The sequence below is a fragment of the Streptomyces clavuligerus genome, from assembly GCF_005519465.1.
In the GTDB taxonomy this organism is placed as follows: Bacteria; Actinomycetota; Actinomycetes; order Streptomycetales; family Streptomycetaceae; genus Streptomyces; species Streptomyces clavuligerus.
In genome coordinates, this window is the sequence record NZ_CP027859.1 from 691,462 (window position 1) to 749,132 (window position 57,671).

General features: G+C 72.1%; 46 protein-coding genes (2 of these 46 only partly in view). 16 read left to right on the forward strand and 30 right to left on the reverse strand.

What is annotated here, in order from left to right; genetic code table 11:
* The 6 genes from CRV15_RS31280 to CRV15_RS31305 form a co-directional block, all read right to left on the reverse strand.
* Positions 1-153 carry the beginning of a cytochrome P450 family protein gene (locus tag CRV15_RS31280; protein WP_003958580.1) on the reverse strand. 1,113 nt of this gene lie to the left of the window's left edge, so only the first 153 of its 1,266 coding nucleotides appear in the window; it begins with the start codon at positions 151-153; its stop codon lies beyond the left edge, outside the window.
* 169 nt (positions 154-322) lie between these two features.
* Positions 323-1,225, reverse strand: coding sequence for a GNAT family N-acetyltransferase (locus CRV15_RS31285; RefSeq protein ID WP_003958579.1), 903 nt, complete (start codon positions 1,223-1,225; stop codon positions 323-325).
* A 79-nt stretch (positions 1,226-1,304) separates the two neighbouring features.
* Positions 1,305-2,093: an SDR family NAD(P)-dependent oxidoreductase gene (locus tag CRV15_RS31290; RefSeq protein ID WP_003963222.1), complete on the reverse strand. Its 789-nt coding sequence runs from the start codon at positions 2,091-2,093 to the stop codon at positions 1,305-1,307.
* Positions 2,090-3,475, reverse strand: coding sequence for a cytochrome P450 (locus tag CRV15_RS31295; protein ID WP_003958577.1), 1,386 nt, complete (start codon positions 3,473-3,475; stop codon positions 2,090-2,092). Before CRV15_RS31295 ends, CRV15_RS31290 begins: the two co-directional genes overlap by 4 nt.
* 22 nt (positions 3,476-3,497) lie before the next feature.
* A complete protein-coding gene (locus tag CRV15_RS31300) occupies positions 3,498-5,078 on the reverse strand; it encodes a hypothetical protein (protein WP_003958576.1) in 1,581 nt (526 codons plus the stop codon).
* A gap of 1,013 nt (positions 5,079-6,091) precedes the next feature.
* Positions 6,092-6,766: an SRPBCC family protein gene (locus CRV15_RS31305; protein WP_003963224.1), complete on the reverse strand. Its 675-nt coding sequence runs from the start codon at positions 6,764-6,766 to the stop codon at positions 6,092-6,094.
* Positions 6,767-6,977: 211 nt separating this feature from the next.
* On the opposite strand from CRV15_RS31305, the gene CRV15_RS31310 reads away from it, so the two are divergent.
* Both CRV15_RS31310 and CRV15_RS31315 read left to right on the forward strand, forming a co-directional pair.
* Positions 6,978-7,682 (forward strand): TetR/AcrR family transcriptional regulator, encoded by a 705-nt coding sequence (locus CRV15_RS31310; protein ID WP_009999236.1) that lies wholly within the window; start codon positions 6,978-6,980, stop codon positions 7,680-7,682.
* A gap of 190 nt (positions 7,683-7,872) precedes the next feature.
* Complete coding sequence (locus CRV15_RS31315; protein WP_003958573.1) at positions 7,873-8,367, forward strand: TerB family tellurite resistance protein; 495 nt, start codon at positions 7,873-7,875, stop codon at positions 8,365-8,367.
* Positions 8,368-8,517: 150 nt separating this feature from the next.
* Here the strand turns inward: CRV15_RS31315 and CRV15_RS31320 are convergent, their stop codons facing one another.
* Both CRV15_RS31320 and CRV15_RS31325 read right to left on the reverse strand, forming a co-directional pair.
* Positions 8,518-9,405, reverse strand: coding sequence for a DUF4765 family protein (locus CRV15_RS31320; RefSeq protein WP_003958572.1), 888 nt, complete (start codon positions 9,403-9,405; stop codon positions 8,518-8,520).
* 124 nt (positions 9,406-9,529) lie between these two features.
* Positions 9,530-10,000, reverse strand: a complete 471-nt coding sequence (locus CRV15_RS31325) for a hypothetical protein (RefSeq protein ID WP_009999237.1) — start codon at positions 9,998-10,000, stop codon at positions 9,530-9,532.
* Positions 10,001-10,261: 261 nt separating this feature from the next.
* Between CRV15_RS31325 and CRV15_RS36400 the strand changes: the two genes are divergently transcribed.
* Both CRV15_RS36400 and CRV15_RS37560 read left to right on the forward strand, forming a co-directional pair.
* Positions 10,262-11,506: a hypothetical protein gene (locus CRV15_RS36400; protein ID WP_003963228.1), complete on the forward strand. Its 1,245-nt coding sequence runs from the start codon at positions 10,262-10,264 to the stop codon at positions 11,504-11,506.
* A gap of 43 nt (positions 11,507-11,549) precedes the next feature.
* Complete coding sequence (locus CRV15_RS37560; RefSeq protein ID WP_009999239.1) at positions 11,550-16,124, forward strand: FtsK/SpoIIIE domain-containing protein; 4,575 nt, start codon at positions 11,550-11,552, stop codon at positions 16,122-16,124.
* Between the two features lie 219 nt (positions 16,125-16,343).
* Here the strand turns inward: CRV15_RS37560 and CRV15_RS31340 are convergent, their stop codons facing one another.
* The gene (locus CRV15_RS31340) at positions 16,344-16,655 is read right to left on the reverse strand and encodes a hypothetical protein (protein WP_003958532.1); all 312 of its coding nucleotides are present in this window, start codon (positions 16,653-16,655) and stop codon (positions 16,344-16,346) included.
* Positions 16,656-16,685: 30 nt separating this feature from the next.
* The gene (locus CRV15_RS31345; RefSeq protein WP_009999241.1) at positions 16,686-17,501 is read right to left on the reverse strand and encodes a hypothetical protein; all 816 of its coding nucleotides are present in this window, start codon (positions 17,499-17,501) and stop codon (positions 16,686-16,688) included.
* 134 nt (positions 17,502-17,635) lie between these two features.
* Here CRV15_RS31345 and CRV15_RS31350 point away from each other — a divergent pair, with 134 nt between their 5' ends.
* Genes CRV15_RS31350 through CRV15_RS31360 form a run of 3 tightly spaced genes read left to right on the forward strand, consistent with a single transcriptional unit; the run spans position 17,636 to position 29,741 of the window.
* Positions 17,636-26,038, forward strand: coding sequence for an RHS repeat domain-containing protein (locus CRV15_RS31350; RefSeq protein ID WP_009999242.1), 8,403 nt, complete (start codon positions 17,636-17,638; stop codon positions 26,036-26,038).
* Positions 26,035-28,737: a right-handed parallel beta-helix repeat-containing protein gene (locus CRV15_RS31355; protein ID WP_003963231.1), complete on the forward strand. Its 2,703-nt coding sequence runs from the start codon at positions 26,035-26,037 to the stop codon at positions 28,735-28,737. Before CRV15_RS31350 ends, CRV15_RS31355 begins: the two co-directional genes overlap by 4 nt.
* Before the next feature lie 11 nt (positions 28,738-28,748).
* Positions 28,749-29,741 carry a hypothetical protein gene (locus CRV15_RS31360; RefSeq protein WP_003958528.1) on the forward strand — a complete coding sequence of 331 codons (993 nt, stop codon included), beginning with the start codon at positions 28,749-28,751 and terminating at the stop codon, positions 29,739-29,741.
* Between the two features lie 169 nt (positions 29,742-29,910).
* Here CRV15_RS31360 and CRV15_RS31365 read toward each other — a convergent pair whose 3' ends face one another.
* Complete coding sequence (locus CRV15_RS31365; protein ID WP_003958527.1) at positions 29,911-30,390, reverse strand: MarR family winged helix-turn-helix transcriptional regulator; 480 nt, start codon at positions 30,388-30,390, stop codon at positions 29,911-29,913.
* Positions 30,391-30,478: 88 nt separating this feature from the next.
* On the opposite strand from CRV15_RS31365, the gene CRV15_RS31370 reads away from it, so the two are divergent.
* Entirely contained in the window at positions 30,479-31,456 is a 978-nt protein-coding gene (locus CRV15_RS31370) for an NmrA/HSCARG family protein (protein ID WP_003958526.1), read from the forward strand.
* Positions 31,453-32,289, forward strand: coding sequence for an oxidoreductase (locus CRV15_RS31375; protein WP_003963232.1), 837 nt, complete (start codon positions 31,453-31,455; stop codon positions 32,287-32,289). The genes CRV15_RS31370 and CRV15_RS31375 overlap by 4 nt, the downstream gene beginning before the upstream one ends.
* Positions 32,290-32,445: 156 nt before the next feature.
* Here CRV15_RS31375 and CRV15_RS31380 read toward each other — a convergent pair whose 3' ends face one another.
* Entirely contained in the window at positions 32,446-32,928 is a 483-nt protein-coding gene (locus tag CRV15_RS31380; RefSeq protein WP_029183250.1) for a GNAT family N-acetyltransferase, read from the reverse strand.
* Between the two features lie 157 nt (positions 32,929-33,085).
* Positions 33,086-33,856 carry a hypothetical protein gene (locus tag CRV15_RS31385; protein WP_003963234.1) on the reverse strand — a complete coding sequence of 257 codons (771 nt, stop codon included), beginning with the start codon at positions 33,854-33,856 and terminating at the stop codon, positions 33,086-33,088.
* Positions 33,857-34,189: 333 nt separating this feature from the next.
* Here CRV15_RS31385 and CRV15_RS31390 point away from each other — a divergent pair, with 333 nt between their 5' ends.
* Both CRV15_RS31390 and CRV15_RS31395 read left to right on the forward strand, forming a co-directional pair.
* Positions 34,190-34,543 carry a hypothetical protein gene (locus CRV15_RS31390; protein WP_003963235.1) on the forward strand — a complete coding sequence of 118 codons (354 nt, stop codon included), beginning with the start codon at positions 34,190-34,192 and terminating at the stop codon, positions 34,541-34,543.
* A gap of 206 nt (positions 34,544-34,749) precedes the next feature.
* Positions 34,750-35,682: an endonuclease/exonuclease/phosphatase family protein gene (locus tag CRV15_RS31395; protein WP_003963236.1), complete on the forward strand. Its 933-nt coding sequence runs from the start codon at positions 34,750-34,752 to the stop codon at positions 35,680-35,682.
* Between the two features lie 61 nt (positions 35,683-35,743).
* Here the strand turns inward: CRV15_RS31395 and CRV15_RS31400 are convergent, their stop codons facing one another.
* From CRV15_RS31400 to CRV15_RS31410, 3 genes are all read right to left on the reverse strand, one after another.
* The gene (locus tag CRV15_RS31400) at positions 35,744-36,613 is read right to left on the reverse strand and encodes a hypothetical protein (RefSeq protein WP_003963237.1); all 870 of its coding nucleotides are present in this window, start codon (positions 36,611-36,613) and stop codon (positions 35,744-35,746) included.
* Positions 36,614-36,760: 147 nt separating this feature from the next.
* Entirely contained in the window at positions 36,761-37,792 is a 1,032-nt protein-coding gene (locus tag CRV15_RS31405; protein ID WP_003963238.1) for an ATP-grasp domain-containing protein, read from the reverse strand.
* A gap of 166 nt (positions 37,793-37,958) precedes the next feature.
* Positions 37,959-39,497, reverse strand: coding sequence for a peptidoglycan-binding protein (locus tag CRV15_RS31410; RefSeq protein ID WP_009999246.1), 1,539 nt, complete (start codon positions 39,495-39,497; stop codon positions 37,959-37,961).
* Positions 39,498-40,263: 766 nt separating this feature from the next.
* On the opposite strand from CRV15_RS31410, the gene CRV15_RS31415 reads away from it, so the two are divergent.
* The gene (locus CRV15_RS31415; protein WP_078564605.1) at positions 40,264-41,691 is read left to right on the forward strand and encodes an SGNH/GDSL hydrolase family protein; all 1,428 of its coding nucleotides are present in this window, start codon (positions 40,264-40,266) and stop codon (positions 41,689-41,691) included.
* A 52-nt stretch (positions 41,692-41,743) separates the two neighbouring features.
* On the opposite strand, the gene CRV15_RS31420 is transcribed toward CRV15_RS31415, so the two are convergent.
* Together CRV15_RS31420 and CRV15_RS31425 are read right to left on the reverse strand one after the other, a co-directional pair.
* Complete coding sequence (locus tag CRV15_RS31420; RefSeq protein WP_003963241.1) at positions 41,744-42,634, reverse strand: GNAT family N-acetyltransferase; 891 nt, start codon at positions 42,632-42,634, stop codon at positions 41,744-41,746.
* An 87-nt stretch (positions 42,635-42,721) separates the two neighbouring features.
* Complete coding sequence (locus tag CRV15_RS31425) at positions 42,722-43,456, reverse strand: alpha/beta fold hydrolase (protein WP_003963243.1); 735 nt, start codon at positions 43,454-43,456, stop codon at positions 42,722-42,724.
* A 482-nt stretch (positions 43,457-43,938) separates the two neighbouring features.
* Here CRV15_RS31425 and CRV15_RS31430 point away from each other — a divergent pair, with 482 nt between their 5' ends.
* Together CRV15_RS31430 and CRV15_RS31435 are read left to right on the forward strand one after the other, a co-directional pair.
* Positions 43,939-44,571, forward strand: a complete 633-nt coding sequence (locus CRV15_RS31430) for a hypothetical protein (RefSeq protein ID WP_003963244.1) — start codon at positions 43,939-43,941, stop codon at positions 44,569-44,571.
* A 136-nt stretch (positions 44,572-44,707) separates the two neighbouring features.
* Positions 44,708-45,616 carry an LLM class F420-dependent oxidoreductase gene (locus tag CRV15_RS31435; protein ID WP_003963245.1) on the forward strand — a complete coding sequence of 303 codons (909 nt, stop codon included), beginning with the start codon at positions 44,708-44,710 and terminating at the stop codon, positions 45,614-45,616.
* Between the two features lie 65 nt (positions 45,617-45,681).
* Here the strand turns inward: CRV15_RS31435 and CRV15_RS31440 are convergent, their stop codons facing one another.
* Together CRV15_RS31440 and CRV15_RS31445 are read right to left on the reverse strand one after the other, a co-directional pair.
* Positions 45,682-46,533: an SAM-dependent methyltransferase gene (locus CRV15_RS31440; protein ID WP_003963247.1), complete on the reverse strand. Its 852-nt coding sequence runs from the start codon at positions 46,531-46,533 to the stop codon at positions 45,682-45,684.
* Positions 46,534-46,594: 61 nt separating this feature from the next.
* Positions 46,595-47,824: a cytochrome P450 gene (locus CRV15_RS31445; RefSeq protein ID WP_003953257.1), complete on the reverse strand. Its 1,230-nt coding sequence runs from the start codon at positions 47,822-47,824 to the stop codon at positions 46,595-46,597.
* 713 nt (positions 47,825-48,537) lie between these two features.
* On the opposite strand from CRV15_RS31445, the gene CRV15_RS31450 reads away from it, so the two are divergent.
* On the forward strand, positions 48,538-49,890 hold the full coding sequence (locus CRV15_RS31450) for an NsdA family TPR-like regulatory protein (RefSeq protein ID WP_003953255.1): 1,353 nt from the start codon (positions 48,538-48,540) through the stop codon (positions 49,888-49,890).
* Positions 49,891-49,952: 62 nt separating this feature from the next.
* Here the strand turns inward: CRV15_RS31450 and CRV15_RS31455 are convergent, their stop codons facing one another.
* The 7 genes from CRV15_RS31455 to CRV15_RS31490 form a co-directional block, all read right to left on the reverse strand.
* Entirely contained in the window at positions 49,953-50,243 is a 291-nt protein-coding gene (locus tag CRV15_RS31455; RefSeq protein WP_003963249.1) for a hypothetical protein, read from the reverse strand.
* A gap of 129 nt (positions 50,244-50,372) precedes the next feature.
* On the reverse strand, positions 50,373-50,678 hold the full coding sequence (locus CRV15_RS36405) for a hypothetical protein (RefSeq protein WP_003953253.1): 306 nt from the start codon (positions 50,676-50,678) through the stop codon (positions 50,373-50,375).
* A gap of 310 nt (positions 50,679-50,988) precedes the next feature.
* Positions 50,989-51,288 (reverse strand): hypothetical protein, encoded by a 300-nt coding sequence (locus tag CRV15_RS31470; protein WP_009999251.1) that lies wholly within the window; start codon positions 51,286-51,288, stop codon positions 50,989-50,991.
* 110 nt (positions 51,289-51,398) lie between these two features.
* A complete protein-coding gene (locus tag CRV15_RS31475) occupies positions 51,399-51,821 on the reverse strand; it encodes a hypothetical protein (RefSeq protein ID WP_003953250.1) in 423 nt (140 codons plus the stop codon).
* A gap of 145 nt (positions 51,822-51,966) precedes the next feature.
* Positions 51,967-53,448, reverse strand: a complete 1,482-nt coding sequence (locus CRV15_RS31480; protein WP_003953249.1) for a SulP family inorganic anion transporter — start codon at positions 53,446-53,448, stop codon at positions 51,967-51,969.
* 80 nt (positions 53,449-53,528) lie between these two features.
* Entirely contained in the window at positions 53,529-54,125 is a 597-nt protein-coding gene (locus CRV15_RS31485; RefSeq protein ID WP_003953248.1) for a carbonic anhydrase, read from the reverse strand.
* A gap of 113 nt (positions 54,126-54,238) precedes the next feature.
* Positions 54,239-54,595 (reverse strand): hypothetical protein, encoded by a 357-nt coding sequence (locus tag CRV15_RS31490; RefSeq protein WP_003953247.1) that lies wholly within the window; start codon positions 54,593-54,595, stop codon positions 54,239-54,241.
* Positions 54,596-54,998: 403 nt separating this feature from the next.
* Here CRV15_RS31490 and CRV15_RS31495 point away from each other — a divergent pair, with 403 nt between their 5' ends.
* Positions 54,999-55,874: a cation diffusion facilitator family transporter gene (locus CRV15_RS31495; protein WP_003963253.1), complete on the forward strand. Its 876-nt coding sequence runs from the start codon at positions 54,999-55,001 to the stop codon at positions 55,872-55,874.
* A 3-nt stretch (positions 55,875-55,877) separates the two neighbouring features.
* On the opposite strand, the gene CRV15_RS31500 is transcribed toward CRV15_RS31495, so the two are convergent.
* The 3 genes from CRV15_RS31500 to CRV15_RS31510 form a co-directional block, all read right to left on the reverse strand.
* Positions 55,878-56,621, reverse strand: coding sequence for a 4'-phosphopantetheinyl transferase superfamily protein (locus CRV15_RS31500; protein WP_231406032.1), 744 nt, complete (start codon positions 56,619-56,621; stop codon positions 55,878-55,880).
* A 184-nt stretch (positions 56,622-56,805) separates the two neighbouring features.
* Entirely contained in the window at positions 56,806-57,069 is a 264-nt protein-coding gene (locus CRV15_RS31505) for a hypothetical protein (protein WP_003953243.1), read from the reverse strand.
* Positions 57,070-57,201: 132 nt separating this feature from the next.
* A protein-coding gene (locus CRV15_RS31510) for a class-II aminoacyl-tRNA synthetase family protein (RefSeq protein WP_009999255.1) crosses the window boundary here: on the reverse strand, positions 57,202-57,671 show its 3' portion. Its footprint extends 391 nt past the window's final position; only the last 470 of its 861 coding nucleotides appear in the window; its start codon lies off the right edge, out of view; its stop codon occupies positions 57,202-57,204.

The window sequence follows — 57,671 nt, forward strand, 5'->3', positions numbered from 1 at the left end:
CATCGGATCGACGCCGGGCACGCTTCCGCGCACCATGCGCTTGCGTGCGCGGATGTGCGCGTAGGCGGTGAAGGGGTCTTCGACCAGGGCCGGATCGGTCAGGTCCAGGGGTTCTTCGTCGGTGTCGGCGCGGTCCGGGTCCTGTGTGCCCATGCCAGGAGTCTCCCAACAGAAGAGGCGGGGCTGCGGGGAACGTCGTCCGTGGTTGTGTTCCGCCGGGGTGTGTTCCGATTGCCTGGTGGGCGCGAATTCACCCGCACGGGTGCGGGAACGTGCACGGGTCTCCACTGTCGGCGGCGGATGCCCGGCATATCAGGGAGTGTCAGGCGTTCCGGTAGCGGTCCCGGGTCTCGGGGCGGCGGCGGAAACCCGCGGACGCGTAGGTCGCGACGGCGGCCGTGTTGGCGCTCGGGGTGCAGACGAGCGCGCTCGACGAGCCCAGGTCCCGGAGTGCCGCCGCCGCGGCGAGGGTGATGGCCCGGCCGTGGCCCCGGTGGCGGTGTTCCCGGTGGACGCCCATCGGTTCGAGCAGCCCGGGGCGGCCCGGCCCGGCCGACCAGACGGTCACCGCCGCCACCGGTCCGGCCCGGTCGTCGTGGGCGAGCAGGCAGCGGGCGTCGGCGAACGGCGGTGCGGCGGCCATCGTGTGCCAGTGCTCGGCCGTGAAAGCCGATCCGTCGAACGCCGCCCGGTGGACGGCGGTGAACGCGTGCGCCCGCTCCGGGCCGACCACCTCGATCCGCAGGCCCGGCCCGTCCACCGGCCCGCCCACCGGCTCGTTCACCGAGTCGCTCACCGGCTCGCCGAGGTCGCGGTGGAGCGGTGTCCACGGCTCGTCGGTGCCCCAGCCGTGCGCGGACAGCGGCTCGTGGACGAGCGCGCCCGCCGGGGCCTCGACGCTCGCCCTGCCCTCGGGCAGCACGCCGCGCTCCGGCCGGGTGATGTCGTCGGCGAGCCGCCGCGCCAGCTCCTCGTCCCGGTGGGCGCCGGGCGCGATCGCCAGCCGCAGCAGCCCGGGGCCGTCCAGCAGCCCGATGGCGAGGACCCGTCCGGCACGGGTCCAGGTCCGGACCGCCGCGGCGGTCGCCGCCGCGCCTGACCGCCAGAACCAGCCCAGGTCCCCGGGGTGCAGTTGCGTCGGCGCCCCCTCGTGCTGCCACTCCCGCAGTACGCCCACCGTCTTGGGCAGCCCGTCGGCTCCCGGCCCGCCCAGCGTGATCGTCATCCCCCGATCGCACACCACCGCGCCGTCGCTCCGCACCCGGTTTCCCGGCCGGACGGGAGGCGGCCACCGGGCCCCGGCCTCAGCGTGTACCGATCCGTCTGGCGGCCGCGGTGAGAAGCCCCGTCAGCCCCGGAGCGTAGCGGTGGGCGCGCCAGATGGCGGCCGTTCCCCGGCCGGGGAAGGCCAGGGTGCGGCCCCGGGCCAGGGCGGCGTCCGCCGCCGCGAGGACGGCGGCGGGCGGGATGCCGCGCTGGTTGTCGAAGACATGGGGGTGGGTGCGGCGGCTCTCGTCGAGGAGGGGGGTCTCGACGGCCGGCGGGCAGACGCAGACCACCCGGACACCGCTGCCCCGGCATTCGAGGGCGAGGACCTGGCAGAACTGCTGGACGGCGGCCTTGGACGCGCCGTACGCGCCTATTTCCGCGACCGGCAGCCAGCTCGCGACGGAGGCGATGACGACCAGGTCGCCGTAGCCGCGGGCGGCCATGCGGGAGACGGTCTCCCGAGCGATGTGCGCGGTGCCCAGGTAGTTGACGCGGACGAGCCGGTCGAGGTCCTCGGCGGGCTGCTCCAGCAGGGGGCCGAAGCGGACTGTGCCGGCGCAGTGGATGACCTTGTCGACGGGTCCGAGGGCGTCCTCCGTCTCCTGGACGGCGGCGGCGACCGCCCGGCTGTCGCTTACGTCGCACACCAGCGGGAGGACGGTGGGGAGCCCGTCGAGCCGGTCGCGCAGGCCGGTTTCGTCGATGTCGAGGGCGGCGACGGCGACGCCCCGGCGGGCCAGGGCGCGGGCCGCGCAGGCGCCGATGCCGCTGGCGGCGCCGGTCACCAGGGCGACCGTGGGGAGGTCGGGCGGTGCGGTCCTCATGACCGTGCTCCTTCGGCGCGGGCCGGCGCGGGCTCCCGGGGCTCGGCGATCATGGGGAGGTGGTCGGGGCGGGTGATGGCGGCGGGGAGCTGCCGTACCCGGTGGGAACGGTCGGGGCGGAGCCGCCAGCGCCGGTAGATGGTCGCGAGGGTGATGTGGAGCTGTGTCCAGGCCATGGAGTCGCCGATGCACTTGTGGGCTCCCCCGCCGAAGGGGAGGAAGAACGACCGGGGGCGGCCGGACCCGATGTGCTGCCAGCGTTCGGGCCAGAAGGCGTCGGGGTGGGGGAAGTGGCGCGGGTCGCGGTGGAGCGCGTAGGGGCTGAAGGCCACTTCGGTACCGGCCGGGAGCCGGATGTCGCCGAGGACGGTGGGTTTGACGGTGCGCCGGGTCAGCAGGGGCGCGGCGTGCAGCCGTACCGTCTCGTTCAGGATCTCCTCGGCGCAGGTGAGCCGGGGGATGTCGGCGGGGGTGACGGGGCGGTCGCCGACGACGGCGTCCAGTTCCGCCACCAGCCGTCGTTCCGCCACCGGGTGGCGGGCGATCTCGTGCACCGCCCAGGCGGCGATGCTGCTGGTGGTCTCGGTGCCCGCGCCGAGCATGGTGATGAGTTCGTCCCTCAGCTGGGTGCCGTCCATGGGGCGTCCGGTCTCGGGGTCGCGGGCCTGGACGAGGACGGTCAGCAGGTCGTCGTGGTGCTGCGGGGAGCGGTAGTGGCCGTCGAGGATGCCCTCCACGATCACGCGCAGCCGGGCGGCGGCGGTGTCGCAGCGGCGGTTGAGCGGGATCGGCAGGGGGTCGAGGAAGGCGGGCATGACGGCGCGGACCAGGACGTCGTGGGCGATGACCGGGATGGAACGGTGCACCTCCGCGCGGTCGGCGTCGGACAGCCGGGACGAGAAGAGGATCTCGGTGGTGTTGGAGAGCGCCAGGTCCAGGAGTTCGGTGTCGGCCACCAGCCGTCGGCCGGGGCTCCAGCGCGCGACCATGGCCTCGGCGTTGGCGGTCATGGTCGTGCTGTAGCGGCCCATCTGGGAGCGGTGGAAGGCCGGTTGCATGATGCGCCGCTGCTTGCGGTGGGTGGGGATGTCCGCGACCGGGAGTCCGTTGCCGAAGACCGCGCCGAGGCGTTCGAAGATCCGCCCGGTGGCGAAGACGGACCCCTGGGCCACCAGGGCCTGGTGCACCAGCTCGGTATCGGACACGAACAGGACCGGTGTCCGGCCGAGGTGGAGCAGGACGCTGTCGCCGTGCTCCCGCAGGCCCATGAGGAACCGGAACGGGTCGCGGGCCAGGGTGGCCACATGCCCGACGAGCGGGAGGCGGCCGGGTGCCTCGGGCACCTGGTGGAGCGTTCTGAGCGGGGTCTGGGGACTGGCCATGGGGGCCTTCCTCGGTGGCAGGTCAGATCCGGCCTTCGTAGACGAGGTACATCGCCAGGAGCGTGTCGTGTCCGGCGATCAGCCGTTCGGTGTCCACGAAGGTGTCGATGGCGGGGTGGGCGCGGACGAGGTCGAGGGCCGCGGCACGTCGCTTGGTCCACCGCTGGTGGCAGCGGCGTTCGGCACCGGACGCCTCGACGCGGTGGATGATGTCGGCGGTGAGCCGGGCGATGTGCTCCCGGTCGCGGCCGGGCACACGGTCCCGGCCGGGGGTGGTGGGGTGGGCCGCGCGGGCGGCGCACAGCCGTCGGAGGTCGGCGGCGAGCCCGATGCCCGAGGGGTCGAAGGAGCCGGAGAGGTCAGAGGGATCAGAGGGGCCGGAGCCGGTGTCGTGCCCCAGGGCCGTCAGGACCACCTCGTTCGCGAGACAGCCCTCTTCGAGTTCGGCCCGCCAGGTGGCCAGGGCGTTGGCGCACTGCCCGTTGCCCTGGAGCAGCAGACAGAGTCGGCGGAAGGCCCGGTATGTGTCGCTGTCCGGCGCGGGGAGGGTGTCGCACCGGCTGTCGGCGACCATCCTGTCCATCGTCTCGAAGGCGAGGAAGTTCATGTTGTGGCCTTCGAGCATGAGCCGGGTGTGCTCGGCAGCCGGGGGGATGCGCGCCGGGTCGGCGTTGAGTTCGAGGTTGTCCGACAGACAGCCCACGATGGCGCGGTAGTCGCGGCAGAGCTGGGCCTCGTGACGGCGGAACGCCCGTTCCCCGGAGAGCTCCAGGAGCTGTTGGACGAGCGACTCCCAGATGTGCGCCATGGTGTCGTAGTAGGGGCGCCACCCCTTCGGCAGGCGCCGGGCGGCTGCCGCGAGGCCGGCGTCGGCGGTGCGGCGGATGCGTCCGCCCGTGCCGGGGATGGCGGCCATGGCGGCCAGCAGCTCCCGGTCGTGGACCTCGTCGGCGATGTCGTCGGCGAGCGCGTTGAAGTCCACCGCCATCTGTTTGATGTCGCCGAGCATGTCGCGGGTCCCGGGGTCGAACAGCGTCCCCGCGCCGCCCGGGCGGGAGCCGTCCGGGCCGGTGGCGCGGTAGGGGTGGGTGGTGGTCTCCTGGGCCATCACCCGGGTCCAGGCGAGTACCGTCCTGCCCCGGGCCTTGGTGAGGAGCCCCCGGTCGGCCATGGCCGCGGAGGCCGCCAGGGTGGCCTCGTCCGCGTCGGTCCGGGCCCGGGTGGTGGGCCGGTGGTGCTGCCGCCCCAGCCGGGTGCAGGCGATCCGCCGGGCCACCGGCAGAATCCGCTCCAGCGCGAGCGTGTCCTTCTCGGCCGCGGTCAGCGCCGGGTGGTCCTGCCAGCACCGCGCCCTGACGGCGATCTCGGCGAGGTGGTCGAGGACGGTCTCGCTCTCCGCGGGGTCGAGTTTCAGGCCCGACCCCGCCAGCGCGGTGCGCTCGGCGCGCAGCAGGTGCGTCAGCCCGGCGCGGTCCGTCTCGTCGAGGTGTCCGGTGAGCCCCACCGCGGTGGGGCCGTCCCCGGCGGTCTCGGTCCGGCCGTCCCGCCGGGACCACGACGGCGCCGGGAGCGGGTGGGGGTGGGCGAGGGCGTCGTTCGTCACCGGTGGTCCCCCCTGGGGCGGGCGGGCCGCGCGGACACCGGGCGCGGGACGGTGGCGGGGCGGAGTGCGGTCCGGGGCCGCGCGGTGAGCGGGCGAGGCCCCCGTTCCCGCACCGGACGCGGGTGGTGGGAACGGGGCAGGCCCGGCGGGAAGGCGGGGCGGCCGGGGCGGACATCGTGTCCGACCGCCGTGATGACGTCGTCGAGGCTCCCGGTCAGGGCCGTGGCGGTGGGAAGCCCGGCGGTCCCGCCGCCGATGACCACCGCCGAGGGACCTGCCGGTGAGGGACCTGCCGGTGAGGACTCTGCCGAGCAGGAAGGGACCGACGAGGAAGGGACCGACGAGGAACGTGCTGCCGCCGTCATCGCGGTCCCATGGCGTCCGGGACCCCCGGGGCCCTGTGTCCGCAGGATGAGCGCGCTGGGCCGCCGCACCCTGGCGACGGCGTCACGGACGCTGGCATAGGACTCCCTTGGAAGCGACCTGGGTTGCGACTGGCTGCGCCCTGCTGCGCCTGGCAGCGACATTTCCGGGGGCCATGACATTGTGGCGATCTGTGCAGCGCCCGTCGCATACCGCAATCGGCCATCCTCGGGGGCGCGGCCCCGATGGGTACGGCGGTGGCCGCGGGCGGGGCACGGGCCACCGGGGCAGGCCCCGGCGGACGCGTCGCGGGAACGGCTTCTTCCGTGGCCGGGAGGGAGAAGGGCGGCGGGGCCCGCGCGGGAGACGGGCCGGCCTGGCTCCCGCGCGGGCCCCGCCGCCACGGCGTACAGCGGGCGCCGATTTTCGGACGGCGGAGAGACGAAGGCGCTTTCGGACGGGCCTTTTCCGACGGGTTCACCCGTTCTTCCCGGTGCGGGACCTCGACACCGACCGGGGCCGAGGTCCCGCGCGCCGCCCGGGCCACGGGCCCGCGCTGTCCCGGAGCCGAGAGGTCCCGCGCCCCGCCGGGCGGCTCCTCGGTACGCAGGTGGCTCCTCGGTACCGGGTGGCTCGCGGTACCGCGTGGTTCAGTGCGCCCGGCCGTGGTGGCTGTGGGCACGGGCTTCGGCGGCGGCCTTCAGATCGCGCAGCCACGCTTCGAGGCCCTGACGCAGGATCTCGGTCGCGACGGGGATGTGCGCCTCGACCTGAGGACCCGTGTGGGTCTCTTCGGTGCTCACCCGGACACCGCCCCCGACCTTGGTGAACGTCCATACGTGGACCCCGTCGATCCGCAGCCCCCCGGCGGTCGCGGGCCCGGTCCAGCGGATGCAGGACCCGCGCTTGAGCTGCTCGACGGTCGAGGTGATCTCCAGACGGGTGGCGGGGGTGACGGGGTTGGGCGGCACGGGCATGGTCCAGTGGAACGCGGAACCCTTGCGGAAGGGGCCGTGGTCGAGGCGGTCCACCGTCGAGACGGCGCCCTTCCAGGACGGCCAGCGCTCCACATCGGTCTGGAGCCGCCACACAGTACGCAGTGGCGCGTTGATGAAGGTCTCGGTCCGGTGGCGGACGCGTGCGCCGGGGTCGACGCCCTCTCCCCGGCAGGAGAGGGAGGGAGCGCCGGGGTGGGACGCGTACGCCGGGGCGGCTGCGGCCGTCCCGACGGCCCCGGCCGGTGCGGCGGCCGTGCCGAGGAGACCGGCGATGAGCGGAAGCGTGAGCAGGGCGGCGCGGAGGCCGGTGCGGCGGATGCCGGGCATGGTGTTCCCCTTGACGGTCGACGGGCGGACACAGCGGGCACGGCGTACGCGGCGTACGCGGCGCGGACGCGGCCCACCAAGAGCGATAGACTCCCTTGTGTTCGTTAGAAGTTATAACTTTGAGCGGGGCGGGGGTCAACACCCCTTCGTGATAACCTCTAACGGAACTTTTGACCTATCAACCCAGAGCGGGATAAGGGGGGTTCGGGCCATGGCGGGCACGCCGGAGACCCTGACACCACGGGAGCGCTACCGCGCCCAGGTATGCTCGGAGATCAAGGAACACGCCTGGGAGCAGATCGCTGCGGCGGGCGCGTCCGCGCTCTCCCTCAACGCGATCGCCAAACGGATGGGCATGAGCGGCCCCGCGCTCTACCGCTACTTCGCCGGCCGCGACGATCTGATCACCGAGCTGATCCGGGATGCGTACCGGAGCCTGGCCGACGCCGTGCGTACCGCCTCCGCCGCCGGTGCCGGCCTGGCGGAACTCGCCCAGGTCCTGCGCCACTGGGCACTGGCGGACCCCCAGCGGTACTTCCTCGTCTACGGAACGCCCGTTCCCGGCTATCACGCACCCGAGGAGATCACCGGCATATCTTCCGAGATCATGTCGCACCTCCTCGACGCGTGCACCACGTCGCCCGCCCCGGACGGGCCGGGCGCGCCGGACAGCCCGGACCGGCCGGGCGCTCCGGGTGGCCCCGCCGCCCCGTTCACCGCCCATCTGGCCACCCACCGGGAGTGGGCCGCCTCCCATCCCGCGCCACCCGCCGCCCTCCACCGGGCGCTCACCTTCTGGACCCGGCTCCACGGCCTTCTCTCGCTGGAACTCGCGGGCCACTTCAGGGGAATGGGCTTCGACCCCGCCCTGTTCTTCGCCGCCGAGCTGGACGATCTGCTGCCGCCGGGGCCCTGATCCCCGCCTCCGGTGCGGACCCGCCCCGCCCGTTCCCGGCGCGCGTGTGCCGCGCTCGCGCCGAACATGCGGCGACGCGCGGAGGCACACCCCCACGCCCCTGGCTCACGCCCCGCTGCGCCCCCGCCGGACAGCGTGTCCGCCGCCCGGCGGGAAAGGGGAAGGGGACCGAAGAAGGTGACCAGGAGGCATGGCCCTGTCGGCCGCGGAGCTCAGCCTGCTCGCCCGCAGGTGGGTGTTCAAACAGGAGTGGGACTTCGACGACACCCCGACCGAAGGCGACATCGGGATCTACGCGAAGGCCCTGCTGGTCTGCGCGAAGGGCGACGGTGTGATCTCGCGGGAGGAACGCGACTGGGTCCTCGGATACTTCGCCGCCTTCTGCGGGGACGCCGCGCAGTTGGCGGAACTCGCCGACTATCCGGCCGATGACGATGTCGTCGACCTGGTCACACGCTCAACGGTCATCGACAACAGCCGCGGTGCCCTGATCTTCGACGCGCTGCGGGCGTGCGCCGCGGACGGCGACCTCGCGCCGGGTGAGGTCGCCCGTGTCAAGCAGGCCGCAGCCGCGCTCGGGATCGCGGAGGACACCGTCGAGCGCCTGAAGGAGCTGTACTTCCAGGAGAGAGGAGCGCGGGCCGCCCGCAACGCCCTGCTGTACCCGGGCGGATCGCCGGTCTAGCGCCACACCGCCGCACCGGTCCGCCGCCACACCGCTCTGTCGCCACACCGCCGCACCGCTCCACCGCCGCACCGCTCCACCGGTCCGCCGCCGCACCGGCTCGCCCGGCGGGCCGCCGTCACCGCGCGGCCCCTGGACGGCGCCCGCCGCTCAGCCGCCCTCGAACACGTCCTTCCGGTACTTCATGATTTTCATGGCCTCTTCCTTCTTCTCCGCTCCCTCGAATTGACTCATATGGGCCGCCAATGTGACCGGATCTTGTAGCTGGAGCAGGAACTCGGCCATTTCCTCCCTATTGACGGCGGCGCGGAACTCGTCCTCGGTCAGCGGGACCGTCTCTTTGTCCAGCGTGTCCGTCCGATCGATCGCGACGATGTCGTAGGGCGCGCCCTGCCGCGCGATCCAGCCGTGCTCGGAACCCGTAGCCCCCTTCGTCAGATACTTTCTCTTGATCCGGATGGTGAGCACATACCCGAACCGGGACTCCGAGGCGAACCGGGCGGCTATACCGGCGTCCGTCGAGAATTCAATCAGCTTTGCCGTCTCCTCGTCGCGGCGCTGGCTCACATACCCCTCGGCATGCTCTCGCTCGGGCCTCGTCGCGTCCTCATCAGGTCTCTGGAGTATCTTCGGGAGGCTGACGAACGAACCTCGGATGATCTCCTTGTAGAGGTGTTTCCGCTGGGTGGGCGTCACACCGCGCTTCAGGAAGACTTCCTGCTCGCTGTCCTCGGGCAGCGCCGCGACATGGTCCTCGGCGCTCAGCTCCGGCGGCTGGTCCTGTAGTTCGATCCGTCTCCCGGGCCGGTCCTTCTCCGCCGACTTCTCTCTCTCGTCCACCTTCCGCTGGATGGGCCGCTCCCACCGCTCCGGACACCCGGTCCGCCGCAGTACCTCGGTGACCGCCCGGTTCCCGGCATGACTCTGGAGGGCCAGTATCCTCTGCACGGCCGTACCGGCGGATACGGGCGTCACCCGCGACTTCCGAGAGGTCTGTCCTCCCCTCTTCGTGGTGTCCTTGTCGCGGGCGAATTCCATGCCTCTTCCTCCGGAAGTCAAAGACGGGTCAACCCGCCCATGCTCGCAGGGTGAAGGCCGTGTTCCCAGAGGGCCTGGAGACAGAATGTCCACCCGCCGGAATCAGATTCACCGTCGCCGATGCTCATGCCTCGACGGTGACCCGGACGGGATTCAGCCCCGCGTCGTGGTGAACCACCGGCCAGTAGCCGTCGAGCATGTACTCCTCGCCGATGTTCTCGTAGTGGACCTCCGTCCCGGCGCCGTCGGCGACCGTGAGGGCGGAGGGCAGCACATCCCTGAGGAACGCGGCCTTCTCCTCCTCCGTCTCCTCCCCCTCCGCGCCCCAGTCCCACAGATACTCCGTGGCGCGTTCACGAACGGCGGCGAAATCGGCGAGCAGGGTACGGGCACGGGGCAGCAGCCGGACGACGGTCTCCCGGTCCGCGGGCACGGTGGACCCGAAGGGGGCGAAGGTGACCGACAGCTCCTGCCCGGCGGCGCGTACGGTGACATACCGTTCCGCGACAATCCGGTCCGGGTCCAGGGTGTCGGAGGCGAGGGCGGGGGCGGTCCCGCCGGGGACGGTCGGCGGGGTCGGGGTGGTGTCGGGCACGGGGCGCCTCCCTGGGTGTGGCCGGATCGATGGGGGCATTGTGCCCGTACGCACTGACAGCGCCCATGGCCACAGCAAGCGCGCCATTCCGTCCCGGTGTCGAACCGGAACCCGTTCCGGTCCGTGCCGAAGGCCGAGACCTTGCACGTGGCACAGCATGGCGCACCCGGAGGCATTCCCCCCATGGCACATGGTCGATCGAAGCGGACGGTCACGCCGAAGAGGCGTTGGCGACGGGCCTGGCGGCGGACGAAGCGCGAGGTGGGACTCGTCCGCCGGGCCTTCGTCGAACCGGTTCGGGCCGGCCGTCACCATCGGCGGGTCGTACGGCTGCTGACCGACCGGATCGCCGACCCGGAGACGGCCCGGGTCGCCGAGCGGGCGCTGAACGCGGCGGACGCGGTGCTCGCGGAGGCACCGGGCGCCTTCGCGTACGCGGTGCTGGCGGACCCGGCCGGGCTGACCGTGCGGGTGGCGGGGCGCAGGCTGCCGCAGCCGCCGTCGCCCTGGCGGGCCGATGGCCCCGGGGTCTGGCAGGCCCCGCCGGACAGCGGACAGCAGGAGGACGACGGGGACGACCGGCCCAGGCTGCCCGTCGTCATCGGCGCCGACGCGGGCGGGGCGGTGGTGCTGGACCTGTTCAGCGGGCCGGGCGTCATCACGGTCGAGGGTGAACCGGGGCCCGCCCGGGCCCTGACGCAGGCGCTCGCGGCCCAGATCGACCTGCGGGTCGGCCCGACCGGCCTGGTGGCCGCGCGGGGGGTCCACCCCCGCTACGAAGGGCCCGAACTCTCCCTGGTGCTGGACACCCTGGAAGGGTTCGTGCGCGGCGCGGACGGCCCGGAACGCATGACCGTGGTCTGCGTCGACCCCGACGAGGAGCAGGCCGGGCGCATCCAGCGGCTGGCCGGGACGGGGCGGTTCGTCTTCCTCGTCCGCGGCCGGACGCGCGGCCACCGGTGGAGCCTGCGGGTGGACGCCGAGGGCCGGATCACGGCGCCCGGACTCGGGCTGGGCGGGGAGTGCGGGCCGCTCCCCGAAGCGGTGGCACGCACCGCCCGGCGCGGTGCGCGGGTCGCCGTCCGTGCACCGCGCCCACCGCGCCGGGCCGGGTCCGCGGACTCCGCCCGCGCCGGAGCCGTCACGGCCACGGCGCGCTCCGCCGCCGTTCTGCCCCCACCGGAGCCGGAGCCGGTGAAGGGACTGGCGAAGGGACCGGAGGCGGGGACGGGGCCGGGGCTTCGCACGGAGCCGGACGCGGCGCGGGTGACGGCGAGCCCCTGGCGTCCGGCCGGGACGGCGCAGGTGTCGGCGGGGCCCCGGGCCTCGTCCCCCACCGGCGTCTCCGCCGCCTCCGAGGACCGGCCCGACGGGCACGACCGGCACAACGGGCACAACCGGCACAACGGGCACGACCGGCACAACGGGCACGACGGGCACGACCGGCCCGATCCGCGCGACCGACGCGATCCGCGCGACCGGCCGGACGGGGGGCCCGCGGAGTGACCCCCCTGGCGAACAGCTCCGAGCGAACGAAGAGGCAGTCACCGTGAAACTCCTCATCACCACCGTCAGCGGCGACGGGTCCGCACCGCAGGACGTGGTCCTCGGGGCGTCCGGCGCCACCACCGTCCGCGAGATCGCCGAGCATCTGGCCGGGGACGGGGCGCCCGTCCCGGACTGCTATCTGGGCCAGGAGCTGCTGAAGCCGGGGACACCGCTGTCCGCCAGCGGCATCCGCGACGGCTCCGTACTCGGCCTCGGCCACCCCGTGCCGCACGACGACGGCGCCTACGGCCCCGGACGCGGCCGGATGCCGCAGCCCGTGGACCCGTCCGACGGGAACGGGACCGGCCCGGCGGTCGAACTCCAGCTCATCGGGGGGCCGGACGCCGGGCGGGTCCACCTCCTCGGCATGGGCACGTACGACATCGGCCCGGCGCCCGGCAGCGCCGTGCCGCTGCACGGCCAGGACGTGCCCGCCGCGGGCGTGCGGCTGACCGTGCGGCCGGACGGCACGGCCGTCGTCGCCCTGCCCGCCGACGGCGGGGCCGCGCTCTCCCTCCCCGAGCCGCCGCCCGACCGCGCCCCGGTGGACGCGCCCGACCTGCCGCTGTCGGACGCCGAGGAGGAGCGGCGGCAGGCGCCCGCTCCCCCGCCGGACCTCCCGCCCGGCTGGACCGAGTGGCCCATCGGCGGTGAACTGGTCTGCGGGGAGTATCTGCTCCGGCTGGCCGAGCCCACGGAGGCCGACGCCGCCGTCACCCCCTCCGAGGAGGGCACCGGACTCGACTACAACCGGCCGCCCCGTATCGTCCCGCCGCTGGCCCCCGAGCAGTTCCGCCTCCCCGGGCCGCCCAGCCCGCCGGGGCGGCGGCCCATCCCGGTGCTGGTCACCGTCGCCCCGCTGTTCATGGGTGCCGCGATGGTCTACTTCTTCGACTCCTACTACTTCATGTTCTTCGCGCTGATGAGCCCGGTCCTGATGGTGGGCAACCACCTCAGCAGCCTGCGCAGCGGTCGCAAGGAGTACGAGGAGAACGTGCACAACTACCGGGCCCGCCGCGCCGACCTGGAGGAGGACGTCCGCCGCATGGTGGCGGACGAACGGCGGCTGCGGGTGCTGTCCGCGCCCGATCCGGCCGCTCTGGGGCTGATGGCGGTCGGCCCGGGGGTGCGGCTGTGGGAGCGACGCCGGAGCGACCCCGACCATCTGATGTTGCGGATCGGCACCTCGCGGCAGCCGTCCCTGCTCCAGATCGAGGACGGCGCCCGCGAGGACAACCACCGCAGTGTGTGCTGGCAGATCCCGGACGTCCCGGTCGCCGTGGACCTGGCGGGCAGCGGTGTGGTCGGCTTCGCCGGTGAGGGGCCCCAGGCGCGTGCCCTCGCCCGCTGGGCGGTGGCCCAGGCCGCCGTTCTGCACAGCCCCCGCGATCTGCGGATCACCGTGCTCACCGACGCCGAGTCGGCCGACTCCTGGTCCTGGCTGCGCTGGCTGCCGCACGCCCGCTCGGGCCCCGTGGGCGCGGCGGAGGACAGCGGCCCCGTGACCCTGCTCGGCAACGACTCGGAGACCGTCGCCAACCGGATCGCCGAACTCGTCGCCACGATCCGCAGGCGGGCCCAGGCCGACCGGGCCACCCTGAGCCGGGTCCTGCTCAGCGAGCCCGACATCATGGTGGTCCTGGACGGGGCGCGGCGGCTGCGCGACGTCCCCGGAGCGGTCCAGGTGCTCAAGGAGGGACCGGCGGTACGGATCTTCCTGCTCTGTGTGGACCAGAAGGAACGGCTGCTGCCCGAGGAGTGCACCACCGTCGTCTCCATCGCCCGCCATGAGCTGACGGCCCGCCGGACCGGGCTGCCCGACCAGACCGGTGTCCGCCCCGACTTCGTGGAGCCCGCCTGGTGCGAGCGCGTCGCCCGCGGTCTCGCCCCCGTGCGCGATGTCACGCCCGAGGCGGACGGCGGGCTGCCCGACCGGGTGGGCCTGCTCGACCTGCTCGGGCTGGAACCGCCGCGGAGCGAGGAGATCGCCGGGCGCTGGCGGGAGCGGCCCGCGAGCACCGTCGCCGTCATCGGCAGCGGCTATGACGGACCGGCCTCCTTCGACCTGGTCAAGGACGGACCGCACGCGCTGATCGCCGGGACGACCGGCTCCGGCAAGTCCGAGCTGTTGCAGACCTTCGTGGCCTCGCTCGCCGCCGCCAACCACCCCGAGGAGATGACCTTCGTCCTCGTCGACTACAAGGGCGGCAGCGCCTTCAAGGACTGCGTACGGCTGCCGCACACCCTCGGCATGGTCACCGACCTGGACAGCCATCTCGTCCAGCGGGCCCTGGAGTCCCTGACTGCGGAGCTGATCCGGCGCGAGCACATCCTGGCCCGGGCGGGGGCCAAGGACCATCCGCAGTACCGGGCGATGCGCCGCCGCGACCCCGGACTGCCGCCGCTGCCCCGGCTGCTGCTGGTCATCGACGAGTTCGCCACCCTGGTGCGCGAGGTCGAGGGCTTCATCCCCGGGCTCGTCTCCATCGCCCAGCGCGGCCGGTCCCTCGGCATCCATCTGGTGCTCGCGACCCAGCGCCCCGCCGGTGTGATCAGCAACGACATCCGGGCCAACACCAATCTGCGGATCGCCCTGCGGGTCACCGACCCGTCGGAGAGCCAGGACGTCATCGACACCACCGACGCCGCCACCATCTCCTCCGGCACCCCCGGCCGCGCCCTCGCCCGTACCGGCCACCGTTCGGTGCAGGCGTTCCAGACCGCCTATGTGGGAACGGCGCGCCCGGTGGACGAACCCGCCGAGGCCGCCCCGGCGCCCGCCAGGCTCTGGTCCGCCGAACTGCCCTGGCAGCGGCTGGGCCGCACGGCCGAGGCGCCGAGCCGGGGCGAGGAGACCGCGGAGATCGAGCTGCCCGACGTGCCGACGGACCTCACCGCGCTGGTGGAGGCCGTCGGCGCGGCGGCACAGTCGCTCGGCCACACCCCGCAGCCCAGCCCCTGGCTGCCCGCGCTCGGCACCGGGGTGCTGCTGAACGAGCTGCCCGAGCCCCCGGCCCCGGCCGAGGGCCGGCTCGCCCCGGTCGTCTGGGGGGTCGAGGACCTGCCCGCCCTCCAGGCACAGCTTCCCGTCGTCCTCGACCTGGAGACCTTCGGCCATCTCTATGTCCTCGGGATGCCGCGCTCCGGCCGCACCCAGGTCCTGCGTACCCTCGCGGGCTCCGTCGCCCGCACCCTGAGCTGCGCGGACGTCCATCTCTACGGCATCGACGCGGGGGGCGGGGCGCTGGCCGCGCTGACCGCGCTGCCGCACTGCGGCTCGGTGGTCTCCCGTGCCGACACCGAACGGCTCGACCGCCTCGTCACCCGGCTGGTGGCCGATCTGGCGCGCCGTCAGGAGCTGCTGACCGCCCACAGCGCGGGCAATCTCACCGAGCTGCGCGCCACCCTGCCCGCCGCCGAACGGCCGCCGCACATCTTCGTGCTGATCGACGGATACGACGCGCTCAATGTGCTGATCTCCGAGTACGACAACGGCAGGCTGCTCAACGACCTCATCACGCTGCTGCGCGAGGGCGCGGCGGCGGGAGTGCACATCGTCGCCACCTCCGAACGGTCGCTCCACAGCGGGCGGCTGGCCACGCTGAACAGCGACCGGCTGCTGCTGCGCCTCAGTGACCGCACCGACTACAGCGTGGCCGGTATCGACGGCCGACGGGTACCGGCGGACATCCCGCCGGGGCGCGGCTGGCGCACCGCCAACGGAGCGGAGACGCAGGTGGCGCTGCTCGCGCCGGGCAGCACGGGGCAGGAGCAGGCCGAGGCGCTGCGGGCGATCGGCCGGACCGCCACGGCCCGTGACAGCGCGGTGCCGCCCGTCCGCCGCCCGTTCCGGATCGGGGTCCTGCCCGCCAGGGTGGACTTCAAGGAGGCGTACGAGAAGGTACCGGCCGGGCGGCGGCGCCCGCTGTGGGGGCTGATCGGTCTCGGGGGCGACGACATCGCCCCCGTCGGTGCGGACTTCACCGACAAGTCGCCGACGTTCGTCGTGGCCGGGCCGCCCGGGACCGGCCGCAGCACCGCCCTCGCCTGCCTCTCGGTCTCGCTGCTCGCGGGCGGGACCGGGATCGTCGCCATCACGCCCCGGGAGTCGCCGCTGCGCGCGCTCCACCAGCATCCGCGGGCCCGCGTGCTGGCGACGGCCGGTCCTTCGGCGGAGGAGCTGCGCGAGGCGATCGGGGCCGTCGGCGGCCCGGCCGTGGTCGTGATCGACGACGCCGATCTGCTGGAGGAGTACACATCGGCGGACCCCCTGCTGAAGGAGGTGATCGCCGCCGGCCGGGACCGCGGGCTTGGCCTGGCCTGCGCGGGCACCGCCGAGAAGATCAACCACGCCATCGGCGGCTGGCTCGCCGAGGCCAGGAACGGGCGCAAGGGCCTGCTGCTCTCGCCCCAGTCCATGGCGGAGGGCGACTTCATCGGCGGCCGTCTCGCGCACAACCTGCTCCGGGTCAACCGGCCGCCCGGCCGCGGGTACACCACCGACCCGGAGTCGGGGGCGCTGATCACCGTCCTCGTCCCGGAGACCGTTCTGCACCTCACCGGGGGCGACGCCTGACGGGAGCACGCCACCGTGCCACCACCGCGTGGCACCGCGTCGACGCGGCCCCGGGCCGGGTGCCCGGGGCCGCGTCGGCGTTGGCGTTGGCGGCCGGTGGCGGCACAGCACCGCCCGGCCTGCACCGCCCGGCCGTGCACCGCCGGGCCCGTCCGCACAGCACTGCGGCCCGTCGCGCCGGGAGCGCTACGGGCCGCAGTGCGACGGTGCCGGGTCGGGTCAGCTGCTGTTCTTGTCCATTCCGCTGGCCATCTTGTTGTCCATTTCCTCCATCTGCTGCCTGATGTCCTTGAACTGCTGGGCGAAGCTGTTGATCTGCTTGACCGCCGCGGTGAGCGAGTCGTTGAACTTCTGATACGCCGCCTCCATCTTCGGGCTGGTCTGCCGGAAGACCAGTCCATTGCTGAGCAGCCGGGAGACCTCGCCCCGCAACGCGCTGAGCTGCGGGACCATATTGTCGGCCGCACTGTTCAGCCGCGCGGACACCTGTTCGATCTCGTTGTAATCGAGATGAATATCGCCCTTGGCCATGGGATTCCCTCTTCCTGTCCGCTGGTTCTGCTAGTTCTGCTTGTCCGGGTCCCGCTGGTCCAGGGTTTTGGCCCAGCTCTTCGGGTCGTCCGTCATGGAGCCCTGATATTCGATCTTCTTGCCGTCGGCATCGATGATGGTCCGGGTCCCCGTGGTGCCGTCGGGCGAGACGGTCACCTCGACGCTGGTCGACTTTCCGTCGGCGTGGTCGATATCGGTCTTGTAGCCGCCGTTCCCGGTGAACGTGGTGTTCTCCTTGTGGTTCAGACCGTCCTTGTTGGCGATGTTCGAGCTGATGCCGGTGACCTCGCCATTGGCGCCGTAGGTGAAGTTGGTGCTGCTCGCGCCGCCGTCCGGGTCGGTGTAGTTCCACGCCTTGGGGGGCTCCCCCGGCAGCTCCGGTTTGCTGCTGGCGTCCGCGAGCGGTACCTGCCGGGCGACGAGATTTCCGTCCTCGTCCCGGTGGTGCATGGTCACATAGGTGGTGGAGAGCTTCTGCCAGGCTTCGTACGCCTGTTTCTTCCCGACGTAGTCGGCGTAGTCGAACTGGGCCGCCTGGGTTCCGGCCATCGAGGCCAGCGAGGCGTCCTGCTCGAACAGCGCCTTGCCGATCGCGGTGAACGTGCTTTCCACACTGCCCAGGACGTCCCCGGCCCGCTGGAACGCGTACCGCCAGTCGTTCCAGAAATCACCGACGACCTCCGGGAGCGTCCACCAGCCGAGCTGTTCCTCGGTGTAGTCGGAGCCCGACTCATTGGCCCGGGCGTCTTCCACGGACTTCTTCAGCTCTCCGGCCTTCTTGCCCAACTGGTAGAGCGTCTCGTAGTCGATGACGAAATCAGCCATGGGGTTCCCCCTTTCCATGGAGCCGTACCGGCACCTCCTATCACGCGAACACCAAGTCCAGGGTTCAACTGAACTTTGCAGTCCGGTTCTCCGTGTACTGGGCAGAAGAGCCGGATCGAGACAGGGAGGCCGGGATGGCTCGCGACAGCGACTGGAGCCAACTGGGGTTCGGCAAGGACCCCACCCCCGGCGACCCGCTCGTGCTCCAGGCCATCAAGACCAAGATGGACGAGCTGAAACAGCTCGCGGACGACGTCAACGCCGGTCTCACCAGCCTGTTGAACCAGAGCGAGGGCAAGTTCGTCGGCAAGACCGCGGAGGCGCTGCGGAAGAAGATCTCGGGCGAGCTGAAGACCTTCGTCGAGGCGCTGTCGGAGTCCTTCTCCACCGCCTCGTCGGCCGTGGGCGCCTATATGACCAAGCTGGAGGACATCCAGTCCCGGGCGGACACCGCGATGACCGCCGCGCAGGGCCTGGACCAGAGCGCCGAGGACTACAAGACCCAGCTCGCCGGGCCCAAGCAGGACGCCACGGACGCACGCCTGGACCTGCTCAGCGCGGTCCGCACCCTGAGCGACGAGCTGCGCAGGGCCGGAAAGATGGTCAAGCTGCCCATCAGCGGCTGGGAGATCTTCTGGGAGGTCTTCAACGTCCTGGCGATCGTGATCTCCATCGTGGCCATCTTCGTCGGCGGCCCGCTCGGTCTGCTGGCGTTCGCGATGAACGCGGCGCTGTTCGCCAAGACGGCGGTCGACTACGCCGAGGGCAAGGCGTCGGCCCTGGAGCTGGGGCTCGCCTTCGTGGGCCTGCTCGGCCCCACCACCAAGGCCCTCAGCCTGCTGAATCTCGCCAAGGGCGCGGGGACCGGTGCCAAGCTGCTCTTCAACGCCGCCAAGACCACGGCGCTCAGCACCGCCAAGGGCTTCGCTCAGATCGCCCTCAACCCGGCGATGGTGGGCAAGGTGCTCCTGAGCACCGTGAAGGCGGTTCCCGGCGCGGTCATCGCCGGGCTGAAGACCGTACCGGCGCTGCTCTCCACGGCGGGCGGATTCGCCAAGTCCACCTGGAACAGCCTCTCCCTCGCGATCAGGAAGGACTTCTTCCTGAGCACCTGGAGCGCGAGCGGGACCATGGGGAAGATCGGCGCCTATGTGCTCACCCTCGGCGGGCGGGCCTTCGACCTCGGGGTCAGCGCCCTCGTACCGCTGCACTACGGGGAGATCGCGGCCTTCGGCTACAAGGGCGCCACCAAACTCGCCCTGCTGGAGCGCGGGTTCGGACTGGGCGCGGCCCAAGCCGGAAAGACCGCCTTCACCGGCCTCCACACGGGTCTGGAGCTGAAGGGCCCCGGGGCCCTCTCCCCGCTCGACCCGCGCTTCAGCGGCTCCGGAACCGGGCTGGACGTGGATCTGCCGGGCTTCACCCTCGGTACGACCACCCATCTGACGGAGACCGGGCCGCTCAGCCTGGGCGCGCCCCTCGTCCCCGGTCTGGCGGGCGGCCCCGTCTTCCAGCCGTTGCACGGGGTGAGCAGCGGTCTCGGCGACATCAGCGGTATGACCGCGGTGAACAAGCTGACCACGCTCGACAGCCTCACCGGCTTCGGGCGTACCCAGAACGGTGTGCTGGTGCCGCTGGGTCCGCTGGAGGTGAAGGGCGGCGGCGCCTTCGGTGCGCAGGGGCTCGATCTGTCGGGCCCCTCGGTGTCCGGGCTGGTCGGGACACCCGGGATCAAGACGGCCGGACTCGATGTCTCGGGCCTGTCGTCGGCGGGGCCCGGCCACTTCGAGACCCCGGGGCTCTCGCTGTCCGGGCTGGACACGTCCGGTCTGCCGACCCTGCTGCCGAGCCATCTCGAAGCCCCCGGCATCAAGACGGTCGGCAACGCGGAGGGGCTGGGCTTCACCCACAGCGCCCTCACCCACGCGGACCTCGATTTCAAGCTGGGCGCCCATGAGCTGAACGCGATCGCGCACGGCGAGGTCGAGATCGTCGGCGCGAGCCAGGACGGCATCACGCTGCGGATCGGTGATGTTCCCTCGGCCACGCCCCTGTCCACCTCCTCGCTGTCGCCGTCGCTGTCGCCGTCGCTGTCGCCGTCCGTGGCGCCCTCGCTGTCACCCGGCGTACCGACCGGTCTCGGTACCGGCGTCACCCCGGCGAGCGGCCTCGACGTCCCCGTGGTCACCGCCGGGCAGGGGCTGGACGCGAAGGCCGGGCTCGACATCAAGAGCGGCACACTCGACGCCAAAGCCGGACTCGACATCAAGGGCAGCGGACTCGACGTCAAGGCCGGTCCCGGCGGGGTGCGGACAGGTGACGCCACCGCCCTGGCCTTCGACCCGGTCAGGTCGCAGGATCTGGCGCTGAACCTGCTCGGACGGCAGGAGCCCCCGAAGGCCGTCCTCGGCGACACGGGCCCGGCGGGCGCTCCGGGCGTCAAGGGCGCGGCGCCGCAGTTCACCGGGAACACCCCTAGTGTCAGGCACTCCGTCCCCGACGGCCTCGGCAAGGACATGGGGCTGCCCCCGCAGAGCGCGGGCCTCGGCGGCCAGGAGGGTGTTGCCCCGGGCCTGGGGGCCGACCCGGCCGGGACCGCCGGACTCGACGGACCGCAGGGCCTGTCCTCCGCCGTTGATCTGGACCTGGACCGGGCCGGGGTCGGGAACACCGGCTCCGACCTCGCCGGGGCGCAGGCCGGTACCGGCCCGGCGGCGAAGAACAGCACTACGGCGATCCCCCCGGCGGGCACGGAGGGCGCGCCCGTACCGCTCCGCCCCCTGGAGCGGCCGGGGCCGCAGCCGGAGGCGGTGCTGCCGCAGCGCTCCGACGTCCCCCCGCCCACGCACACGAACACCCTGCCCACGCGCATGGACACCCCGCCCGTCCGGACGGACAGCCCGCCCCCGGGCGGGGCCGACTCCGCCTACGGTTCGGCCCCTTCCTCGCCGAAGCTCCCGCCCACCACGGCGGGCGACCCCCTGGAGGACGCGTTCCGCCTGCTCGACGGCGGACCGGGGAAGCTGAACGACATCAAGGGCAAGGGACCGGAGCTGCCGCCCCCCGCCCCGGCCGCCTCCGAACTCCCCGCACCGCCCGCTCCGCCCCGTTCGACCGAGGTGCCGCACAGCGGGTCCCACGACGGCTCGACGGCCGCCGGGAACATCGACATCGGCCGTCAGGGCCGCTTCGAGACCATCACCGGCGGCAAGGGCGGTCCGGAGGGCGTGGCGCGGCTGCGGGCCTGGCTCGACTACGAGCAGGCCCTCAGCGGTCTCGGCAAGGCCCAGGACCTCCAGAACACCGCCGCGAAGCACATCGGCGGTCCTTCGTCGGGCGTCTCCCCGACCGAGGCCCTGGCCAGGCTGGAGACCAGCAAGGCGGAACTGATCCTGGCCTCGGCCGAGGACACCCTGCGGAAGATGGGCATCGATCCGCAGTCCATGCGGGCGGATCTCCAGAACGTGATGGTGAGCACGCCGAGCGACCGGGGGCGGCTGCCCGGCGGCATGCTGACGTCGAACACCCCGTTCACCGGGCTCAGTACGATGGAACTGAACCACACCCGGGTGGTGAACGGCACCGGGGCGGGCGCCCCCCTGATGATGCGGGGCGACGACCTCGTCCCGGGCAGCGTGGTGACCCCGTCCGGCACCACCTACATCGGCACCGTGGACACCCAGCCCGGACGGCAGTGGGTCTACAACGCGGACGGGCGGCTCCAGTACAGCGATCTCGCCCTCGGCGGCGGGGCCGCCCCGGGCGGCGCCACCCATGTCCGGACCACGCCGGTGAACACGCACAGCCTGGTCGACGGGGCGGGAACGCCGGTCACCACGCACACGGTCACCTCCGTGCCCGGCGGCGGACACACCATCACCGACACCACCACCAACACCCTCTACCACTACGGCACCGACGGCACCCTGCGGTATCAGGACACCCCGCTGACCGGCGGCCCGCTCCCGGGCACCGGCACCCATGTCAGGGAGATCCCCGGCGACACCCCGCAGCTCGTCGACGGCGCGGGAACACCCGTCACCACGCACACGGTCACCTCCCTGCCCGGCGGCGGACACACCATCACCGACACCACCACCAACACCCTCTACCACTACGGCACCGACGGCGCGCTCCGCCATCTCGACACGGCGGTCAGCGGTCCGGCGGCGCCCGGAACCACCACCCATATCCGGACCACCCCCGGTGAAGTGCCGACGCTCGTCGACAACACCGGCGCCGCGGTCCCCGGGTACACCGTCGCCCCCGCGCCAGGCGGTGGCCACCTCGTCACCGACAACGTCACCAACACCCTCTACCACTACGGCGCCGACGGCGGGCTCCAGCACCTCGACACCGCCGTGCACAGCGGCGCCGGACCGCTGCCGGGGACGGGCACCCATGTCCGCACCACCCCAGGCACACCGGGCCACATCCTCGTCGACGCCCACGGGAACGCGGTCGACGGCTTCGCGGTCACCGCCGTCGACGGAGGCGGCCACCGGGTCACGGACAACGTCACCCACGACCTCTGGCACTACGGCGCCGACGGCGGACTGACGCGGCACGATCTCGCCCTGCACCCGCACACCGGGCTGGACGGGCCGCCCGCCACCCACATCAGCACCGCCCACACGCCCGGCGGCGGCACCACCCTCTCCCTCGTCGACGAGACCGGCGCCGCGCTGCCCGCCCACACCGTCGCCCCGGGCGGGCTGGTCCCCGGGGGCCACACCGTCACCGACACGGCGGGCGGCCAGGTCTGGCACATCGCCCAGGACGGCACCGTCCACGCGCACGATCTGGCGCTGGGCGCCCCCGGCGCCGCCCAGCTCCCCGGCGGCGGCACCCATCTGCGCACGACCCAGGACACCACGGGCCTCACGCACGCCCTCCACGACGGCACCGGGCCCGTCGACGGGTACACGGTGAATCCGCAGGCGGTCGGCGGTCACACGGTCACCGACGACGTCACCGGGAAGATCTGGGACTTCGACGCGAACGGACGGCTCACCGCCGAGCACATCCCCCTCAACGGCGGTACCGGTGCCCTCCCGGGGACGTACACCCACATCGACATCGTCCACACCCCGGCCGGAGCCCCGGCGGCCACGCTGGAGGGGGGCGCGGGCGCCCACACCCTCACCCCGGTGACCGCCGCCGACGGCAGCTTCAGCGGGTTCACCGTCCGGGCGGACCCGGCGAACGGCGGGGCCGCGCACACCGCCGAGACCTGGCACTTCGGCACGGACGGACGGCTCACCGCGCACGACGTACCGCTCACGGGCACGCACACCACCCGGCCGCTGGGCACGAACACCCACATCCGCACCACCTTCGGCGCGGACGGCGCCGTGACGGGACACCATCTCTCCGACGGCCTCACCGGGCTCCCGGACCTCCGCCCGACGGTGACGCGCGACGCGATCACCGGGAACTACACCGTCACCCGGCCCCACCATCCGGTGCTCCGCCACGACAGCCAGGTGTTCTCCCCCGGCGGTCAGCTCCTCTCCGAGAAGATCGCCATCCACGCGTACGGCGAGGCCACCGGCAAGCTCTGGGAGGTCGACCTCACCGACGGCACCGCGCGCCGGGTGCTCGCGAACGGCAACCCGGACGCGGGCCGTTTCGCGACCGGCACCTGGCAGCAGAACAACGGCCGTTTCACGATCACCAGCAACGGGGTGGCACAGTTCGAGCGCGAGATACTCGGTGACGGCCGTTTCCTGCACGCGGACGCGAGCCTGAAGGGCAAGGCCACCCAGTGGACCTCGTTCAACCAGAACAACCGCTTCTTCGACCACGGTGACCGGATCTTCAACCCGGACCGCCGGACCTTCCACGACACCGGGCACGGCAAGAGCAGCCTGATCCACGGCTCCGGGGAGACCCGGCAGTACCACGCCCTCGACAACGGCGGCTTTGTCCGGGCGGAGCAGTTGCCGGGCCAGAACCGGTGGACCTGGCAGCGGTTCGACGCGAACGGCACCCTGGTCGCCCACGGCGACCGCCACTGGGCACCGCTCGGGAACGGCTACGAGGACGTCTTCCAGCACGGCGGCAACCAGGTCGTGGCGCAGAAGCGGTTCGGTGACTACGCCGGTTTCGACAAGGCCGGGAAGTTCCGCGAGTACGAGGTGACGCTCGGCCCCGGCAACACCGTGCAGTACAACGGGGACGTCTACAAGGAGTTCAGTCTCCAGAACAAGCTGACGGGGTGGAAGCAGACCCTCTCGGACGGGACCACGCAGTTGGAGGTCCGGCGGATGGTCGAGCAGCGGCTGCCGGCCATGTTCTGGCATGAGAAGGCCGGTATGCCCTGGTACCGGGGCGCCTTCGGACAGGACTCGCTCAACCAGATCTTCACCTGGACCGAGACGGCCGCCGACGGCACCAGGCTGACCGGTGTCCGCAAGTTCGCCCCGGACGGCGGCTGGGCGGACATCGACCAGCACGGCCGTGTCATCCGCGGCACCCGCGCCCTGGACAACGGCAAGGTCGTCGAGTTCGGCCACAACGGAACCGGCTGGGACGCCGCCCCGGCGCCGGTGCCCGGCGGCGGCCAGCAGCCCTACCAGCTCGCCTGGCACTACACCGACAACTCCCGCAACGGTGTCCGGCATGTGGACGCCAACGGGAACTGGGAGGACGTCTTCGACAACGCGGGGGCCAACGCCATCGCCCACCGCTCCCAGAACGGCGGCTGGCGGGAGTACACCGGCGAGTTCCCGCAGCCCGGCACCGCGGCCAACGACAAGCAGGGCATCTGGGTGGACAAGAACGACCTCAACCAGATCACCGGCCGCCGTGACCTGTTCACCGACGGGGACGGCATCCGGCAGTACGTGGAGGGCTTCGGCAACCCGCGCAAGAAGAACTGGGAGTGGCAGGCGTACCAGCAGAACACCCCGACCGTCCCCGACGCGGCCGGCAACTACCCGGACCCCGCGCTGAGCGGCAAACGGATCAACAACCGCGGCAGCGCCCGCTCCGACACCTGGGACGACTCGTTCAAGGACTACAGCAACAACGGCGCTCTGGTACGCGAGTACAACGCCCTCTCGACCGACCACCGGCTGCACACCTCCCCCGTCCACGACGCCCGGGGCAACCTCACCCACTTCCAGGTCCAGGAGTTCGACGCGGCCGGAAACCTGGTCAGCGACGCCGCCACCCGCGTCTACCGCGGCACACCCGGCGGCGGCCAGTGGAACGACACGGTGGGCGGCTTCAACGTCAGGACGAGCAACGGCGGCCGGGTGCGGGAGTTCGACCACACCCTGGTCCCCGGCCCGAACCCGGGACAGACCACGATCGTGGCGGGCGACGCCCATGTCTGGAAGGAGTTCGACCAGGGCAAGGTGGTCCACTCCACGTCGGCGGTCCCCGGGGTGCCCGGCCGCTACCGCGAGAACGACCATCTGTGGGGCCAGTGGCGCGAATACCAGGACGGCAATATGGTCGCCCAGCGGACCATCTCCGGCCGGGTCTGGGAGACCGACGCCTTCGGACGGTGGAACTCGGCCAAGATCGGCGAGTCCCAGCAGCTCCCCTCGGTCAGGCCCGCGCACGGCATCGGCAACGTCGGCGACCGGGGCTGGGTCCTGGCCGGGCGCGAGACCACCTTCCGGGGCGGGGCCAGCGAGTTCCGGGGCTTCTACCGGGAGATGCGCGACCCCTGGCACGAGCTGTGGACCGGGCTGGCCCCGGGCGGTGGCGAATCCCGGGTGATGTCGGGGTTCGAACGGGAACTCCGCAAGATCGGCATCGACTTCAGCACGGGCTTCCTCTCCGACTTCACCGTCTCCATGGTCGTCAACGGTTTCGACTCCCTGGTGCACGACAAGGAGATGTCATGGCGGGACGTGGCGAAGTCCGCCGTCAGCGGCGCGATCGGCGGCGCGGTCCGGGGCACGCACACCTTCCTGCACGACGCGACACCCATGGGCCAGCTCCGCTACGGCGCCTGGAACATGGACTTCAGCAAGAACTTCAACCGCCACAACTACGCCTCGGTGGACGACTGGAACAGCGAGTGGTCCTCCCACGAGTTCCCGGTGCGCTGGCGGACCGCGAGCTATGACATCGGGGTGGGCGCGATCACCTCCTCGCTCAGCTCCTTCGCCAGCAACGCGACCAACGCCGCGATCTTCGGCGTGCAGGGTGTGCAGCTCAGCGGCGTCGACGCGCTGAAGGCGGGCGGCTGGGGCATGCTCGGCTCGCTGGCCGGACAGGCGATCGGCGTCCCGATCCGTGTCAGCAGCGTGATGGCGGGCTCACGCCTCTACCACCGGGGCGGCGTCGGAGAGATCCTTACCAATCTGGGCCTCTCGACGATCCAGTCCGGCTTCTCCCGGTGGATGCTCAACTCGGCCGGGGTCAGCACCAGTCTGGCCGTACCGCCGCAGAGCCCGGTCATCCCTCCCGAGGATCTCTTCGGGTCTCCCGAGAGCCCCGTAATCCCCCCTCCGCCCATTCCCCTCCCCGCCCCCGTCGCCTCCGACGACCCCACCGACAGCACGGAGACCTCATGACCCCCCGGGTCCTGCATGTGGCGCCCAAGGGCCGCGGCGCGCACCGCACCATCACCGACGCGCTGCGCGCCGCCGCCGACGGCGACGGCGACGAGATCCGCGTCGCCCCCGGCGAGTACGGGGAACGGGTCCTGCTGGACCGCTCCGTCTCCCTCGTCGCGGACCGGGGCGCGGGCACGGTCCTCCTCACCGCCCCCGAGCCCGGACACCCCGTCCTGGAACTGTCCGCCCCACGGGCCGTGCTGCACGGCATCACCCTGGTCGGCTCGGACCCCGGGAAACCGGCCGCCGTCCTGTTCTCCGGTACGGCGGAGCTGACGGAGTGCCGGATCAGCGGCGGCCGGATCGAGATCGGCGGCTCCGCGTCGGCCGTGCTGCGCGACACCCGTGTCCACCGCGCCGCGCTGGTCGGCGTCCATCTGACCAGCAGTGGGCCCGTCACCCTCGACCAGTGCACGATCGAGGACATCGAGGGCACCGGGGTCGTGGTCGCCGGGCGGGCGGCGGCCGTGCTGACCGGGACCGAGGTACGCCGGGTCAGCGGCTCGGGCCTGCGGGTGCGCGGCGAGGCGCGGGCGGCCTTCCACGGCTGCGGCACCGTCGGCGCCGGGCGCAACGGGCTGCTGGTCGAGGAGCGGGCCAGCGTCCTGCTGCTGGACTGCCGGCTCAAGGACAGCACCGGCGACGGCGTCCAGGTCACCGGCAGCTCGCCCCGCGGCGACCGGGCCGGGGACCCGCCCGCCACGGCCGACGGCGGAGTCCTGCTGGTGGGCTGCGAGGTGCTGCGCACCGGCGGGGACGGCGTGGCCGTGACGAACGACGCCGATGTCCTGCTCCGGGACAGCCGTATCCGGCAGACCACCGGGTCGGGTGTCTCCGCCGCCGAGGAGTCCGCCGTCGAGATGGTCGACTGCCGGGTCAGCGGCGTCGGCGGCAGCGGTCTGCTCGCCGCCGCGCGCTCCCGGCTCTCCGTGCGCGGCACCTCGGTGCGCGGCAGCGCAGCCAACGGCGCGCTCGCGTACGACAGCTCCGAACTGACGCTGGTGGAGAGCGACCTCATGGAGTGCGCCTTCACCGCCGTCCATGTCGGTGCGCGGGCCCGCGCGGCGCTGGAGTCCGTCCGGGTCGGCCCCACCCCCGAGCACGGCATCCGCGCCACCGGCCGGGCCGAGATGGCGCTGACGGGCGGCCGGGCCGTGGACTGCGCCATGTCCGGGCTGTACCTGGACGCGGAGGCGACCGCGAACGTCGACGGCCTCACCGTGATCCGCGGGAAGAGCGGTGTCACCACCGTCTCCTCCGGCGGTCTCCTGCTCGCCGACTGCGACATCACCGCGGTGGAGCGCTCCGGGATCAGCCTCGGCGGGGGCTCGGCCGCCGTGCTGCGCGACTGCCGGGTCCGTGACACCGGCACGGCGGGGGTGGTGATCGAGGAGGGCTCCACCGCGACCGTCGAGAGCTGTGTCGTACGGGACTCCCGGGGCAGCGGACTGGTGGTCGGCAAGGGCGCCGACCCGACCGTCACCGACACCGTCGTCAGCGGCAGCGCCAAGAACGGGCTGTTCGTCGGTGCGGGCGGCCGGGGCACGTTCGAGCGCTGCACGTTCTCGGCGACGGTGTTCCCCGCCGTGCATGTGGGCGCCGGGGCCAGGCCGGTGCTGCGCGGTCTGCGGGTCAGGGACACCGGGCAGGATCTCGACCTCGACGAGGGCGCGGAGCCCACGGTCGAGGACTGCACCGCGCAGGACGTGCGGACTGCCCACTGGCCCGGACCCGGCGACCGGGCACGGGCCACGCCCGCCGTGGGCACGGGCACGGGCCGGGCGGACGGCACCGGCGACAGCGCGCGGGACGCGGAACGGGATGGGGAGCAGGCCGGGGAGCCCCCCGTGGAGAACCTGGACGACCTGCTGGCCGAGCTGGGCCGGCTAGTCGGCCTGGAACGGGTCAAGCACGATGTCTCCTCGCTGGTGAAGCTGATGCAGATGGTCCGCCGCCGGGAGGAGGCGGGGCTGCCCGCGCCGCCGCTCAGCCGCCATCTGGTCTTCGCGGGGAACCCGGGCACCGGCAAGACGACGGTGGCCCGGCTCTACGGACGCATCCTCGCCGCCGTCGGTCTGCTGGAGCGCGGCCATCTGATCGAGGCCGACCGCTCCTCGCTCGTCGGCGAGTACGTCGGACACACCGGCCCCAAGACCCAGCGGGTCTTCCAGCAGGCCATGGGGGGTGTGCTCTTCATCGACGAGGCGTACTCCCTCGTTCCGCCGGGTATCGGCAACGACTTCGGCCAGGAGGCGATCGCCACCCTGGTGAAGCTGATGGAGGACCACCGGGACGCCGTCGTGGTGATCGTCGCGGGCTACTCCGAGGAGATGGAGACCTTCATCGACTCCAACCCCGGTCTGGCCTCCCGTTTCAACCGCACCCTGCTCTTCGAGAACTACGAGACACCGGAGCTGGTCTCGATCGTCGAGCGGCACGCCGGAGACCATCAGTACCGGCTCACCGAGGCCGCGGGCGCGGCCCTGCACCAGCTCTTCGACGCCACGCCGAGGGACCGCCGCTTCGGCAACGGCCGTACCGCGCGGCAGATCTTCCAGACGATGACGGAGCGTCAGGCGTACCGCGTCGCCGAACTGGCCGCTCCCACCGACGCCGATCTCGTCACCCTCACCGCCGAGGACCTGCCCACCAGCTAGGAAGGACCGCCGTGCACGGAGACAAGACCCCCCACAAGACCCTCGGCACAGCCCCCGACGGGTCTCTCGAACCCGAGGCGCTGCCGGAAGCCGCCGCCGTTCCGCTGCGGCCCCTGGCGGGCCGTCCGGGCAGCGAGGGTTTCGCGCGGACCTTCGCCCGGCACAGCAGGCCGTCGTTGCGGCATCTGCTGCCCGGCCGCCGGGTGTGGGTCACCGGCGTGATCGTCGGCTCGCTGACGGCGGCCGGGTTCGCCGCGCCCGGTCTCCTCCAGCGCTCCGACCGGCTCGCGCCGCACGGCGCGGTGGCGGCGGAGCCGGACGGGGGCGCCACACGGGGCAGCACAGCCGACCCGGATGCCACGGCAGCCCCGAATGCCACAGCGACCGGGACCGCCGGGAAGCCCTCCGGGAGTCCCACCACGGCTCCCGCCTCCGCCCCCGCCGCGAAAGGCACCGCCACCCGGGCCGCCGAGGGGACCGCCCGGCCGCCGGGCATCTCCTACACCGCCTGGTCGGGGCCGGGCTGCCCGGTCCCGAAGGGCGGCGGCTACCGCGAGCAGAACCGGGACAGGGACAAGGGCTGGTTCTCCGTCAGGACCGGGGGGTGGACGGAGAAGGGCTGCGACGGGAGCTTCACCTCCGTGCCGATGTCCGGGGACCCCGGGGCCGACGCCCGCAACCGGGTCGTGTGGTGGTGGTCGGTGGGCGAGGCCAAACGGTGCGACCTGGCCGTCTATGTACCGGACGACCCCGAGAGCACGCATGTGGGCGGCCACCCCACGACCTATCTCGTCCTCTCCGACCCCCGGGACGAAAGCTCCCGCTACGGCCGGTTCGAGATCGACCAGACCAACACCACCTCGAAGACCATCCGGGCCGGTTCCTTCCCCGTCAAGGGCGGGCGGCTGGCGGTGATGATGCTGGACCGGGGCGAGAACCACTGGTCCGACGGCACCGTCCCGCATCACGCGGCCTCCCAGATCCGGATCACCTGCCGTCGGTGAGCCCCGGCCGCTTCCCCGCGTCCCTGTTCTCGGTCTTCGCCGCCTCATGGCCTTCCGGCCGCATGAATCTTCCGGCTTCGTGACCTTTCGGCTTCGTGAACCTTCCGGCCGCATGAGCCTTCCGGCTTCATGACCTTCTGGCTTCGTGACCTTCCGGCCGCATGGCCTTCTAGCTGGAGGAGCCGGGCGGCTCCTCCTCCGCGTCCAGCGCGTCCGTGATCGCCCGGCAGTCCTCCTCGAAGCGGGCGAGGCGCTCCGGGCCGAGGACGTCCACGACGAGGGCGCGGACGTGTGCCGCGTGGGCGGGGGCGGCCCGGCGGATCGCGGTGCGGCCCGCATCGGTGAGCTGGATGTCGGGGTAGCGGCCGGTGCGTGAGGGCTCGCGGGTGACCAGGCCGCGGCGTTCCATACGGCTGATGTGGTGGGACAGCCGGCTCTTCTCCCACTGGGTCGCCCCGAGCAGATCGCTGGGGCACATCCGTCCGCCCGCGGCCTCCGAGAGGTTGACCAGGATCTCGTAGTCGGCTCCCGAGAGGTCGAAGTCGCGCTGCAACCGGGAGGCGAGACGGACATGGAGCATGCGCTGCATATGGAGGTAGGACCGCCAGGCGCGCTGTTCGGCCTCGTTCAGCCAGGGATCGTCGGACATGGGCCCATCCTAGCTTCTGGTTGACACGTCAACCAGCCCGCCCTACTCTGGAATCGGAAGTTGATACGTCAACCCAGGGGAGAGAGCCATGTCGGAAGCGAAAAAGATCATCGCTGTGGTGGGCGCGACCGGCTCGCAGGGCGGCGGTCTCGCCCGGGCGATCCTGGCCGACCACGACGGCCCGTTCGCCCTGCGGGCCCTGACCCGCGACGTCGGCTCACCCGGCGCCCGGCGCCTGGCCGATGCCGGTGCCGAGGTGGTGGCGGCCGACCTCGACGACGAGAGGTCCGTGCGCTCCGCCTTCGAGGGCGCGTACGGCGCGTTCGTCGTCACGAACTTCTGGGCCCCCCGCCCGGAGTGGGACGTCCGGCGCCGTTCGGCGGCGCGGATGGAGCAGGAGCAGGCGGGCAACGCCGCGCGGGCCGCCCGGGCCGCCGGGCTGCGGCATGTGATCTGGTCCACCCTGGAGGACACCCGCGAGACGCTCCGCGACGCCGCCGGACAGCCGGAGGTGCCCGTGCTCGAAGGCGACTACACCGTGCCCCACTTCGACGCCAAGGCCGAGGCGGACCGGCTGTTCACCGCCGAGGGCGTGCCCACCACCTTCCTGCGCACCACCTTCTTCTACGAGGCGTTCCTGCGCGGCATGGGCCCGGTGCGGGCCGAGGACGGCACGCTGGTGCTGACCCTGCCGATGGCGGACGCCCGGCTCGCCGGAATCGCCTCCGACGACATCGGACGGACCGCGCTGGGCGTCTTCCGCCACCCGGAGCTGATCGGGAGGACCGTCTCCATCGCGGGCTCCCACCACACCGGGGCGGAGATCGCCGGGCTGTTCACGGCGGCGCTGGGCGAGCAGGTCCACTACCGCCCGGCGGGGCTGGACGAGTACCGCGCCTCCGGCGCCTTCGCGGCGGACGAGGTGGCCAACATGTTCGCGTACTACGTCAAGGCCGCCGACGTCTTCACCGGTGACCGTGACCTCGACGCCGTGCGCGCGCTCAACCCCGGCCTCCAGTCGCTCCCCGAGTGGCTGGCGCGGCACGCGAAGGAGGTCGTCCAGTGAGCGCCGGAACGGGGACGGAGAACAGCGCGACGGCCCCGGGCGTCGCCGCCCGGACCGGCGGGGCCGCGCGTCTGGCGGGCAGGCGGGCGGTGGTGACCGGCGGGACCCGGGGCATCGGAGCCGCGATCGTGGCCCGGCTGGCCGCCGAGGGCGCCTCGGTGCTCACCACCGCGCGCGGCCCCGGCGGCAGTGTCCCCGAAGGGGTGCACTTCCTGACCGCCGACGCCGCCGTGGCCGCCGACGCGGAACGGGTGGCCGACGCGGCGCAGGCGCTGCTGGGAGGCGTCGACATCCTGGTCGACAACGCCGGGGGCACGACCACCCGCCCCGACAGCGTCCTGGACGCCGACGACGAGGAGTGGCGCCGGAACCTGGAGACCAATCTGATGAGCGCCGTCCGGCTCGACCGGGCGGTCCTCCCCGGCATGCTCGCCCGTGGCGACGGGGTGATCGTCCATGTCTCGTCGACCGCGGCGCACGAACCGATGCGGGAGGCCGCGGCGTACTCGGCCGCCAAGGCGGCGCTGTCCGTCTACAGCAAGACCCTCGCCGGTCAGGTCGGCCCCCGGGGCGTCCGGGTCAACCGGATCTCCCCGGGGGTGACCCTCACCTCCGCCGCCGAGGACATGCTGGAACGCATCGCCGCCCGCGACGGCGGCGACCGCGAGGCGGCCCTGAGCGACTGGATGGCCGGGCTGGGCGGCATCCCGCTGCAACGCCCCGGCACACCCGAGGAGATCGCCGCGCTCGTCGCCTTCCTCGTCTCCGCCGACGCCGCGTGGATCACCGGCGCCGACCATGTCATCGACGGCGGCATGCTGCGCACCCCCTGACCGGCCTCCGGCCCGCGCTCGCACCCGGACGGAACACCCGGGCACCCGGTCCCCCCGCACACGGGCGCGCGCACCGACGCGGCCCGTTGCCCGAGGGGCCGTACGCGGCGCCGTCGGCGCGGCGCCGCGTACGGGGCGGGGCGGGGCGGGGACGGACTACAACCGGGCCTCCAGGGTCACCGTCGTGGCCGCGAAGCCGTTGCGCTCGTAGAAACGGACGGCTCCCGCATTGCCCGCGTACGCCGTCACCTCCACCAGCTCCGCCTCCTTGCCCCGCGCCCAGGCCGTGAACGCGTGGACCAGGCGCTCGCCGATCCGCTCCCCGCGATGAGCGGGGCGCACATACATACTCACCAGCGTCGCGACCCTGACCGGCCGTATCGCGGACCCCTCGGACACCGTACCGGTGAGATGCCCGACGACCTCCCCGTCCCGGTCGGCGACGAGCAGCAGCCGTCCCGGATCGTCGACACCGTCGGCGAACCGCCGCGGCCCGTGCTCGCGCGGCCAGTCGAGGTCGACACTCGGATCACGGGCCCCCGCGTCCTCGGCGAACAGGGCGGCGCTGCACGCCACCAGTCCGTCGACATCGGCGAGTCCGGCCCTGCGGACCACCACCCCACGTCGTGCATCGCTCATGGCACACGACCCTAACCGCCGCCACTGACAACGCGGGCCGGGCCGCCGGGCCGCGACCGGGCGCTGATGGGTGCACACCGGATCGGCCTGCGGAAACGCCCGGGGACGCCTCCGGACGCGTCCGGGGCCGAGGGCCCACAGGGGCTGTCAGCCGCGTTCAGATGCCCGAGCCGTCCGGCGGCCCGTACAGGCGCTCCGCGTACGCGGCCCGGCTGCTCCGCCCGGCGTACCGCCGTACCCCGGCGTACACACAGGGCAGCAGCGCCAGCCAGACCGCCGTCAGGACGATCCAGCCGCGGTGCTCCTCGCCCGCGCCCTGTCCGGCGAAGGCGCCCACGATACCGGCCGGGATCGCGGCGACACAGGCGCAGAGCGCGCACACGCCGTAGAACCGGAAGCCGAACGGTGATCCGCGCTCGGCCAGTTCCCGGGGCCGGGTGAGCAGGACCGTGCCCAGATAGAGGAGGTAGCAGAAGACCGTGAGACAGACCACGGCCATTCCGGCGCCCCATTCGGGCTCGCCCTCGGGGGTGTCCCGGGAGTGCTGGGTGGTGCCGTCGCGGCTGAGGGCCGTGGCGTAGTCGCGCCACAGGGTGACGGTGACCTCGTCGCCCGGCTGCAACTCCCTGAACAGCGGCCCCTCCGCCCCGAGATCGACCTCTTCGGGGACGGCGGCGGGGCCGTCGAGCCGTACCCAGTACTCCGAGCTGCGCGCTCCGGTGCGCTCGGTGCCGCGTACGACGGCCCGCTGGGTGGTGAAGCAGTCCTTCCGGGGGGTGTCCGCCGCCGTGCACCCGTCGGCCGCCGCCCGGAAGGCCCGGACGGTGTCGATCCCGCCGGACACGGACGCCGCGCCCCCGGCCGATCCCAGCAGCGCGAGCACGGCACCGAGGAGCGCGGCGGCGCCCCACACCCGCCGCCGCCGCACGCCCCGGGGGGCGCGGGCCTGTCCTCCCGTCCCGTCGTAACGGCCGCCGTGGGAGGCACCCGCGGGGGGCCGGTGTTCCGCGCTCCGCCTTCTTCGGTCTCTACGTCCTGGTATTCCGGGAATCACCCGACAAGGCTACGACGCGGACCCCGGACGGGACCGGGCACCTCCCGTACGGGAACGGAACGGGCCCGCGCCCGGCGCCCGGCGGCGCGTGGGAGGCGGTGGCGGCCCCATAACTCCGTGGCGGACACACCGGGGCCGCCGATACGGTCAGGCCCGCCGCCGACCGCGGCCCATGGCGGCGGCAGCCCGATCCGGAGAGCGATTCCCATGACCGTACAGCGAGCGACGACGACCCTGTGGCGCCCCACCGGCCCCGCGGAACTGGAGCTGGTACGGGAGCTGGACTGGCGCGCCTGGCCGCCGAGGCTGCCGGAGCAGCCGATCTTCTATCCGGTGCTCAACGAGGAGTACGCCGTCAGGATCGCCCGGGACTGGAACGTCCGGCACGACGGCGCCGGGTTCGTCACCCGTTTCGAGGTCGACACGGAGTTCCTGCGCAGATATCCCGTCCGGCAGGCGGGCGGACGCACGATCCTGGAGCTGTGGGTACCGGCCGATGAGCTGGACACGTTCAACGCCCATATCGTCGGAACGATCCAGGTGGTGCGCGAGTTCCACTGAGCCGCTGCACCGCTGAGCCGCGGCGCCGCCGAGTCGCTGCGTTGGAGCCGCCCGGGGGCCGCCTGGGGTCCGCCCGGGGTCCGCCTGGGGTCCGCTCGGGGCCGCCCGCACCGCATGTGCCGCTGACAACCCCGTCCCGTAATCTCGTCCATGAACATCTCATGCGTGGCCACGCAGCACAGGGCGACGGCACACGAAGACGGCGGATGCCCTGTGCATCCACGGAGGAGGCGACGGTGCTCGGACGGAGCACACGGCTGCTCGCGGGCGCCATGGCCCTGGCATGCGCGGCGCTCATCGGCCCCAGCGCGCCGAACGACGCCCTCTTCGCCAGGTCGCTGCCGGTCGAAGCCCCCAGGGACGCCGTACCGAACCGGGTCATGACCTGGAACATCTGCAACCCCTGCAAGGAGAGCAACGCGAGCCGGGCGGCGGAGATCGCCCGGTACGCGCCCCAGGTCATCGGCCTCCAGGAGGCGTGCGTACGGGACGTCGAGTGGATACGGCAGTATCTGAAGAGCCGTTACGGGCTGGTCTACCACGTCGAGTACGGGACGGTGCTCCAGCATCAGGGCCGCTGCGGGGGGCTGCCGTGGCGGCCGGGGGCCTTCGGTCAGGCGCTCCTGTCCGCGGCGCCGATGACGGACCACGAGAGTGTGGAGTACCCCGACGGCGGCTCCGAGGACCGCGGATACATGGCGGTCACCACCACGGTGGGCGGCCGGTCCGTCCGGGTCTTCAACACACACCTGGCCCAGCGGCGCCAGGAGGCGGTCCGGGCGGACCAGACCCGGGTCCTCGCCGCCGCCGTCGCCCGGCACGAGCGCGCGATCGTCCTCGGTGACTTCAACGCCGTTCCGAACGCCCCCGAACTCACCAGGATCTGGGAGCTGTCCGCCGACGAGAAGTCCCCGTGCGGCCCCTCGTCCGCCGCCGACTGCGAGCCGACCACCGACTGGCAACTCACGTTCGACTACATCTTTCTGCGGGGCATGGCCCCGGTCGAGCACGGTGTGCATCTGACCTCGTACTCGGACCACCACCTGGTCCACACCGACGTGGGCGCCCCGGGGCCGACCCGGCCGGTGAGCACACACGCGCCGTCGCCGCAGGCCGTGGGCCCGGGCCCGGGAGCCTGACGGAGCCAGGGGGCCCGGCGCGTGCCTCAGCGGGCTCGGCGGGCCGCTCCCGGCGCCGTGCTCAGCGCGCTCCCGGCCGGTCCGGCAGTCGCACGACAGCGGCACCGGCCTGGGACTCGCCGAAGCCCCAGCCCGCGACGAGGGAGCAGCCGACCGCTTCCAGGGCATCGGTCCACGGCCAGTGGTCGGCGCCGCAGTAGAAGCCGCCCTCGGCGCGCGCGTCGTCCTCGGTGAGGCAGAGCATACGGAGATGGTCGCGGAGCGCGGGGTGCGCGACCGTGCTCAGCCGCTCCTCCCAGGGTTCGGCGGCGGCGCGGGCACGGCTCATGTCGTGGATCGACACCAGGTGTCCGGGACCTCGTTCGGTGAATGTGGCGGCCCGCATCGCGTCGGTGAGCGTGCCGTCGGTGGCGACGCGCAGCAGTACGGTCAGCCAGTTGTTCAGCCGGGTGGATGTCCCGTCGGTCAGGTCGACGCCGTGGCGGCCCAGGAGCGGTCCCAGCTCCGCGCCGCGCACCAGCGCGTCACCGGCCTCGTCGGCCGAGGAGACCGTCCGCAGGGCGGTGACGAAGGTGTCGTCGAACGGCCGGGGGCCCTTGTGTCCGCCGTCGCCCCACGGTTCCGTTCCCGCGAGCAGGCCGGCATCGAAGCGGAACAGCGACTCACTCAGGTCGAACCGCCATGTCCAAGGGGAGAAGGGGTACTCGCCGTCCAGATCCGGAAGATGCCTCGGGGCCGGGTCCGACAGTGCGTCAGGGGTGGCCCAGGGGTTCGGGAACAGAAACTCGTCGAGGGGGTCCGAGGCGTAGTACACATCGTGTCCGGCGGCGGGGTCGAGGGCCGGGACGCCATCGAGCAGTACGTCGAAGGCACCGGCCAGCGCGGCATCCCATCCGCTGAGGTCGGCCGCCGGATCCTTCTCGGGTATCACGAGGAGCGCTCCTTCGTGTCATGTCGTGCCGTGTCATGTTGCTTCGTGCCATGGCGCATCACGTCGTATTACGTCGCATCGCGTCGTGTTCGTGTCGCGTGCGCGGATCGACGCAAGGTATCAGCCGCCACTGACACGTTCGGCGCCTCAGGTGCTTCCGGTGCTTCCGGTGCTTCCGGTGCTTCCCGGAGCGCGTAGCAGGCGGTCCACGTACGCGGTGATCGCGGGGATGGCCTGGGGCATGCGCCGGGGACTGATGCCGGGGACGGCGTTGACCTCGCCGATGACGTACCCGCCCTCAGCGTCTTCCGGGTCCGCCACGCCTTCCGCCTCGTCCGGGCATTCCGGGGCTTCCGGGTCCCCCGAGGCGAAGAGCAGGTCCACCCCGGCGATGGCCAGTCCGAGCGCCCGGGCCGCCTCGACGGCAAGCGCCTCGGCGCGCGGATAGCGGCCCGCGCAGACCTGCGCGCCGCCGCCCCGGGCCAGGTTGGCCGCGAGGGAACCGTCGGACGAGGTGCGGACCTGGGCCCCGACGGCCTGGCCGTCCACGACGACGACCCGCAGGTCACGGCCGTGCGAGGCGGCCACATACTCCTGGAGGAGCCAGGTCGTATCGGGGGTGAGGCTGCCCGCGACGGCTTTGAGCATGCCCCGGTCCGGGGCGAGGAAGACCTGCTGGCCGCCCTTGCCGCTGCCGGATTTCACCACGCACGGGGTGGGCAGGCCGGGGGTGCGGACGACACCGGTGAGCGGTGCGGTCGCGTAGGTGAGGGAGTCCGGCACGGGCAGCCCGGCGAGGGCCAGATGCTGGAGCTGTTCCAGTTTGCTGCCGCAGCGCCGGTGCGCGGAGGCCGGGTTGACCAGGGTGGCGCCCATGAGTTCCAGGTGCCGCAACAGCGCGATCTCGCGGTTGCCGTCCATGGAGCCGGGGACCTGGCGGACGAGGACGACCTTGGGTGGCGGGACGTCCAGACCGCCCAGGGTCCGCAGGATCAGCCGGCCGTCCTCGACGCCCATGAGCAGTTCGTCGGTGTGCCAGACGGCGCAGCGGGGGCCGTGGATCCGTTCCAGCTCGGCCACCAGCGCGCTGGTGCTCGCGAACAGGGGCACCGGGTGCTCCCGCACCAGCACCCACACCTGGGCCGGTGCCTCGATCGCCTGTCGTGCCCTGGGCGCCATGCGTTCCCCCGTCCTCCCCGCTCCGCGTGAGGGTGCTCGCGGGCGTGCCGTCCGTCCGTGCCGGGGCCACCGCGGCCCCGGCACAGCCTCCCACCGGCACCGGGTCCGCCCGCGCACGGGGTCGTGTTACGCGCGTCGCGGCGGCGCGGGCCCAGGGGCCCCGGGGCTAGGAGGTGCGGTCCGCGAGCTGCTGGTCGTAGAGGCTCGCGGGAAGGACCGGTTTCCCGGGTGAGACGACCTCGCCGTCGCTGTTGTCCAGCAGGGTTCCGGTGCAGCCGAAGGACCAGTTGTGCGCGGTCGGCGGACCCTGGATCCGGTATCCCTCGGTCACGCAGTTGTACGCGGTGCTGTTGGCGTCGGACCAGCCGTGGCCGGAGCCCCTGGTCCCGTTGTTGACGAGCAGGAGCGTGCCGTCGACCCGGAGCTGGTCGTAGAGCGTTCCGCTGCCCCAGCGCTGGTGGCCGCCGGAGTCATAGGTGGTCTGGACGAGTTCGGCGGTGCAGCGGGAGAAGACGTTCGGCCCGGCCTGGCGGCCGTAGGTGGTGAACGCGTGCACCTTGGTCGCGGTGACCCGGCAGTCCTGGACGAGGTTCTGCTGTCCCTGGAGCAGATAGGCGTTGGAACGGGCCGAGCTGTCGGTGGTGACCATGTCGAGCATCTGGGTGCGCAGCACCGAGACGCGGCGGCTCTGCGGGCCGAGCGCGGTCTGTCCCGCGCCGCCGAAGCGGTTGGCGACCACGTTGGAGACCCAGGAGTCCTCGACGGCGTTGAACTCCCACAGGGCCGCGTTGTAGAAGGTGCTGGAGTAGTCGGGGGCGGCGGTCATCGCCCCGCCGTCCGCGCTCAGATTCTCCAGGCCCACCTGGCTGATCCGGGGGAAGGTGTAGCGGTAGACGGTGGCCTGGGTGTACTGCTGCTCCAGCGCGTTGGTGAGGGGGATGTCCAGGGTGATCCGGTTGCCGCTGATGGCGGTGATACGCCGTTCGAAGCGCAGGCTCCAGTCGGGGGTGAAGATCCCCTTCATGCCGATGGCGTCGATCCACGCCTGGGTGGTGGGACGTTCCACGACGACCGCGTCGCCCACGGAGAGCCCGGCGGTGGAGGAGAGGGTGAGCGTGCCGCTGCCCACCGGCACATAGTCGTCGGTGACACGGGCGGGGGTGCCCACGACGCCGTAGGAGGACTTGGCGCCGAAGGTGATGAGCGTGCGGGAGCGGGCGCCGTCGGCGGCGAGGACGGTGGCGCCGCCGGAGCCGCGGATCACCACGCCGGACGCGGTGACGCGGAGGGTGCCGCCGATGCGGTAGCGGCCGGGGCCGAGCCGGACGGCGCCCCGGAAGCCCTGGGCGTCGGGCGGCAGCGCGGAGGCGGTGTCGATGGCCTGCTGGAGCGCCGCCGTGTCGTCCTGCCCGGAGGGGGCGGGCACGGTCACACGGGCGGGGACCGCGGGCAGGGGGACACCGCCGCCCCGGTAGCCCGCGTACGAGTAGTCGGGGACGCGGTTTCCTTGCGCGTCGCGCCCATAGGCCAGCTTGTCTCCGTTCATGCCGAGCCAGTTCACGCGCGGTGCCGCCGTCGTGGACGGGGCGCCCTGCGCCGGGCTCGCGACGGGGGTCAGCGCGAACAGCGCGGCGGTCACGAGGACGGCGGCGCGCCGGGGGCGGAGGAAGGGACGCGGACGCGGGGGTCGTGGGCTGAAGATCAACGGGCATCTCCTCGCAGGTTGGCGGAGCGACCCAAGGAAACGTGTGGGAAAGGCGGCGGGTTCACCGGAGGTGTCGGCTCCCACCGAGATCCGGTCATACGGGAGGGCAACCGGAGGCCGGTCCCAGGAGGAACACCGATCCCTCAGATCATTCCTCGTCGCACCGTCCTCGGTATTCGGGCCACAGACGCCGTCGGCGGGGCTGCGGCATCTGAGCGGCCATTCGTCCGGATTCCGACGGTGGAGACGGGGGGGGACGGCGGGGGCGGCGAGGGCGGCGATACGGGAGGAACGGCGGGGACCGGGCGGGGCGGCGGGGACCGGGCGGGCGGCGATACGGGCGGGCACGGGCGGTGTCGCGGTGCCCGGGGCGCCCCCGGCGCCGGCCGCACCGGGCTCCTCGCCACGCGGGCCGCCGCGCGGGCGCGCCCCGGGTGGACCGTCCTGGCCCCCGGGGCCCGGTGCCCGGCTCCGGGCCCGCCGACACGAACGAGTGCCCCCGGGCGGACGAGGACCGCGGGCAGGGTCCCGGACGCGCGGCGGACGCGGGCAGGACAGGGCGGCGACGGCGCGCGCCTGCCGATCGCGCCAAGCGCACCACCCCGTGCCACCCGGGCGCGCCCTGCCCCAGCCGTATCCGTGCGGTGCCCGTCCGGTCACCGTGTTTCCCCCACACGCTCCCCGGACGGACCGTACGATGCCGGTGCATCGATCAAGAGCTTGCTTGTGCAACGGTCTTATGGGCCCGAAGGAGAGCGGCGCAGCTATGCGTTCCACGTTCCGGCATCTCACCGTCACCGCCGTCGCGGCGGCCACCATGGCAGCGTTTTCCCTGGCCAACACCCCCGCGAGAGCGACGACCGAAGAAAGTGCCGAAGCACCCCCGATAGCAGCGGCCCGCCTCTCCGCACTCGCATCCGCGAACGATTGGTCAGGCGCCTGGGCTGCCGCTCACCAGTACCCGGTGGCGGCCCCTGTGCACCCCTACAACTGGTCCGTCGAGGGGTTCGGCGAGCAGAGCGTGCGGCAGGTCGTCCGGCTCAGCGCCGGGGGAAGACAGCTACGGGTACGGCTGTCGAACCGGTATGGGAAGGCTCCGCTCCGCATCGCGGACGCCACCGTCGCCCGGAGCGGCCGGGGCGCCGCCCTCGGGCCCGGGGGCCTGCGCACCCTGCGCTTCGGGGACGCGCGCGAGGTCACGATCGCGCCCGGCGCCGAGCGGGTCTCGGACTCGTTCCGGCTGCCCGTGCGCCCGCTGACCCGGCTGACGGTCACCCTCTACCTCACCGGCTCCGCAGGGCCCGTCTCCTTCCACGCCGAGGGCCTGACGACGGCGTACCGCGCCGATGGCAACCGGACCCGTGATGTGACCGGACGCCCGTTCCAGGGGCCGACCACGCTCGCCACGTACGCGCTCTCGGACGTGGAGGTCTCCGGCCCGGTCCCGGGCGCCACCAACGCGACAAACGCCGAGAACACCGAGGACGCTGAGGACGCCGAAAACGGCAGGAGCGCGGGGCGGAGCGACAGCCGCCGGAATGCCGCCGAGGGCACCGTCGTCGCCTTCGGGGACTCGATCACCGACGGCTCCGGTTCGACCCCGGACACCGACCGCCGTTATCCGGACCGGCTCGCGGAACTGCTCACCGCCGCCGGGTCCCGGCTCGCGGTGGTCAACACCGGGATCAGCGGCAACCGGCTGCTGTCCGACAACCTCTGCTACGGCGAGAGAGCACTCACCCGCTTCCGGCACGACGTGCTCGCCCGTCCGGGTGTCCGCACGGCCGTCGTCCTGATCGGCATCAATGACATCGGCGCGGCGCGGAGCCCGGACACCGGCTGCGGCGTCACCCCGGAGTCCACCGCCCGGCAGCTCATCGACGGGCACAAGGCCCTGATCCGGGCGGCGAGGGCGCAGGGCGTCACCGTCGTCGGGGCGACGCTGCTCCCGTTCAGGAACGCCCTGTACGGCTACTGGTCCCCGGCGAAGAACGCGCTGCGGAAGGAGGTCAACCACTGGCTCCGGACCAGCGGCGCGTACGACCGTGTCGTCGACCTCGACCGGGTGCTGCGGGACCCCGCCGACCCGGACCGGCTGCTGGCCGCCTATGACGCGGGGGACCACCTCCATCCGAACGACGCGGGCATGGACGCCATCGCCCGCGCGGTGTTCCCGTACCTCTCCCACGGCTGACCGGTCCGGCACGACCCCACGCGCCCGCCCGGCAGCTCCCCGTCCCGTCCGGCTACCCGGTGGGCTCCCCCGGCTCCGGCTCGCCGATCACCACCGTTCCGGCGTGCCGGAAGCCGAGGCGCGCGTAGAGGCGGGCGACGTCGTCGTCCGCGGCGGACAGGACGACGGTCCTGACGCCGTGGGCGCGGGCGTCCGCGACCAGCGCGGCGGTGAGGGCCAGGCCGATGCCCCGGCGGCGGGCCGACGGCAGCGTCCCCACGCCGACGATCTCCGTCGCCGTACCGGCGGGCTGGTGCTGGCCCGCGCACACCGGTGTGCCGTCCTCGGCGACGGCGACGGCGATCCGCACCAGACCGGCGCGCATGCGCTGCTCCATGTGCGCGACCGTGCCGTCGGCCCGCAGCCGCCCGGCCTCGACGGCCAGTTCCGCCCGGTCCGCGCGGGGCGCACCGGGAGCGGGGGCGGTGAACACCAGCCGGGGCACGGCCAGCGCGCCGGGAAGGGCCGGGTCACCGGCCTCCAGGACCCGTATCCGCACTCCGTCCGGAAGCTGCGGTATGACCGTCCTGGGGTCGGCCGCCGGGCCTTCCGCCGTGTCCAGCGTCATCAACGGGTACTCCAGAACGCCGAGTCCGGCCTCCCGCGCGGCGGCCCGCAGCCCCGGGGTGGTCTCGGCGACCCACTCGAAGCGCTCGGGCACCCCCAACTCCCGCTGCCGGGCGCGGACCTGGGCCACATCGGCGGCGGTCGGGGGACGGGACGCGCCCAGGGCGGGGCGCGCGAAGTGGGGCCAGTTCCCGCCGGGCCGCTCGCGGACGAAGAGCGTCAGCGGGCCCCAGTCCTCGGCGCGGGCGGCGGGGCGGGGCACCTCGTCGAAGTAGCGTTCCAATGCGGCGCGGAGGGCGGCCCCGGCGGCGGCCTCCCGGTGATCGACATCTGTCATACAGACATCAAAGCACCCGGGTCTGACAACGCCCCGTTCCCCCGTTCCCCCGCCCCACTGCCGTCCCGCCGTCCGGAGGTCAGGAGGTCAGGAGACGGCCTCGTCGAGGACGGCGGCGAGCGCGGCGGGCTCCGACAGCATCGGCCAGTGCCCGGTGGGCACGTCGAAGCGCCGCCACGGGGGCTTGCCGAGGAAGTCCAGCATCGGCACCCCGGCGTCCAGCAGAGTGGTGAAGTCCCCGCAGGCGACGACGACGCGGTCCACATCGGGACCCGGTTCGACGACCCCGGTGAGACGCTGCTCGTAGGAGGCGAACGGCTGCGGGGTGGCCCGTTCGCGCAGCGTCCGGCGCAGAGCGTCGTCGAGCCCGTCGAGGCTGGTGGAGTCGGCGAGGACGGCGAAGGACGGCAGGGGCAGCCACCGGACCCCGCCGGACTCGGTGACCAGCCGGTGCAGCGGCTCGGCCTCCTGCGGCGACATGAGGTCGAGGAGGCACATTCCTTCGGCGAACGGGGCGCTGTCCACGTAGACGACCCGCCGCAGCCGTCCGCCGATGCGGCCCGCCACGGCGGTGACGGGGGCGGCGGCGTAGCTGTGGGCGACCAGGGTGACCTCGTGCAGGTCGTGCTGCTCGACGAAGTCGGCGATGTCCGCGACATGGGTGTCCAGGCCGGTCCGCGGGGTGGCTTCGGCCGCGCGCTCCGCCAGACCGGTCAGGGTCAGCGGCAGCGCGGTGTGACCGCGTTCCCGCAGGGCACGCGCGGTGTCCTCCCAGGCCCAGGCGCCGAGCCAGGCTCCGGGGACGAGAACGAAAACAGCCATGGGGATCTCCTTGCGTCGAAGTGCTGTGCACAGCGTAGGGGCGGTATAGGTCAGGATCCGGCCGCTATAGGTGGTGGCCGGGGCTTCATAAGCCCGGTGATCTGAGGGAGAGTTGTCGGTCACCCGGTCACGTGGCCAGCCGGTCACGTGGTCTGCGGCGGACGGCCGGGCCCGGCTCGTCGCTGCTCGATGTGGGGGTCTGTCTCATGACGGAGGGGAACGCCCTGCCGCCCGGCCCGCCCGGCCCACCGGGTGCGTCCGGCGCTTCCGGCCCATCCGGTACGTCCAGTACATCTGGTACAGCCGATACGTCCGGTGCCTCCGGTGCGACCGGTGCCTCCGGTGCGGAAGAGCGGACGACCGGAGGCGGACGCGCTCCCGACAGCGGAAGCGGCGGAGCCGGGACCCAGCCGGGACCGGGCGCCGGAGCCGGTCTGGCCGCCGCCCTCCTCGGCGCCCTCGTCACCTCCGTACCCCAGCTCATGGAACAGCTCAGCCCCTGGAGCCGCGCCTTCCTCGCCCTGGTCTCGGCCACGCTGGGCCTGACCGTCTTCGGCGTCGTCCAGGCCCGCCGCGACGCCCGGAGACGGCGGCTGTGGATCACGGTGTCCACCGCGGGCGGAGTGGTGAGCGTCTGCGCGGCGCTCGCGCTCGCGGCGACCGCCCTGCTGAGCACGGTGGAGGCGGCGCCCGTGGCGATCGGTTTCGACGACGAGTTCACCCTGCGGAGCCAGGCGGACGAGGACATCCGGGTCGGGGCGCTGTCCCTGGACGCGGGGTCCTATCTGCTCTCCGCCAAGCTCTCCGTGGACGAGCCGCCGAAGAAGCCGCCGAAGGAGGCGCCGGAAGCGGACGGGGGCGTCCGCATCACCTGCCGCCTCGACGCCGAACGCGACTGGGACATCGTCTCCGTCACCGTGCGCCCCGGCGACAGCACCCCGGTCGCCCTGTCCGTCGCCCACACCTACCGGAAGTCCGGCTGGGCCTTCCTGCACTGCCGTGTGACGTCGGAGCAGCCCCGGACCACCGCTCTGAAACAGGTCAAGATCATCGCACTCCGCGTGGACTCGACCCGGATCACGCAGTTGTCCGACGCGCCCGCTTCAAACATCTGAGCAGCGCGGAGACGGGAACCGTGCCGAAGCCGACGGGGAACGCGCGCGCAGATCGCGCGAAGAATGCGCGAAGAGCGTACGGACCAACGGCGTGGCGCGCGGAATAGCCGCTGGTGCCACGGTAGTTGTGCCCGTCATGACCTTCACTTCTGATCACTCATCGCTGGGCCGTGTCGGCGTCTGGAGCGTCGCGCTGCGGGGGACGGGCGACGGGCAGCCGCTCGCCGCCGAGACCGCGGAGACCGTCGCCGAGCTGGACGAACTCGGGTACGGGACCCTGTGGGTCGGTGGCAGCCCGTCACTGGCCGAAACCGCGCCCGTGGTGGCGGCCGGGCGGCGCATCCGGGTGGCCACCGGAATCCTCAGCATCTGGGAGCACACGGCCGAGAAGGTGGCGGCGGAGGCGGCGCGGATCGAGGAGTCCGCGCCGGGCCGGTTCGTGCTGGGGCTCGGAGTCAGCCATGAACAGCGGACGCCCGGCTACGCCAAGCCGTACTCGGCCATGGTGGCCTATCTCGACGCCCTGGACGCGGCGCCCACCCCCGTCCCGGCGTCCCGGCGGCTCCTGGCGGCGCTCGGGCCGAAGATGCTCCGGCTGGCGGCGGACCGTTCGCTGGGCGCGCACCCGTATCTGGTGACGCCCGAGCACACCGCCGAGACCCGCGCGGCGCTCGGGCCGGGGGCGCTGCTCGCCCCCGATGTGAAGGTGATCATCGAACCGGACCTGGGCCGGGCCCGGGAGATCGCGCGCGCGAACCTCGCGCCGTATCTCCAGTTCACGAACTATCTGCGCAGTTTCACCCGGCTCGGCTTCTCGGACGCCGATGTCGCCGAGGGCGGCAGTGACCGGCTCATCGACGCGCTCTTCGCGCTGGGGGACCTGGAGCGGGTCCGGGACCGGATCTCCGCCTACACGGACGCGGGTGCCGACCATGTCGCGCTGAACGTGTTCTCCGACGCCCCGGCGGGCACCCTGCCGCGCGCGGAGTGGCGGGAGCTGGCGGCGGCGCTGGACCTCGGAGCGGCGGGCACGGCGTCCGCGTAGGAGGCGGCCAGGCTGTACGGGCGGCGCGGGGCCGGAGCGGTCGGCCCGGCGCCGCCCGCACGGCTTCAGGAGGCGGACGCCGAAGCCGCCGCCGGCTTGTGCGCCAGAAGAAACTGATAGCCGAACTCGGGCCGGAGCTGGAGCGGTGAGCGCATCGCGGCGGCGATCGTCCCAGCCTGTTCCCCGTACCGTTCCTCGATCTCCTGGAGGTGGTCGTCGACGGACGCGGCGATCCTGAGCAGCGTCCGGTGGGTGCGGTCGGTGAGGTCGGTCAGCTCATCGACGGTCAGTCCCGCCGCACCGGCCATCGCACGGTAGTCGTCGAAGGTGGGCAGCGGGGCGAGCAACTGGGCGGTGAGGCCCTGGTGGACGCCGTCCGCCAGTTCGGGGGCGATCTCGCCGCGCAGCAGCAGATCCGTCAGCACCAGCCGGCCGCCGGGGCGGAGGACGCGGACGCACTCCCGCAGCGCGCGGGGGCGGTCCAGATGGACGAACACCTCCAGCGCGAACACCGCGTCGAAGGAGGCGTCGGGGTGGGGCAGGTCCATCGCGTCCGCGTACGCGAACCGGGCACGTTCCTGGAGCCCGGCCTCCCCGGCCCGGCGGTTGGCCTCGTGGACCTGTTCGCGGTTGACAGATATGCCGAGCACGTCGGCGCCGGTGAGTTCCGCGAGCCGGAGCCCGGGGACACCGACGCCGCAGCCGACGTCGAGGACCCGTTCGCCGGGGCCGGGCGCCAGTTTGCCGATGAGGAGGCGGGTGAGCCGGTCGGCGGCCTCCTCGTCGCCGCTGTCGTCGTTCTCGTCCTCCCAGTAGCCGAAGTGGAAGTTGTCGCCCCACACCAGGCGCAGCAGCGGGCTCATAACGTCGTAATAAGCGGCGACCTCGTCGGCACTCGGCACTCCAGTGGCGGACACGGGTTTCTCCTTGCGTGGCAGGGGTATAGGGGGCCTGGCTCAGGCCGGGGCCGCCCCGGACTCACCAGGTGATCGGCAGCTCCTGGAAGCCCCCGGCGTGCGTCATCCGCACCTGGAGCGACTCCAGCGGGGCGGCGAGCGCGAGCCGGGGAAAACGGTCGAGCAGCGCGCGGAAGACGGTACGCAGCTCGGCCCGGGCGAGCGGGGCGCCGGTGCAGTAGTGCGCCCCGTGACCGAAGGACATGTGCGGGTTGGCGGTCCGGGTGATGTCGAAGTCCTGCGGCCGGTCGAAACGGTCCGGGTCGAACGCGGCGGCCTGTGCGCAGACGAGAACGACGCTCTCGGCGGGGATGGCCACTCCCCCGACCTCAATGTCCTCGGAGGGGTAGCGCAGGGTGCCGTCGAGCTGGTGCCCCGGCGGGAACATCCGCAGCAGTTCCTCGACGGCCCCGTCCATCAGCTCCGGGGACGAGCGCAGCAGCGCGAGCTGGTCGGGGTGGCGCAGCAGGGCGCAGAGCCCGTACTCCATCTGAACGGTGGTGAAGCCGAGCCCGGCGACGAGGAGGCCGACGGTGAGCCCGAGAATCTCCTCCTCGGCGATGGCTCCGTCGGTCCCGGCGGCGGCCAGGTCGGACAGCAGGTCCTCGGCGGGGTCGCGGCGTTTGCGCGCGAGCTGTTCCGCGACGTACGCGGTGAACTCGCCGTGGGCGCGTTCGGCCGCGCCGGGCGGGAGGAGGGCCGGAGGTATGAGGGCCTGTCCGGTCCAGGCGGAGACACGGTCGTGGTCGCCGTGGGGGATGCCGAGGAGTGCGCACAGCACCATGGAGGGCAGCGTCAGGGTGAGACCGGCGCAGAGGTCGGCGGGCGGGCCCTTCTTCTCCAGCGCGTCGAGCAGCGTGTGGGTGAGCTGTTCGACGACGGGTTCCAGCCCGCCGATCCGGGCCCGGGAGAACGCGGGCCCGACGAGTCGGCGGAGGCGCGCATGCTCCTCGCCCTCGACGGAGGCCAGCCACCCGGGGGCGCTGAGGAAGTAGGGCTGGTTGACGGTGTAGCCGCCGGGCGGCATGCCGTTGGGCCGGAAACGGGGGTCGCCGAGGACGGCCCTGATGTCGTCGTACCGGGTCACCAGCCAGCCGTCGATGCCCAGGGGGAGCCGTACGGGGGTGGGTGGCGCGTCACGGGCGGCGAGCATCCCGGGCGAGGGGTAGATGTGGAGCGGTCGCTCGAAGGGCAGCTCGGGTGCGGGGGGTGACGACGGCGGCGGAGGCTGCGACGGCTTGCTGGGCGGCACGTGTTCTCCCGTCTCCCCGGGGCGGACCGGGTCGTGGCATGGCGCGGGCGGTCTCGTACGGCGGGCAGATAGTAGCCGTCCGCCTCCGCGCGTGCGCGGCGATCCGGCGTCCGACGGCCGGAAAACGGCAAGGGGCCCCGGCCGTCCCGGTGCGGGGGGGGTGTTGGGACGGCCGGGGCCAGGGAGCGCGGATACGGGGTGCGCTCCCTCTTCCCTCCGCCCGGTGAGACGAGTCGGAGGGGGCTCGGAACCGCCTTCCGTTACGCCGGAAGGCGGAGCATTTCAAGATCTTGAGCGACTCCCAGGAGGAACATCCCCACGGATATGGCCCACAGCGAAAGAATCATCACCGTGCCGACGGCGGATATTTTTGCCTTGCGGTCGTGCATGGATTTCGTCAGCCTTCCTCGGGGAGAGGGCCCAGCTCAGCGGGCTCGGGGTCGTCGTTCACGGGAGGTTTCGGCTTCAGTGGGCAGTTGGGCAGGGGGCAGGCACAGGGACCGAAATCGAACGGATTAAATTCCGAACTTCTGTTTGGTCGTCGTGGCACCGTGGGCAATCTCCGTGTGGGGGTGCTGGCGGATCAGGGGTTGCTCATACCTTCTCGGGCGGTGTGTCCGCGATCTAGGAAACGGGCGGACGGGGCCAAGGGGTACCGTGGAGGGAGCAGCAGCCCTTAAACACGTAAAACGCCTCAACGGCCGCCACACGGCATGGAGTTGGCCTTGACGATGCGAGAACCGAACGCATGTCTCACGCGCCTGCACAGCGAAGCCGGCTGGACCTTGCGTCAGTTCGCCCAGGCGGTCAACAAGATCGCCACCGAGCGCGGCACACCGACGCGATATCAGCCGCCCTCCGCACACCAGTGGCTCAACGGGTACATCCCCAGGGAGAACACCCGACCGCTGATCCTGGAGGCACTCGCGCGACGGCTCCACAGAAAGATCACCGCCGCGCAGGCAGGATTTCCTGCCCTCCCTGAAGAAGAGGATTCCACACCCGGGACGGTTGAGGGACTGATTGATTTGGGGACAAGCGATATGGACCCGTCGCGTCGAGGCGTCATGGGGTCGGCGCTCTTCTCGATCGCGCTGACCGTCCCCGATTGGCCGGATGTCGTGGGACGCATGGAGGCCGCGCAGACGGGGAAGGCGCTTCGCATCGGGATGGGCGAGGTGGACATGGTGCTCGCCATGACCGCGAAACTCTCAGACCTGGACGATGAGTTCGGCGGAAGGCACGCCAGGCCGATGGCCGCAGCCTTTCTCGTGAACACCGTGTCACCTTATCTCCGGGCCGACGCCCCGGAGGCAGTACGCAAGGCGATGCTGACCGCCGCAGCGGAACTCTGCTACCTCGCGGGCTATATGGCGGTCGACGAAGGGATGCACGGGCTGGCTCAGCGGTATTACATCAAGGCCCTGGAGCTGGCAGGCGCGGCAGACGACCATCTGACGTACTGCATCACGCTGCGAGGAATGAGCGTTCAATCCGCCGATCTGGGCCACGGACCGACAGCGGCACGCCTCGGCGACTCGGCGGCTGCCGCGTCCCCTCAAGCAGGCCACAGAATGCGGGCGTTCATCGCCGGGCAGCAAGCACATGCCCATGCACAGATCGGCGACCGAAATCGAGCGCTGAGCCTCCTGAGGGAAGCCGAAAAGTCCCTGGAAAAGGCAGAGTCTCAATCCAGGACCATTGGACGTTACGACCCTGCCGCGCTTGCCTACGCCACTGCGCAGGTCCGATATGAGCTGGGCGACGTCAAGGGGTCGGTCGCTTCTCTTGACCTGAGCAATCGCATTCGTCACAGCAAGTACCGAAGGGTGCAGATGAGGTTCCTTTCACTTCTTGCGGAAAGGCAACTCGAAATGGGAAGCCTGGAGCTTGCATGTGAGACCTGGGGGCACGCACTCGATCTCTACCCGAGCGTGCAGTCCGGCCGCTGCGACGAAAAGATGGCGGAAATGAGCAGGCGCATCCGCCCCCATCTCGGAAATCGTTACGCCCGCGCCCTCCACGAGCGCGCCAAGCCACTCATCCCGCCGTCGCGGCTCGTATAACGGACGAAGCCCCGCTCCCTCTGAGCGAGGGGGCGGGGCTTCGTGCTGGCGTCGTGACCCTACTACTCGGCAGGGACCACGGCAGGCGTTGCCATGCCGTTCTCCCACATCGCGCGGAAGGGCACCTCGACACTGCTGATCAGGACACCGGGGAAGTCCTCAAAGAAATCAAGCGCTTCTGTAACAGCGTCCGTCAGAAGCTCAGCCTCGAATAGGCAAGTGAACCTCGTATGCCCAGGGCTTTCCACACGTCCGATACGCCCGTCGTTGAAGCGGTCGAGACCATCACACGTATCCGCCTGCTCCTCTGTCAACTTCTCCTGAAGATGCAGGGTAAAGGACCACTCACGCACAGCGACGGTGGTCCTTGATGAAGTCGTCAATTCGATTTGCCTCTCCTCCGGGACTCCGGCGGGTGCAGTACGCCCGGTTGCTCCACCCAACCCAGCGGGGGCGCAGCGTCACGATCTTGAAGAGACCGTCTACAGCGGAGGCGGCGCGGGAACGACAGCGGGCGTCGCCATGCCGTTCACGTCCAGCGCGACCCAATCCAATTCCACACTCTTGACGAGGACACCAGGGAAGTCCTCAAAGAGGCCGAGTGCTTCCGCAATAGCGTCGGTCAGGACCTCCGCCGCGAACAAGCAACTGAACTCCGTGTGGCCAGGGCTTTCCACACGACTGATGCGACCGTCAGTGAAGCGATCGAGGCCATCGATCGTATCGGCCTGCTCCTCCGTCAACTTCTCCTGAAGATGCAGAACGAAGTGCCACTTACGAGTGGCCACGATGCCTGTTGGTGAAGTTGTCAATCTTGTTCCCCTCGTCTCCTGCGCTCTGGGGCGTGCAGTACACCACATGATTCTTGTTGCACGGGCAACAAATGACGAATCCCCAGCGGTGTTTGCCCTTGTCCCGCGTTACTTTGAGGCCAGCTGCCTCGGCCCTCTTGAGAGCTGATTCAATATCCTTCTTCTGATGACGATCACCGCGTGCCATGGTCCTACAACTACTCCCGACACCACGCCCCGAACGACCCTTCAGCCGCCGATCCACCCAATCGAGCGAAGCGCAGCGTCACGATGTTGAAGAGACCGTCTACAGCGGAGGTGGCGCGGGGACGACAGCGGGCGTCGCCATGCCGTTCTCCCACATCGCTTGGGAAGGCACCTCGACACTTCTGATCAGAACGCCGGGAAAATCTTCGAAGAGGCCGAGTGCTTCCGCGATAGCGTCGGTCAGGAGGCGAGCCCCGAACAGACAACTGAACTCTGTGTCTTCAAGGCCTTCCACACGGCTGATGCGCCCATCGGTGAAGCGGTCGAGACCATCGATCGTATCCGCCTGCTCCTCTGTCAGCTTCTCCTGAAGATGCAGAGTGAAGTACCACTTACGCACATTCGCGGTGGTCGTCGATGATGTGGACAATCTTCCACGCGCCTCTCGTCCGGCGTCTCCGGGGGTGCAGTACACCACACGCATCCCGCCCGGAGCGCCACGCCAAGGCGTCAGATTGACTCGTCGAGCCGTTCCCGTTCGAACATCCATGTACCGCCCGTCTTACGGAATTCGAAGCTGTGGGACGAGACCGAGGACGTGTCCTCCTCAGTGCCCTCCATGGCGCTGTCCTCCCAGGTGTACTCCGTCGTCTGGGAGAGGTCGACCCGGGCGAAGCCCTCGGCGGCGAGGTCCACGTCGACGGCGAAGAGCGTGACCTCGGCACTGCGCGGGGCACCGTTCTTGGACTCGGCGGCGGTGCGGGCAGCGGCGCGTTGCTGGACGATTTGCAGGGCCGCCTTCTCGACGGCGCTGCGGTCCTCGGACTCCCGGTACTCCCGTACGCCGACGTAGCCGGCGTACGGGGCGGCCAGCGCGAGCAGGAGCGCTCCGATGCCGACGCGGGCCGAGATCTTGACTCTTCTGTCCCCCATGAAAATTTCTCCCCCTCTAGCTCAATATCCTCCGAAGGATAGAAGAAAGCGCAGGTCAGTGGGGGTCTGAATCAAGACAGTGGCAGTGATCAAGATGAGCCTCGCCCCCGGACAGAGGGGCGAGGCTCATCCATTCACGCCACCGTCACGTCAGCACGGGTTCCTTCACCCGCACGGGCGGCTCGTCGGGAGACGTGTGGCGGGTGGCCCAGTTCTCCAGGGCGACGCGGCAGGCGTGGTCGACGTGGTGGAGGCGGGTGAGGTCGAGTTCGACCGGGTGGCCCGGGGGGAGGGCTTCCAAGCTCTCCAGGATCTTGGGGAGCCTCAGGAATGTGGCGTTGCCGCTGAGCTGGACCCGGATCGGGGCCTGGGCGCCGGGCTGGTCGTCCTCACCGGGTGCGGGGCCCAGGACGCGCAGCTTCACCGCCGACGCCTCCCATGCGGTCTTGACGACCGACAGGGCGAGTCCGATGAGGACGCCTTCGAACATGTTGACCGCGACGATCGACACCGCCGTGACGACAAGGATCAGCGCCTCACCCCGGTGTTCCCGCCACAGCGGCACGAATTGTCGCAGGGGCAGGAGTTTCCAGCCGGCGTGGACGAGGATGCCCGCGAGGGCGGGCAGCGGGATCAGCGCCAGGGCGCCGGGCAGGGCGGCGGCGAAGAGGAGCAGCCATACGCCGTGGAGGACGCGGGAGGCGCGGGTTTTGGCGCCCGCCTGGACGTTGGCGGAGCTGCGGACGATGACGGCGGTCATGGGCAGGGCGCCGAGGAGGCCGCAGACGGTGTTGCCGGCGCCCTGGGCCATGAGTTCCTGGTCGTAGCGGGTGCGCGGGCCGTCGTGGAGGCGGTCGACGGCGGCGGCGGAGAACAGGCTCTCGGCGGAGGCGATCAGGGTGAAGGCGAGCACGGTCCCGATGACCCCGACGCTCAGCAGCCCGCCGAACGCGTCGGCGCCCGGCACCTGGACCGCGTCCAGCAGCCCCTGGACCTCCACCGTCGCCACCGGCAGGGAGAAGAGGGACGAGACCGCCGTCGCCAGCACTACCGCCCCGAGCGCGGCGGGCACCGCGCGGACCCGGCGCGGCAGCCACTTCCACCCCACCAGTACCAGCACGGTTCCCACGCCGATCGCCAGCGACGCCAGGGCCTCCGTACCCGCGAAGGCGTCGAAGGCGGCCTGCGGCAGCCCCATGAGCTTGTCCAGGCCGGAGGCGGGGGCCTGTTGGCCGGACAGTGCGTAGAGCTGTCCGGCGATGATGACGAGTCCGATGCCCGCGAGCATGCCCTCCACGACCGCGACGGAGATCGCGCGGAACCAGCGGCCCAGCCGCAGGGCGCCCATGAGCAGCTGGAGCAGCCCGGCCGCGAGGACGATCACCCCGAGCATCGGCAGCCCGTGCGCCTGCACCGCCTCGAAGACCAGGACCGTCAGCCCGGCGGCGGGACCGGAGACCTGGAGCGTGGAACCCGGCAGCAGCCCCGTGACCAGACCACCCACGATCCCCGTGATCAGACCCAGCTCCGCCGGAACACCCGACGCGACCGCGACCCCCACACACAACGGCAGCGCCACCAGAAACACCACCAACGAGGCCCCGACATCCTCACGCGGCACCGCCAACCGCCCCCACGCCCTCCCGGAAGAACGGGGTGCGGACTCCGAGGGACGGGGTGCCGACTGCGGGTCTTTCACGCCGCTGCTCACAGCGCCTCGAACATGTCGCTGCCGCCCTGGTGGGCGAGCACGGTTCCGGTGTGGACCTCGTAGTACCAGCCGTGCAGCCGCACCTCGTGCCGTTCGACGCACGGGTACGAGCGCAGCCGCAGCACCTGCGTCAGGACGTGGTGGTGCACGGCGCGTTCCACGGCCGGGTCGTCGGCGTCGGCGCGGTCCCCGGCGGCGGGCCCGCCGGGCTCACCGGCCGCGTGGGCCAGCCAGTCCCGTACGGCGGGCACGGCCGTCAGGTCGTCCCCGCGCACCAGCGCACCCACCGCGCCGCAGTGGGAATGGCCGCAGACGACGATGTCGCGGATGCCCAGCACGTCGATCGCGTACTCGATGGTCGCGGCCTCGGACGAGGGGTGGCCTGGGGTGTACGGGGGAACGATGTTGCCCGCCGTCCGCAGCTCGAACAGCTCGCCGGGACGGGCTCCGGTGATCAGTGAGGGGATCACCCGGGAGTCGGAGCAGGTGATGAAGAGGGCCTGCGGGGCCTGGCCCCGCGCGAGGGCGGCCAGCTTGCCGGAACGGTCGGCCGAGCGGCCGAAGGAGCGGGCGTGATCGATGAAGGTCTGCACGTCGGTTCCTCCTGGCGCGCCCCGTGATCAAGGGCGCGTCGTGCTGTCTGTGGGGGGTGGCGGCGGGACGTGTCAGCGCGGAGAAGCACTCCGCACCGCTCGTCCGGGCCCGCTCAGCAGCGGAAGACCTGGAGCCGCGCGACTCTGGGCCCGGCGCGGGCGGGTACGGCGTCGGCGGCGAGCAGCGCCGACCGTACGAGCGCGCACGCGTGGGGGACGCACACCGGGACCGGGGCTTCGGCCCGGGGCGTCCGCTCCTTGGAACGGGAGCGCTCGGGGACACGGTGGCGCGGCGACTCCTCCTTCAGCCGCTCCGCCTCGGCACAGCTTGTCGCCTCGGAGGCCGCGCGCGGCCCGGTGGCGGCGTGTGCGGGTGCCAACAGACCGGAGACGGCCAGCAGCAGTGCGGCGAGCACCGTCACCCAGGGGTGCACGCGCTGTCCCAAGGCCCTCCTGCTCCCTTGGGACATGCGGACTCCTTCAGATCTGGACCGGAACGGGCGCGGTCGCGCCAGGTCGTTGATCAAACCGTAACCAGATCACTTGTTTGCAAGGTGAACGGCTTGTGGTCGCTCGATGAAGCTGCCCTGGTCGTCCGGTGAGAGCTTCGACGACCTGCCACCTCCTGCTACCTCCTGCCCTCTCCTGCCACGTCATGCGGCGGCCTGCCACCTCCTGCGGCGACCTGCCATGGACTGACCTGACCTGTCCAGACCTGTGGCAGCTTGCGCGCGGAAGCGGTCCCCATGTGGGACTGTGACGCGTGTGGACGGACAACAAGATGCACGGCGACCACAGGAACAACAGTCACCGCAAGGGCCACAGGGGCAGCGAACGGAACGGCACCGCCGGGCGCGGGACAGCCGGACCCGGGTGACGGTCCTGGTGGCACTCGGCGCGAACCTGGTGATCGCCGCCGCCAAGACGGCCGCCGGGCTGCTGGCCTCGTCCCCGGCGCTGCTGTCCGAGGCCGCGCACTCGGTCGCGGACAGCCTGAACGAGGTGTTCCTCCTCATCGCCCTGCGCCGCAGCAGACGGCCCGCCGATGCACAGCACCCGTTCGGCTACGGCAAGGAGCGGTACTTCTGGGCGCTGCTCGCCGCCGTGGGCATCTTTGTGATGGGCGGCTGTTTCTCCGTCTACCAGGGGCTGCACGCGCTGGGCTCGTCCCACCAGGAGTCCCACGAGGGGTACATCGCCGGGATCGTGGTGCTCGCGCTCTCGTTGCTGATCGAGAGCGCGTCCCTGTTCCGCGCCCTGCACCAGGCCCACCGGCAGCGCGGGGCGGTACGGGACCCGGCGCTGCGGACGGTGATCGCGGAGGACTCGACCGCCGTCCTCGGTGTGCTGCTCGCGCTGGCGGGGATCGTGCTGCACCTGGTCACCGGGCAGGTGGCCTGGGAGGCCGCCGCCTCCGTGGCCATCGGGCTGCTGCTCGTGTACGTGGCCTACCGGCTCGCCCGCGAGGCCCGTGAACGGCTGATCGGGGAGGCCGTGGACCCCGAGCTGAGCGAGCGCATCAGGGCCTTCCTGCTCTCCCAGGACGAGATCGACTCGGTCGCCTCCCTGCTCACGATGCGGCTCGGCCTGGACTCGGTGCTGGTGGCCGCCCGGATCGACCTGGCGCCCGGCATCGACAGCGAGGACGTCGAGCTGGCCTGCGTACGGATCAAGGAACGGATCACCGAGCAGTGGGCCCAGGCCGATCAGGTCTTCCTCGACATCACCGAGGCCCCGCGCCGGGAGTGAGCGTCAACCGACGGCGAGCGGGCCCGACATCCGCTTCGGGGCCGGGGCCGGGGGCGGGCCCGACATCCGGTTCGGAGCCGGGGCCGGGAAGGCGGTGACCGGGAGGACCACGGCCGGGGCGGCGGTGGCCACCGACACCACGGCCGCCCGGCGGCGGTCCGTCCACTCCAGCAGCCGCGGACCGCCCCTCCCCTCCTCGCCCTCCTCCTCGCCATCGGACGCTCCCGCCTTGAACAGGGCCTCTCTGCGGACCCACAGTCTCAGCAGCGCCGCTCCGGGGTCCGGGGCGGCGGTGGCCGCCCGCAGTCCGGCCGACGGAAGCAGCCGTTCCAGCACCGGCAGGGGGCCGGGTCTGCGGCTCGCGGGCTCGACGTCGATGCCGACCGCGCCCGGTCCGACGGCCGCCGCGGCCAGCCCGTCGGCGTGGCTCAGGCTGACACCGACGCCGGACCGGCCGCGCAGATACGGGCGGCCGTGCCCGTGCCGGTCGCACTCGGCGCAGTACTGGGCCAGCTCCCGCGTGAGCGCCGACAGGGGCAGTCCGGTGGACCGGGCGGCGCACAGCCGCAGCAGCAGCCGGGCCGCGAGCACGTCGTCCCGGCGGCTCGGCACCCGTATCCGGGCCAGCCGTCGCAGTTCCCAGGGCGCGAGCAGGCGCTCGTCCAGCCCCGGACGGTCCAGGACTTCCGCGGTCGTCGCCACGGAAACCACGGAAACCACGGAGACCACCGGGTCCACCAGGTCCACCAGGTCCACCAGGTCCACCAGGTCCACCAGGTCCACCGAAATCGCTGAGACTGCCGAGACTGCTGAAACCACCGTGGCGGCCGGGGCTACGGTCCCCCGGCCGTCACCGATCACGGACACGGCCCCGGACACCGGAACAGACACGGACACGGACGCGGACGCAGGTGCAGACGCGGACGGACGCTCACCCCGCTGCCGCGGCCGAAGCGGCGGCGGCCGATCCGGAGCCGTCCAGGAAACGTTCCCGCACCCGGCGAAGGGTCCGGAAGTCGTCGATGGTGACGTCCTGGAGGTCGATGTTCGTGCCGGAGATGTCCTCCAGCAGATCGATGAACTCCAGGAAGTCCATGGAGTCGATGAGACGGGCCTCGATGAGGTCCTCGTCCACGTCGACCGGACCGTCGAGGCCGGGGTTCTTCTCGTGGAGCCACGCGGCGATACGTTCCATGGGTGGTTCGCTCCTTACTGTGACACGGTGGCGCGGTGGCGCTCGTACAAGTGGTGCGGGCGGTGCGGGTGTTGCCAGTGGTACTGGGCGGTACGAGAGGCGCAGATCTATGCGAAAGCGAAGAGTACGCGCTCAGGCCCGCGCGGCGCGGAGGCGGTCGAGCGCCCGCTCGGGGGTGCCGTGCGCGAGGATCATCGCGTGCACCCAGCGCTCGACGCCGAAGGCGACACAGGCGCTGTAGGCCGGGCCGTGCGAGCCCGCGCGGATCTCCAGCCGCTCACCGAAGAAGTTGCGGTGCCGGTTGACGGAGGCGATGGCCGTGCCGTCGGGGGCGCTGAACTCGTGCTTGACGGGGTCCAGGGCCATCAGCCGGGCCCGTGAGCCGCCCTTGTCGTAGAACGGGTCGTCGGCGGCGGCCCGGGTCAGGGTCAGCCCCAGCCGTCCGGCCAGCTCCTGGATGAACTCCGCGCCCCGGTCCAGGTGTTCGGCCGCGCCGTCCTTCGTCCCGAGGTACAGCACCTCGCGCATGTGGAATCCCCACAGCCGGCGCAGCCCCTCATAGTGCGTCTCGTTGCGGAAGCAACGACCGGCGGCGGAAAGCC

Excerpts from the sequence above, each read along its gene's own strand:
- CRV15_RS31285 (WP_003958579.1), bottom strand. The coding sequence starts at position 1,225 with ATGACGATCACGCTGGGCGGGCCGGGAGCCGACGGGCTGCCCAAGACG.
- CRV15_RS31290 (WP_003963222.1), bottom strand. The coding sequence starts at position 2,093 with ATGAGGACCGCACCGCCCGACCTCCCCACGGTCGCCCTGGTGACCGGC.
- CRV15_RS31295 (WP_003958577.1), bottom strand. The coding sequence starts at position 3,475 with ATGGCCAGTCCCCAGACCCCGCTCAGAACGCTCCACCAGGTGCCCGAG.
- CRV15_RS31305 (WP_003963224.1), bottom strand. The coding sequence starts at position 6,766 with ATGCCCGGCATCCGCCGCACCGGCCTCCGCGCCGCCCTGCTCACGCTT.
- CRV15_RS31310 (WP_009999236.1), top strand. The coding sequence starts at position 6,978 with ATGGCGGGCACGCCGGAGACCCTGACACCACGGGAGCGCTACCGCGCC.
- CRV15_RS31315 (WP_003958573.1), top strand. The coding sequence starts at position 7,873 with ATGGCCCTGTCGGCCGCGGAGCTCAGCCTGCTCGCCCGCAGGTGGGTG.
- CRV15_RS31320 (WP_003958572.1), bottom strand. The coding sequence starts at position 9,405 with ATGGAATTCGCCCGCGACAAGGACACCACGAAGAGGGGAGGACAGACC.
- CRV15_RS31340 (WP_003958532.1), bottom strand. The coding sequence starts at position 16,655 with ATGGCCAAGGGCGATATTCATCTCGATTACAACGAGATCGAACAGGTG.
- CRV15_RS31345 (WP_009999241.1), bottom strand. The coding sequence starts at position 17,501 with ATGGCTGATTTCGTCATCGACTACGAGACGCTCTACCAGTTGGGCAAG.
- CRV15_RS31350 (WP_009999242.1), top strand. The coding sequence starts at position 17,636 with ATGGCTCGCGACAGCGACTGGAGCCAACTGGGGTTCGGCAAGGACCCC.
- CRV15_RS31355 (WP_003963231.1), top strand. The coding sequence starts at position 26,035 with ATGACCCCCCGGGTCCTGCATGTGGCGCCCAAGGGCCGCGGCGCGCAC.
- CRV15_RS31365 (WP_003958527.1), bottom strand. The coding sequence starts at position 30,390 with ATGTCCGACGATCCCTGGCTGAACGAGGCCGAACAGCGCGCCTGGCGG.
- CRV15_RS31370 (WP_003958526.1), top strand. The coding sequence starts at position 30,479 with ATGTCGGAAGCGAAAAAGATCATCGCTGTGGTGGGCGCGACCGGCTCG.
- CRV15_RS31380 (WP_029183250.1), bottom strand. The coding sequence starts at position 32,928 with ATGAGCGATGCACGACGTGGGGTGGTGGTCCGCAGGGCCGGACTCGCC.
- CRV15_RS31390 (WP_003963235.1), top strand. The coding sequence starts at position 34,190 with ATGACCGTACAGCGAGCGACGACGACCCTGTGGCGCCCCACCGGCCCC.
- CRV15_RS31395 (WP_003963236.1), top strand. The coding sequence starts at position 34,750 with ATGCCCTGTGCATCCACGGAGGAGGCGACGGTGCTCGGACGGAGCACA.
- CRV15_RS31405 (WP_003963238.1), bottom strand. The coding sequence starts at position 37,792 with ATGGCGCCCAGGGCACGACAGGCGATCGAGGCACCGGCCCAGGTGTGG.
- CRV15_RS31415 (WP_078564605.1), top strand. The coding sequence starts at position 40,264 with ATGCGTTCCACGTTCCGGCATCTCACCGTCACCGCCGTCGCGGCGGCC.
- CRV15_RS31420 (WP_003963241.1), bottom strand. The coding sequence starts at position 42,634 with ATGACAGATGTCGATCACCGGGAGGCCGCCGCCGGGGCCGCCCTCCGC.
- CRV15_RS31425 (WP_003963243.1), bottom strand. The coding sequence starts at position 43,456 with ATGGCTGTTTTCGTTCTCGTCCCCGGAGCCTGGCTCGGCGCCTGGGCC.
- CRV15_RS31430 (WP_003963244.1), top strand. The coding sequence starts at position 43,939 with ATGGAACAGCTCAGCCCCTGGAGCCGCGCCTTCCTCGCCCTGGTCTCG.
- CRV15_RS31435 (WP_003963245.1), top strand. The coding sequence starts at position 44,708 with ATGACCTTCACTTCTGATCACTCATCGCTGGGCCGTGTCGGCGTCTGG.
- CRV15_RS31450 (WP_003953255.1), top strand. The coding sequence starts at position 48,538 with ATGGAGTTGGCCTTGACGATGCGAGAACCGAACGCATGTCTCACGCGC.
- CRV15_RS31475 (WP_003953250.1), bottom strand. The coding sequence starts at position 51,821 with ATGGGGGACAGAAGAGTCAAGATCTCGGCCCGCGTCGGCATCGGAGCG.
- CRV15_RS31490 (WP_003953247.1), bottom strand. The coding sequence starts at position 54,595 with ATGTCCCAAGGGAGCAGGAGGGCCTTGGGACAGCGCGTGCACCCCTGG.
- CRV15_RS31505 (WP_003953243.1), bottom strand. The coding sequence starts at position 57,069 with ATGGAACGTATCGCCGCGTGGCTCCACGAGAAGAACCCCGGCCTCGAC.